At 73.5% G+C, this 52880-nt stretch carries 61 protein-coding genes, 2 pseudogenes and 2 riboswitches (1 of these 65 running past the window's edge); of the genes and pseudogenes, 38 read left to right on the forward strand and 25 right to left on the reverse strand.

The genetic code is table 11. The features are described 5' to 3' along the window. The 3 genes and pseudogenes from AW273_RS38035 to ligA all read left to right on the forward strand — a co-directional run. Positions 1 to 616 (forward strand): annotated as a pseudogene (locus AW273_RS38035) (SARP family transcriptional regulator); the annotation flags it as partial. Between the two features lie 36 nt (positions 617 to 652). Continuing rightward, positions 653 to 763: riboswitch (TPP riboswitch) on the forward strand. Beyond that, positions 759 to 1445 carry a thiaminase II gene (gene tenA / locus AW273_RS23015; protein ID WP_062351622.1) on the forward strand — a complete coding sequence of 229 codons (687 nt, stop codon included), beginning with the start codon at positions 759 to 761 and terminating at the stop codon, positions 1443 to 1445. Its footprint overlaps the riboswitch before it by 5 nt. A 61-nt stretch (positions 1446 to 1506) precedes the next feature. Beyond that, positions 1507 to 3612 (forward strand): NAD-dependent DNA ligase LigA, encoded by a 2106-nt coding sequence (gene ligA, locus AW273_RS23020; RefSeq protein WP_157556062.1) that lies wholly within the window; start codon positions 1507 to 1509, stop codon positions 3610 to 3612. 71 nt (positions 3613 to 3683) lie between these two features. Here the strand turns inward: ligA and AW273_RS23025 are convergent, their stop codons facing one another. After that, positions 3684 to 3938: a hypothetical protein gene (locus AW273_RS23025; protein WP_062351623.1), complete on the reverse strand. Its 255-nt coding sequence runs from the start codon at positions 3936 to 3938 to the stop codon at positions 3684 to 3686. Between the two features lie 32 nt (positions 3939 to 3970). Here AW273_RS23025 and AW273_RS23030 point away from each other — a divergent pair, with 32 nt between their 5' ends. The 7 genes from AW273_RS23030 to AW273_RS23060 all read left to right on the forward strand — a co-directional run bounded on the left by AW273_RS23030 (position 3971) and on the right by AW273_RS23060 (position 8902). After that, on the forward strand, positions 3971 to 4705 hold the full coding sequence (locus tag AW273_RS23030; protein WP_157556064.1) for a hypothetical protein: 735 nt from the start codon (positions 3971 to 3973) through the stop codon (positions 4703 to 4705). Then, positions 4702 to 5184, forward strand: coding sequence for a metallophosphoesterase family protein (locus tag AW273_RS23035; protein ID WP_062351629.1), 483 nt, complete (start codon positions 4702 to 4704; stop codon positions 5182 to 5184). Before AW273_RS23030 ends, AW273_RS23035 begins: the two co-directional genes overlap by 4 nt. 27 nt (positions 5185 to 5211) lie before the next feature. Beyond that, entirely contained in the window at positions 5212 to 5877 is a 666-nt protein-coding gene (lexA, locus tag AW273_RS23040; protein WP_198168307.1) for a transcriptional repressor LexA, read from the forward strand. A gap of 94 nt (positions 5878 to 5971) precedes the next feature. Continuing rightward, positions 5972 to 6397 carry a VOC family protein gene (locus AW273_RS23045; protein WP_198168316.1) on the forward strand — a complete coding sequence of 142 codons (426 nt, stop codon included), beginning with the start codon at positions 5972 to 5974 and terminating at the stop codon, positions 6395 to 6397. A 17-nt stretch (positions 6398 to 6414) separates the two neighbouring features. Then, the gene (locus AW273_RS23050; RefSeq protein ID WP_062351634.1) at positions 6415 to 6822 is read left to right on the forward strand and encodes a YciI family protein; all 408 of its coding nucleotides are present in this window, start codon (positions 6415 to 6417) and stop codon (positions 6820 to 6822) included. Positions 6823 to 6832: 10 nt separating this feature from the next. Continuing rightward, the gene (locus AW273_RS23055) at positions 6833 to 7978 is read left to right on the forward strand and encodes an RNA polymerase sigma factor (RefSeq protein WP_062351637.1); all 1146 of its coding nucleotides are present in this window, start codon (positions 6833 to 6835) and stop codon (positions 7976 to 7978) included. Between the two features lie 78 nt (positions 7979 to 8056). After that, positions 8057 to 8902 (forward strand): fumarylacetoacetate hydrolase family protein, encoded by an 846-nt coding sequence (locus AW273_RS23060; protein ID WP_062351640.1) that lies wholly within the window; start codon positions 8057 to 8059, stop codon positions 8900 to 8902. 211 nt (positions 8903 to 9113) lie between these two features. On the opposite strand, the gene AW273_RS23065 is transcribed toward AW273_RS23060, so the two are convergent. Beyond that, positions 9114 to 9422 (reverse strand): MiAMP1 family antimicrobial peptide, encoded by a 309-nt coding sequence (locus tag AW273_RS23065; protein WP_062351643.1) that lies wholly within the window; start codon positions 9420 to 9422, stop codon positions 9114 to 9116. Positions 9423 to 9660: 238 nt separating this feature from the next. Between AW273_RS23065 and AW273_RS23070 the strand changes: the two genes are divergently transcribed. The 5 genes from AW273_RS23070 (at position 9661) to AW273_RS23090 (ending at position 15873) form a co-directional block, all read left to right on the forward strand. Further along, positions 9661 to 11013: a serine hydrolase domain-containing protein gene (locus AW273_RS23070; RefSeq protein ID WP_062351646.1), complete on the forward strand. Its 1353-nt coding sequence runs from the start codon at positions 9661 to 9663 to the stop codon at positions 11011 to 11013. A gap of 88 nt (positions 11014 to 11101) precedes the next feature. Then, positions 11102 to 12463 carry a serine hydrolase domain-containing protein gene (locus tag AW273_RS23075; protein ID WP_062351649.1) on the forward strand — a complete coding sequence of 454 codons (1362 nt, stop codon included), beginning with the start codon at positions 11102 to 11104 and terminating at the stop codon, positions 12461 to 12463. Positions 12464 to 12465: 2 nt separating this feature from the next. Beyond that, complete coding sequence (locus AW273_RS23080; protein WP_062351652.1) at positions 12466 to 13239, forward strand: hypothetical protein; 774 nt, start codon at positions 12466 to 12468, stop codon at positions 13237 to 13239. Continuing rightward, positions 13236 to 14360: an o-succinylbenzoate synthase gene (gene menC, locus AW273_RS23085; RefSeq protein WP_062351655.1), complete on the forward strand. Its 1125-nt coding sequence runs from the start codon at positions 13236 to 13238 to the stop codon at positions 14358 to 14360. Before AW273_RS23080 ends, menC begins: the two co-directional genes overlap by 4 nt. Positions 14361 to 14382: 22 nt before the next feature. Beyond that, complete coding sequence (locus tag AW273_RS23090; RefSeq protein WP_062351658.1) at positions 14383 to 15873, forward strand: PucR family transcriptional regulator; 1491 nt, start codon at positions 14383 to 14385, stop codon at positions 15871 to 15873. A gap of 6 nt (positions 15874 to 15879) precedes the next feature. Here the strand turns inward: AW273_RS23090 and AW273_RS23095 are convergent, their stop codons facing one another. Then, on the reverse strand, positions 15880 to 16449 hold the full coding sequence (locus tag AW273_RS23095) for a hypothetical protein (RefSeq protein WP_062351661.1): 570 nt from the start codon (positions 16447 to 16449) through the stop codon (positions 15880 to 15882). Between the two features lie 204 nt (positions 16450 to 16653). Here AW273_RS23095 and AW273_RS37390 point away from each other — a divergent pair, with 204 nt between their 5' ends. Continuing rightward, on the forward strand, positions 16654 to 16806 hold the full coding sequence (locus tag AW273_RS37390; RefSeq protein ID WP_157556066.1) for a hypothetical protein: 153 nt from the start codon (positions 16654 to 16656) through the stop codon (positions 16804 to 16806). Here AW273_RS37390 and AW273_RS23100 read toward each other — a convergent pair. Next, entirely contained in the window at positions 16787 to 17986 is a 1200-nt protein-coding gene (locus tag AW273_RS23100) for a glycosyltransferase (RefSeq protein ID WP_062351664.1), read from the reverse strand. The two genes, AW273_RS37390 and AW273_RS23100, sit on opposite strands and share 20 nt — an antisense overlap. Positions 17987 to 18064: 78 nt before the next feature. On the opposite strand from AW273_RS23100, the gene AW273_RS23105 reads away from it, so the two are divergent. From AW273_RS23105 to AW273_RS23120, 4 genes are read left to right on the forward strand one after another with little or no spacing between them, the layout of a single operon-like run. Continuing rightward, on the forward strand, positions 18065 to 18670 hold the full coding sequence (locus tag AW273_RS23105) for a TetR/AcrR family transcriptional regulator (protein WP_062351667.1): 606 nt from the start codon (positions 18065 to 18067) through the stop codon (positions 18668 to 18670). A 2-nt stretch (positions 18671 to 18672) separates the two neighbouring features. After that, entirely contained in the window at positions 18673 to 19617 is a 945-nt protein-coding gene (locus tag AW273_RS23110) for an epimerase (protein WP_062351670.1), read from the forward strand. A 53-nt stretch (positions 19618 to 19670) separates the two neighbouring features. Beyond that, positions 19671 to 21239 carry an FAD-dependent oxidoreductase gene (locus AW273_RS23115; RefSeq protein WP_062351673.1) on the forward strand — a complete coding sequence of 523 codons (1569 nt, stop codon included), beginning with the start codon at positions 19671 to 19673 and terminating at the stop codon, positions 21237 to 21239. Then, positions 21236 to 22408 (forward strand): cytochrome P450, encoded by a 1173-nt coding sequence (locus AW273_RS23120; protein ID WP_062351676.1) that lies wholly within the window; start codon positions 21236 to 21238, stop codon positions 22406 to 22408. The genes AW273_RS23115 and AW273_RS23120 overlap by 4 nt, the downstream gene beginning before the upstream one ends. 3 nt (positions 22409 to 22411) lie before the next feature. On the opposite strand, the gene AW273_RS37395 is transcribed toward AW273_RS23120, so the two are convergent. Both AW273_RS37395 and AW273_RS23125 read right to left on the reverse strand, forming a co-directional pair. After that, positions 22412 to 22561 carry a hypothetical protein gene (locus tag AW273_RS37395; protein ID WP_157556068.1) on the reverse strand — a complete coding sequence of 50 codons (150 nt, stop codon included), beginning with the start codon at positions 22559 to 22561 and terminating at the stop codon, positions 22412 to 22414. A 54-nt stretch (positions 22562 to 22615) separates the two neighbouring features. Next, complete coding sequence (locus tag AW273_RS23125; RefSeq protein WP_062351679.1) at positions 22616 to 23740, reverse strand: CobW family GTP-binding protein; 1125 nt, start codon at positions 23738 to 23740, stop codon at positions 22616 to 22618. A gap of 77 nt (positions 23741 to 23817) precedes the next feature. Between AW273_RS23125 and rpmG the strand changes: the two genes are divergently transcribed. Genes rpmG through rpmF form a run of 4 tightly spaced genes read left to right on the forward strand, consistent with a single transcriptional unit; the run spans position 23818 to position 24684 of the window. Further along, positions 23818 to 23982, forward strand: a complete 165-nt coding sequence (rpmG, locus tag AW273_RS23130) for a 50S ribosomal protein L33 (RefSeq protein WP_062351682.1) — start codon at positions 23818 to 23820, stop codon at positions 23980 to 23982. Further along, positions 23979 to 24215, forward strand: a complete 237-nt coding sequence (gene rpmB, locus AW273_RS23135) for a 50S ribosomal protein L28 (protein ID WP_062351685.1) — start codon at positions 23979 to 23981, stop codon at positions 24213 to 24215. The genes rpmG and rpmB overlap by 4 nt, the downstream gene beginning before the upstream one ends. Continuing rightward, positions 24215 to 24514, forward strand: coding sequence for a 30S ribosomal protein S14 (rpsN, locus tag AW273_RS23140; protein WP_062351688.1), 300 nt, complete (start codon positions 24215 to 24217; stop codon positions 24512 to 24514). Before rpmB ends, rpsN begins: the two co-directional genes overlap by 1 nt. Positions 24515 to 24516: 2 nt before the next feature. After that, positions 24517 to 24684: a 50S ribosomal protein L32 gene (rpmF, locus tag AW273_RS23145; RefSeq protein ID WP_062351691.1), complete on the forward strand. Its 168-nt coding sequence runs from the start codon at positions 24517 to 24519 to the stop codon at positions 24682 to 24684. On the opposite strand, the gene AW273_RS23150 is transcribed toward rpmF, so the two are convergent. Next, positions 24668 to 25495, reverse strand: a complete 828-nt coding sequence (locus AW273_RS23150) for an NAD(P)H-binding protein (RefSeq protein WP_062351694.1) — start codon at positions 25493 to 25495, stop codon at positions 24668 to 24670. The genes rpmF and AW273_RS23150 overlap by 17 nt on opposite strands. A 55-nt stretch (positions 25496 to 25550) precedes the next feature. Between AW273_RS23150 and AW273_RS23155 the strand changes: the two genes are divergently transcribed. Then, the gene (locus AW273_RS23155) at positions 25551 to 26072 is read left to right on the forward strand and encodes a TetR/AcrR family transcriptional regulator (RefSeq protein ID WP_062351697.1); all 522 of its coding nucleotides are present in this window, start codon (positions 25551 to 25553) and stop codon (positions 26070 to 26072) included. On the opposite strand, the gene AW273_RS23160 is transcribed toward AW273_RS23155, so the two are convergent. After that, positions 26032 to 26403 carry a winged helix-turn-helix transcriptional regulator gene (locus AW273_RS23160; protein WP_062351700.1) on the reverse strand — a complete coding sequence of 124 codons (372 nt, stop codon included), beginning with the start codon at positions 26401 to 26403 and terminating at the stop codon, positions 26032 to 26034. The two genes, AW273_RS23155 and AW273_RS23160, sit on opposite strands and share 41 nt — an antisense overlap. Positions 26404 to 26452: 49 nt before the next feature. On the opposite strand from AW273_RS23160, the gene AW273_RS23165 reads away from it, so the two are divergent. Beyond that, positions 26453 to 27130 carry an alpha/beta fold hydrolase gene (locus AW273_RS23165; protein WP_062351703.1) on the forward strand — a complete coding sequence of 226 codons (678 nt, stop codon included), beginning with the start codon at positions 26453 to 26455 and terminating at the stop codon, positions 27128 to 27130. Here the strand turns inward: AW273_RS23165 and AW273_RS23170 are convergent. Continuing rightward, the gene (locus AW273_RS23170) at positions 27127 to 27726 is read right to left on the reverse strand and encodes a TetR/AcrR family transcriptional regulator (protein WP_062351706.1); all 600 of its coding nucleotides are present in this window, start codon (positions 27724 to 27726) and stop codon (positions 27127 to 27129) included. The genes AW273_RS23165 and AW273_RS23170 overlap by 4 nt on opposite strands. 69 nt (positions 27727 to 27795) lie before the next feature. Between AW273_RS23170 and AW273_RS23175 the strand changes: the two genes are divergently transcribed. The 6 genes from AW273_RS23175 to AW273_RS23200 all read left to right on the forward strand — a co-directional run bounded on the left by AW273_RS23175 (position 27796) and on the right by AW273_RS23200 (position 32443). Further along, positions 27796 to 28503 carry an SDR family NAD(P)-dependent oxidoreductase gene (locus tag AW273_RS23175; protein WP_062351709.1) on the forward strand — a complete coding sequence of 236 codons (708 nt, stop codon included), beginning with the start codon at positions 27796 to 27798 and terminating at the stop codon, positions 28501 to 28503. Then, positions 28500 to 28862, forward strand: a complete 363-nt coding sequence (locus AW273_RS23180) for an SgcJ/EcaC family oxidoreductase (protein ID WP_062351712.1) — start codon at positions 28500 to 28502, stop codon at positions 28860 to 28862. The genes AW273_RS23175 and AW273_RS23180 overlap by 4 nt, the downstream gene beginning before the upstream one ends. A gap of 35 nt (positions 28863 to 28897) precedes the next feature. After that, positions 28898 to 29575, forward strand: a complete 678-nt coding sequence (locus AW273_RS23185; RefSeq protein WP_062351715.1) for a hypothetical protein — start codon at positions 28898 to 28900, stop codon at positions 29573 to 29575. Positions 29576 to 29584: 9 nt separating this feature from the next. Then, a complete protein-coding gene (locus AW273_RS23190; RefSeq protein WP_062351717.1) occupies positions 29585 to 30811 on the forward strand; it encodes a hypothetical protein in 1227 nt (408 codons plus the stop codon). Beyond that, positions 30808 to 31176, forward strand: coding sequence for a hypothetical protein (locus tag AW273_RS23195; RefSeq protein WP_062351720.1), 369 nt, complete (start codon positions 30808 to 30810; stop codon positions 31174 to 31176). The genes AW273_RS23190 and AW273_RS23195 overlap by 4 nt, the downstream gene beginning before the upstream one ends. Positions 31177 to 31378: 202 nt before the next feature. Beyond that, a complete protein-coding gene (locus AW273_RS23200; protein ID WP_062351723.1) occupies positions 31379 to 32443 on the forward strand; it encodes a cellulose binding domain-containing protein in 1065 nt (354 codons plus the stop codon). A gap of 128 nt (positions 32444 to 32571) precedes the next feature. Here AW273_RS23200 and AW273_RS39380 read toward each other — a convergent pair. From AW273_RS39380 to AW273_RS23215, 3 genes and pseudogenes are all read right to left on the reverse strand, one after another. Beyond that, positions 32572 to 32817, reverse strand: a pseudogene (locus tag AW273_RS39380) (hypothetical protein); the annotation flags it as partial. Between the two features lie 48 nt (positions 32818 to 32865). Then, positions 32866 to 34107 (reverse strand): MFS transporter, encoded by a 1242-nt coding sequence (locus tag AW273_RS23210; RefSeq protein WP_062351729.1) that lies wholly within the window; start codon positions 34105 to 34107, stop codon positions 32866 to 32868. A 53-nt stretch (positions 34108 to 34160) separates the two neighbouring features. Then, the gene (locus tag AW273_RS23215) at positions 34161 to 35129 is read right to left on the reverse strand and encodes a helix-turn-helix transcriptional regulator (protein WP_062351733.1); all 969 of its coding nucleotides are present in this window, start codon (positions 35127 to 35129) and stop codon (positions 34161 to 34163) included. Between the two features lie 105 nt (positions 35130 to 35234). Here AW273_RS23215 and AW273_RS23220 point away from each other — a divergent pair, with 105 nt between their 5' ends. After that, on the forward strand, positions 35235 to 35630 hold the full coding sequence (locus AW273_RS23220; protein ID WP_062352111.1) for a RidA family protein: 396 nt from the start codon (positions 35235 to 35237) through the stop codon (positions 35628 to 35630). Positions 35631 to 35667: 37 nt separating this feature from the next. After that, positions 35668 to 35735: riboswitch (guanidine-III (ykkC-III) riboswitch) on the forward strand. 13 nt (positions 35736 to 35748) lie between these two features. Beyond that, entirely contained in the window at positions 35749 to 36072 is a 324-nt protein-coding gene (locus tag AW273_RS23225) for a DMT family transporter (RefSeq protein ID WP_062351736.1), read from the forward strand. A 62-nt stretch (positions 36073 to 36134) separates the two neighbouring features. Here the strand turns inward: AW273_RS23225 and AW273_RS23230 are convergent, their stop codons facing one another. Then, positions 36135 to 37214, reverse strand: a complete 1080-nt coding sequence (locus AW273_RS23230; RefSeq protein WP_157556072.1) for a hypothetical protein — start codon at positions 37212 to 37214, stop codon at positions 36135 to 36137. Between the two features lie 107 nt (positions 37215 to 37321). Then, the gene (locus AW273_RS23235) at positions 37322 to 38164 is read right to left on the reverse strand and encodes a helix-turn-helix transcriptional regulator (protein ID WP_062351749.1); all 843 of its coding nucleotides are present in this window, start codon (positions 38162 to 38164) and stop codon (positions 37322 to 37324) included. A gap of 154 nt (positions 38165 to 38318) precedes the next feature. Here AW273_RS23235 and AW273_RS23240 point away from each other — a divergent pair, with 154 nt between their 5' ends. Next, a complete protein-coding gene (locus AW273_RS23240; RefSeq protein ID WP_062351750.1) occupies positions 38319 to 39281 on the forward strand; it encodes an SDR family oxidoreductase in 963 nt (320 codons plus the stop codon). Positions 39282 to 39288: 7 nt separating this feature from the next. Here AW273_RS23240 and AW273_RS23245 read toward each other — a convergent pair whose 3' ends face one another. The 3 genes from AW273_RS23245 to AW273_RS23255 all read right to left on the reverse strand — a co-directional run bounded on the left by AW273_RS23245 (position 39289) and on the right by AW273_RS23255 (position 42200). Beyond that, a complete protein-coding gene (locus AW273_RS23245; RefSeq protein WP_062351752.1) occupies positions 39289 to 40317 on the reverse strand; it encodes an NAD(P)H-dependent flavin oxidoreductase in 1029 nt (342 codons plus the stop codon). Positions 40318 to 40509: 192 nt separating this feature from the next. Further along, complete coding sequence (locus AW273_RS23250) at positions 40510 to 41157, reverse strand: response regulator (RefSeq protein WP_062351754.1); 648 nt, start codon at positions 41155 to 41157, stop codon at positions 40510 to 40512. Beyond that, complete coding sequence (locus AW273_RS23255) at positions 41154 to 42200, reverse strand: sensor histidine kinase (RefSeq protein WP_062351757.1); 1047 nt, start codon at positions 42198 to 42200, stop codon at positions 41154 to 41156. Before AW273_RS23255 ends, AW273_RS23250 begins: the two co-directional genes overlap by 4 nt. Positions 42201 to 42301: 101 nt before the next feature. Between AW273_RS23255 and AW273_RS23260 the strand changes: the two genes are divergently transcribed. Together AW273_RS23260 and AW273_RS23265 are read left to right on the forward strand one after the other, a co-directional pair. Beyond that, entirely contained in the window at positions 42302 to 43153 is an 852-nt protein-coding gene (locus tag AW273_RS23260) for an alpha/beta hydrolase (protein WP_062351760.1), read from the forward strand. Further along, positions 43146 to 44147: an acyltransferase family protein gene (locus AW273_RS23265; protein ID WP_062351774.1), complete on the forward strand. Its 1002-nt coding sequence runs from the start codon at positions 43146 to 43148 to the stop codon at positions 44145 to 44147. Before AW273_RS23260 ends, AW273_RS23265 begins: the two co-directional genes overlap by 8 nt. Here AW273_RS23265 and AW273_RS23270 read toward each other — a convergent pair. Genes AW273_RS23270 through AW273_RS23300 form a run of 7 tightly spaced genes read right to left on the reverse strand, consistent with a single transcriptional unit; the run spans position 44128 to position 51059 of the window. Then, positions 44128 to 45123: a carbohydrate kinase family protein gene (locus AW273_RS23270; RefSeq protein WP_062351777.1), complete on the reverse strand. Its 996-nt coding sequence runs from the start codon at positions 45121 to 45123 to the stop codon at positions 44128 to 44130. The two genes, AW273_RS23265 and AW273_RS23270, sit on opposite strands and share 20 nt — an antisense overlap. A gap of 14 nt (positions 45124 to 45137) precedes the next feature. Next, the gene (gene purU, locus AW273_RS23275) at positions 45138 to 46028 is read right to left on the reverse strand and encodes a formyltetrahydrofolate deformylase (RefSeq protein WP_062351780.1); all 891 of its coding nucleotides are present in this window, start codon (positions 46026 to 46028) and stop codon (positions 45138 to 45140) included. Then, the gene (metK, locus tag AW273_RS23280; protein WP_062351783.1) at positions 46028 to 47254 is read right to left on the reverse strand and encodes a methionine adenosyltransferase; all 1227 of its coding nucleotides are present in this window, start codon (positions 47252 to 47254) and stop codon (positions 46028 to 46030) included. Before metK ends, purU begins: the two co-directional genes overlap by 1 nt. Further along, positions 47251 to 48276: a uroporphyrinogen decarboxylase/cobalamine-independent methonine synthase family protein gene (locus AW273_RS23285; protein WP_062351791.1), complete on the reverse strand. Its 1026-nt coding sequence runs from the start codon at positions 48274 to 48276 to the stop codon at positions 47251 to 47253. Before AW273_RS23285 ends, metK begins: the two co-directional genes overlap by 4 nt. A gap of 2 nt (positions 48277 to 48278) precedes the next feature. Beyond that, positions 48279 to 49667, reverse strand: coding sequence for a hypothetical protein (locus tag AW273_RS23290; RefSeq protein ID WP_157556073.1), 1389 nt, complete (start codon positions 49665 to 49667; stop codon positions 48279 to 48281). Next, on the reverse strand, positions 49651 to 50580 hold the full coding sequence (locus tag AW273_RS23295) for a methylenetetrahydrofolate reductase (protein ID WP_062351797.1): 930 nt from the start codon (positions 50578 to 50580) through the stop codon (positions 49651 to 49653). Before AW273_RS23295 ends, AW273_RS23290 begins: the two co-directional genes overlap by 17 nt. Then, complete coding sequence (locus tag AW273_RS23300) at positions 50580 to 51059, reverse strand: methylenetetrahydrofolate reductase C-terminal domain-containing protein (protein ID WP_157556075.1); 480 nt, start codon at positions 51057 to 51059, stop codon at positions 50580 to 50582. Before AW273_RS23300 ends, AW273_RS23295 begins: the two co-directional genes overlap by 1 nt. Before the next feature lie 120 nt (positions 51060 to 51179). Here AW273_RS23300 and AW273_RS23305 point away from each other — a divergent pair, with 120 nt between their 5' ends. After that, entirely contained in the window at positions 51180 to 52040 is an 861-nt protein-coding gene (locus AW273_RS23305; protein ID WP_062351800.1) for a VOC family protein, read from the forward strand. Here AW273_RS23305 and AW273_RS23310 read toward each other — a convergent pair. Next, positions 52037 to 52880, reverse strand: partial view of a PucR family transcriptional regulator gene (locus AW273_RS23310; RefSeq protein ID WP_062351803.1) — the 3' portion only. 443 nt of this gene lie beyond the right edge of the window; only the last 844 of its 1287 coding nucleotides appear in the window; the start codon falls outside the window, past its right edge; the stop codon is at positions 52037 to 52039. The two genes, AW273_RS23305 and AW273_RS23310, sit on opposite strands and share 4 nt — an antisense overlap.

The following is a 52880-nucleotide window of genomic DNA, read 5'->3' on the forward strand; positions in this document are numbered from 1 at the left end:
GATCGTGGCGGTGTCGGTCCGTCACGGTCTGGCGAGTTACGAGATCCTCGGCCGGCTGATCGGCCTGCAGTCGGCGTGCGCGGTGGGCGACTTCGGCGGGGCCGACGGGCAGGCGGCGCGTCTCGACGTGCTGGCGGCGCGGCATGATCGTCCGCTGACGTCGGTGTTCACGGCGTGGTATCGGGCGTTGCGGGTGGCCGAGGATCCGGGGGTGGCGTTCGCCGTCAAGGAGGCGGCCTATCGGGAGGCGGCGGGGCTGCTGGCGGGGGCGGGGATGCCGGGGTTGAGCGAGGGGTTGCCGGCGTTGGCGTCGTTGTGCCTGCGGGTGCGGCACGGGCGTGCGCCGGAGCCGGTCGATCCGGGGGTGTACGGCCCGTTCGAGCCGTGGGCGGGTGCTTTTCTGCGGGCGGACGCCGATCTGGGCGCGGTGCCCGATCCGCCGGGTGACCTGCTGGCCGAGGCGTTGTGGGTGCTGCTGGCGCGGGCCGCCCGTGCGCGGGGTGACGGCGTGGTGTTCGGGCGGGCGCGGGAGGCGTTGCGGCCGGCGGCGGGGGAGCTGGCGGGGGCGGCGAGTGGTCTGGTGAGCCTGGGGTGGGTGAGGGACGTCATCGGGTGACCCTCTTTGCGGGGGGCGGCGGGTCGGTTAGGTTGATCACGACATCGCGGGAGCCCGGCGTACCGGGCTGAGAGTGCGGCTGGGCGGCCGCAGACCGCTTGAACCTGACCGGGTCATGCCGGCGTAGGGAGAAGGTCTCGTCATGACGTGTCAGCCGACGTCCGTCACCACGTTCAGCGACGGGTTGTGGCACGCCGCCGCGCCCACTTACGGGGCGATTCTCCGTCATCCGTTCATCACCGGGCTCGTCGACGGGACGCTGCCCCGGGAGGCGTTCCGGCATTTCGTCGTCCAGGACTCCCACTATCTGCGTGACTACGCCCGCGCGCTGGCGGTGTGCGCGGCCAGGGCTCCCGACGAGGAGGCCACCCGGGCGTTCGCCGGTGACGCGGTGGGGGCGATCGCGGCCGAGCGGGAGATGCACGCCGCGTTCATGGCCGACCTGGGCGGGTCGGCCGAGGAGGCGGCGGCGCAGCCGGTGGGGCCGACGACGCGGGCGTACACGAGTTATGTGCTGGCGACGGTGTACGGCGGTTCGTTCCTCGACGGGCTGGCGGCGGTGCTGCCCTGTTACTGGATCTACGCGCGGGTGGGGGCCGATCTGCTGGCGCGGTCGTCGCCTGATCCGCTGTACCGGCGGTGGATCGCGGCGTACGGGGACGAGGGGTTCCAGGAGACGGTGCGCCGGGTGGTGGCGCTGGCCGACCGGGTGGGCGCGGCGGCGACCGAGGCGCAGCGGGCGCGGGCGGCGGAGCACTTCCTGGCGACGGCCCGTTATGAGTGGATGTTCTGGGACGCGGCCTGGCGGCGGGAGTCCTGGCCCGTGTGACGCCGGCGGCCTGCCGTTCGGCGTTCGGGGATTGTCGGTGGGGTTGGCCATGATGAGGGGCATGAGTGAGACACCTCCCCTGACGTCGATCGCCGATGAGACCGCCTACGCCGAGGCCGTGCAGCTGGCCGTCGACGCGTCGGCCGCCTATTACGGCGACGGCACCTCCACGCTTGACGACGACGCCTACGACCGGCTGGTGCGCGGGATCGAGGCCTATGAGGCCGGCCATCCCGACCAGGTGCTGCCGTCGTCGCCGACGGGGAAGGTGGCGGGCGGCGCGGTGGTGGGCGACGTGCCCCACACGGTGCCGATGCTCAGTCTTGACAACGTCTTCGGCCCCGACCAGCTCGCCGCGTGGGCGGCGTCGCTGGAGCGGCGGCTCGACCACCCGGTCACGGCCTGGAGCGTGGAGGCCAAGCTCGACGGTCTGGCGGTCTCGGCCCGCTACCGGCGGGGCCGGCTGGTGCAGCTCGTCACGCGGGGTGACGGCCAGGCGGGGGAGGACGTCTCCCATTCCATCGGCACGATCGTGGGGTTGCCCGAGCGGCTGGCCGAGCCGGTGACGGTGGAGCTGCGGGGCGAGGTGATGATGACCACGGCGCAGTTCGCCGACGCGTGCGCCAAGCGGCAGGCCCACGACGGCACCACCTTCGCCAATCCGCGCAGCGCGGCGGCGGGCACGTTGCGGACCAGGGACCGTCCCTATGTGTGCGAGCTGACGTTCTTCGGTTACGGCGCCCTGCCGCTGCCGCCGGGTGACGACTCGCCGCTGGCCGGGCGGCTGCGGGAGCTGCCGCACAGCCAGATCATGGAGTGGGTGGCCGGTCAGGGCGTGCAGACGACGGCGGTGACGCCGGTCGCCGGGGTGCTCGTGGCCGACCTGGAGGCGGTGCGGGCGCGGGTGGAGGAGATCGCCGCGGCCCGCGCCGGGCTCGACTTCGGCATCGACGGCATCGTGATCAAGTGTGACCTGGCCGCCGACCAGGCGGCGGCGGGGTTCAGCTCGCGCGCCCCCCGCTGGGCGGTGGCCTACAAGCTGCCCGCCACCGAGAAGATCACCAAGCTGCTGGCGGTGGAGTGGAACACCGGCCGCACCGGCATCATCGCCCCGCGCGCCGTGCTGGAGCCGGTCGAGCTCGACGGGTCGGTCGTCACCTACGCCACCCTCCACAACGCCGCCGACATCGCCCGGCGCGGCCTGATGCTCGGCGACTCGGTCACCGTCTACAAGGCCGGCGACGTGATCCCGCGGGTGGAGGCCCCGGTCGTCCACCTGCGCACCGGCGACGAGAGGCCCATCGACATCCCTCGGGTGTGCCCGTCGTGCGGCGACGCCATCGACGCCACACAGGAACGCTGGCGGTGTGTGCGCGGGCGCGCCTGCCGGGCCATCGCCTCGATCGAATACGCGGTCGGCCGCGACCAGCTCGACATCGAGGGCCTGGCCGTCAACCGCATCCAGCAGATGCTCGACGCCGGTCTCATCGCCGACTTCGCCGACCTGTTCTATCTCACCCGCGACCAGTTGCTCGCCCTCGACCGGATGGGCGAGACCAGCACCGACAACCTGCTGGCCGCCCTCGAACGCGCCAAGGCGCAGCCGCTCAGCCGGGTGTTCTGCGCGCTGGGGGTGCGCGGCACCGGCCGCAGCATGTCCCGTCGCATCGCCGCCCACTTCGGCACGATGGACGCCATCCGCGCCGCCGACGCCGCCGCGATCCAGCAGGTCGAGGGCATCGGCCCGGAGAAGGCCCCCGTCGTGGTCGCCGAACTGGTCGAACTCGACGCCCTGATCGACAAGCTGATCAAGGCGGGCGTGAACATGACCCAGCCCGGCGTCGTCCGTCCCCCGGCCGACGAAGCGGCCGACGAAGCGGCCGGGGAGGCGGGCGGGGAGGCGGGCGAGCCGCTCGGCCTCCCGCTGGCGGGCATGTCGGTGGTGGTGACCGGAACGATGACCGGCCCCCTGGCGGCGCTGTCGCGCAACGAGGTGAACGAGCTGGTGGAGCGGGCGGGCGGCAAGGCGTCGTCGGGCGTGTCGGCCAAGACGTCGCTGGTGGTCGCGGGCGACAAGGCCGGCTCCAAGCGGACCAAGGCCGAGAGCCTGGGCGTGCGCGTCGCGACGCCGGAGGAGTTCGCGGGCCTGGTGGCCGCGTTCCTGTGACCGGCGAGGGGCGACGGCTCCGAGCCGGGCCGCGGCGTGACGGGTCGCCGTCGGGGCGGTGAGCCGAGCCGCTATTTGCCGGTGTGGTCGATGACGTTCCCGTTGGAGCAGTTGTTCAGGTGGTCGCCCACCCAGTTCCCCAGGACCGGGACCACCGCCACCTCCTGCAGGCAGACGGCGGCGGCCGTGAAGTTCCAGTTGTTCGCCGCGTTCACCCCCGGCCCGAAGTCCGAGCCGGGGTCGTCGGCATGGACGGGCCCCGCGACCCCCGCCGCGACCCCCACCGCGGCCAGCGCCAGCACGGCCGTCGCGAACGTCTTCCTCATCGGACCACTCCCCCATCGGTCGACTACAGAGCGTGACCATCGTACGGTGGGACACTGGACTGGTGAGCTACTGGCGTTCTCTGTACGAGTCGATCCGCTCGCCGGACGTCCTGTGGCCGTGGTTCGCCGAGCACCCCGACCTGGTGGCCGAGGTCCGGGAGCTGGGCCGGCCCGGGAGCCACCGGATCGCGCCGGGACACGACCTCCTTGAGCGGCTCTATGCCCTGGGCCGCGTCCTCGACCTGCTCATCGCCGACCACCCCCGCGCCTATCCGGCGTTCTGCGCCGCCCTGGGCGCGCACCGCGTCGACCGGACGGACTTCCACCCGTTCTTCCACGAGGTGGCGGAGGTCCGGCAGGCGGCCGACCCCGGTGAGCCGCCGTCGGTCGTCGGGGAGCGCTGGCCCGGCTTCATGGTCGGGACGCTGCTGCTGGCCCGTGCCGGCGTGGTCGTCACCGCGGGGGAGCGGCACCTGGTCGCCGGGGTCGCCGACCGGTCGGCCATCTACTGGACCCACCACCGCCGCCACCGGCCCGCTCGCGACCTCTCCCACGGCTGGGGCCACAACTCGCAGTGGCGGACCGACGCGCGCCGCGACTACCTGGCCGGCGGCCGGTTCCACTACAACGTCGACGGCACCGAACGACCGGCCGACCGGGCGGAGGCCGACCTGGTCCGTCACCGGTGCGGCACCGTGACCGATCCGGGTGGTGACCTGTTCCCCTACGACCTGCGCCACGTCGAACCCGCCATGCTGGAGACATGAAGATCGTCGTACTGTCCGACACGCACGCGCCGCGTTTCTGGAAGGCGTGCCCGCCGCGGGTGGCCGAGCATCTGCGCGGCGCCGACGTGATCCTGCACGCCGGTGACGTGTGCGTCGGCCGGGTCCTGGACGAACTGGCCGCCTACGCGCCCGTCCACGCCGTCAAGGGCAACAACGACGGTCCCGACGTGCACGCGCCCGAGACGCTGGAGCTGACGCTCGGCGGCCTGCGCGTGGCGATGATCCACGACAGCGGGCCGGCCAAGGGGCGGCCGGCCCGGATGCGGGCCCGGTTCCCCGACGCCGATCTGGTCGTGTACGGCCACTCCCACGTCCCCCTGGACGAGAGCTACGGCGGCCTCCGCGTCTTCAACCCCGGCTCGCCCACCGACAGGCGCCGCCAGCCCCACGGCACCCTCGGCCTGCTGCGCGTGGAGCACGGAACGCTGGTGGAGGCGGCGATCGTGCCCGTGACCTGACCCGCGCCGGGCCGCCCGCCACCTACGATGTCGCAGGTGACCGCCTACGACGACGACCTCTTCGAGCACCTCGACACCTCCGCCCTGCCGCCGCGCGGGCAGCGGATCCTGGCCGTGATCCACGACTGGGTGGTCCGGCACGGATATCCGCCGAGCACCCGGGAGATCGGCGACGCGGTCGGCCTGCGTTCGGCGTCCGCGGTGTCGCGGCACCTGCGGATCCTGGAGGATCAGGGGTTCCTGCGCCGGGGCACGGCGATGAGCCGGCCGATCGACGTGCGGGCGTTCCTGCGCGGTCCGGCGGCGCGACCGGCCGCCGACCTGGTCAGCGTGCCCGTCGTGGGCGACATCGCCGCGGGCGTGCCGATCCCGGCCGAGCAGCACGTCGACGACGCGCTGACCCTGCCGCGCGACCTCACGGGACGGGGCACCGTCTTCGGGCTGCGGGTGCGGGGCGACTCGATGGTCGACGCGGCCATCTGCGACGGCGACATCGTCGTGGTGCGGCAGCAGCCCGAGGCCCACTCGGGGCAGATCGTGGCCGCGATGATCGACGGCGAGGCGACCGTCAAGGTGTTCCGGCGGCGCGGCGGGCACGTCGTGCTCGAACCCCGCAACCCCGCCTACGCCGACATCGACGGCGACGACGCGGTGGTGCTGGGCATCGTCGTGTCGGTGCTGCGGAGCGTCTGAGCGGAAAATTCCGCGCCCGGATGTCGAGAACGCGGCGGCGGCTCCGTCCCCGGTTCACCGACGAAGAAGGAGAACCACCGTGACGATCAAACGCATGGACAACGTCGCCATCGTGGTCGAGGACCTCGAGGCCGCCATCGCGTTCTTCGTGGAACTCGGCATGGACGTGGAGGGGCGGGCGTCCATCGAAGGCGACTTCGCCGACCGGACCGTCGGGCTCCACGGCGTCCGCAGCGACATCGCGATGATGCGGACCCCGGACGGCCACGGCCGGCTGGAGCTCACCAAATACCACGCCCCCGCGGCGGTCGGCCCCGACCCGGGCGCCGTGCCGCCCAACACGCGGGGCTGGCACCGGGTGATGTTCGCGGTCGAGGACATCGACGACGTCGTGGCCCGCCTGCGCGGGCACGGCGCCGAGCTGGTCGGCGACCTGGTCCGCTACGAGGACACCTACCGGCTCTGCTACCTCCGGGGCCCCGAGGGGATCGTCGTCGCCCTGGCCGAGCAGCTCGGCTGACCCGGAGAAGAGGGAAGATGGCCAAGTATCTGCTGCTCAAGCACTACCGGGGCGCGCCCGCGCCGGTCAACGACGTGCCGATGGACCGGTGGACGCCCGAGGAGGTCGCCGCCCACGTCCAGTACATGGTCGACTTCGCCGCCCGGCTGGAGGGCTCCGGCGAGTTCGTCGACAGCCAGGGCCTGTCGCCGGAGGGGGCGTTCGTCCGCTACGGCGGCGAGGGGCGGCCGCCGGTCGTCGACGGACCGTTCGCCGAGACCAAAGACCTGATCGCCGGCTGGATGGTGATCGACGTCGAGTCCCGCGAACGCGCCTACGAACTGGCCGCCGAGTTGTCCGCCGCCCCCGGCGCGGGCGGGCGGCCGATCCACGAGTGGCTGGAGGTGCGCCCGTTCCTGGCCGTCCATTCGACGGTGTTCGATTGACGGTGTTCGATTGAACGAGGCACTGCTGCGGGAGCTGGTCCCGGCGGTGATCGGGGTGCTGGTCCGCCGCGGGGCCGGCTTCGCGGCGGCCGAGGACGCCGTCCAGGACGCCCTGGTCGAGGCCGTGCGCGCGGACTGGGCGGAGCCGCCGCGCGACCTCAAGGGATGGCTGATCACCGTGGCCTGGCGCAAGTTCCTCGACGCCGCCCGCGCGGAGACCTCCCGGCGCGACCGCGAGCTCCGCGCCGAGGGCGAACCCGCGCCCGGCCCGGCCGAGTCGTCCGACGACACGCTGCGCCTGTACTTCCTGTGCGCGCACCCCTCGCTGACCCCGGCGTCGGCCGTCGCGCTGACGCTGCGCGCGGTCGGCGGCCTGACCACCCGGCAGATCGCGCGGGCCTACCTGGTGCCCGAGCCGACCATGGCGCAGCGGATCAGCAGGGCCAAGCGCGCCGTGGCCGGGGTGCGGTTCACCCGGCCCGGTGACGTCGCCACGGTGCTGCGCGTGCTCTACCTGGTGTTCAACGAGGGCTACTCCGGCGACGTCGACCTCGCCGCCGAGGCGATCCGGCTCACCCGCCGGCTCGCCGCCATGACGCGGCACGAGGAGGTCGCCGGGCTGCTGGCGCTCATGCTGCTGCACCACGCCCGGCGTCCGGCCCGCACCACCCCCGACGGCAGGCTGGTGCCGCTGGCCGAGCAGGACCGCGGCCGGTGGGACACCCGCCTGATCGCCGAGGGCGTCGACGTGCTCCAGGCCGCCCTGGCGCGCGACCGGCTCGGCGAGTTCCAGGCCCAGGCGGCCATCGCCGCCCTCCACGCCGACGCCCCGACGGCCGCGGAGACCGACTGGGTGCAGATCGTCGAGTGGTACGACGAACTGGTGCGCCTCACCGGCAACCCGGTGGCCCGCCTCAACCGCGCCGTCGCGGTCGGCGAGGCTGAGGGCGCGCGGGCCGGCCTGGCCGCCCTGGCCGAGCTCGACCCCGGCCTGCCCCGCCACACCGCCGCCGCGGCCTACCTGCACGAGCGCGCCGGCGACCCCGCGACGGCGGCCCGCCTGTACGCCGAAGCCGCCCGCACGGCCCTCAGCCTCCCCGAACGCGACCACCTCACCCGCCAGGCCGCCCGCCTCAACGCCCGCCCGCGCGAATGATCAAGGAGTCCGCCGGCGTGGGTAGGGTGGGTCCGGTCCGAGGACGATTCGTGAGGAACTGCACCGAGGAACCGCACCATGGAACTCTTCCGCCACGGCCCCGCCGGGTCCGAGCGCCCCGCCGTCCGCGACGAGGACCGCACCTATGACCTGACGCCGCTCACCGCCGACATCGACGGCGCCTTCCTGGCCGACGACGGCGTCGAACGAGCCGCCGCCGCCCTGGCCGCCGGAGACGTGCCCGAGATCGACACGACCGGCCGGCGCGTCGGCTCGCCCGTCGCCCGCCCGCCGGCCGTGGTGTGCATCGGGATGAACTACGCCGCGCACGCGGCCGAGTCGGGCGCCGCCCCGCCGCCCTACCCGATCGTGTTCCTCAAGCACCCGGGCTGCGTGGTCGGGCCCGACGACGACGTGATACTGCCACCCGGCTCGGCCAAGACCGACTGGGAGGTCGAGCTGGCCGTCGTCATGAAGGGCACCCCGCGCTACCTCGACGACCCGTCGCAGGCCCTCGACTACGTCGCCGGATACGCCCTGTCGAACGACCTGTCGGAGCGCGCCTTCCAGTTGGAGGAGTCGGGCGGGCAGTGGTCGAAGGGCAAGTGCGCCGAGACCTTCAACCCGCTCGGGCCGGTGCTGCGGCCCGCCGCCGAGATCGACCCGACGGCGCTGCGGTTGCGGTCGTGGGTCAACGGCGAGGTCCGGCAGGACTCCAGCACGGCCGACATGGTGTTCTCGGTCGCGGAGATCATCCACCACCTGAGCCACTACATGCTGCTGATGCCGGGCGACGTGATCAGCACCGGCACCCCCGAGGGCGTGGCGCTGTCGGGCCGCTTCCCCTACCTGAAGGTCGGCGACGTCGTCACGATGGAGATCGACGGCCTCGGCCGCCAGGAGCAGGTGATCGTCGCCTACTGAGGCGCTCGGGGCGGCCCGTCCAAGTGAGGCCGGGACGTGCCGCGGTCGCCGGCCGACGGCCCGGGCGGCGCCGGACCGGCCGAGCGGCCTCGGCGTGGCGACGGCGCGGACCGGGACCCGGCCCGCGCGACCGGGTTCAGGCCGTGGTCGCCGCCGGGGACGGGCCCGGCCCCGCCGGACCGCCCCTGAGGGCGGCCCGGCAGGCGGTCGGTCAGCAGACGATGAAGATGCTCTTCCATCCGACCGGCGTGATCTGCTCGGCGTTGCGGTTGCTGTCGAGGGTGAAGTGGGCCGTGCCCTCGGCGTTGGGCTGGTTGTACATCCGGCCGCTCTGGCCGGTGCCGTACCACTTGTAGGAGCCGCCGAAGGGGATGTTGTTGGTGCCGCACGCGCTGAGGGCCACGCTCCGGCCCGAGAAGCCGGGGCCCTCGTAGGCCACGTACACCGAGGCGTGGGCCATGCCGGCGGTGCCGGCGACGACGGCGGCGGCGAGCGCGGAGGTGAGGATGATCCTCTTCACTGTTGTCCTTCCGTGGAGTTGTATTCCGCGGCCATCGTGGAACGTTCCGCGGCCATGATCGGGTGCGCCGCGCGCGCGGTGACCACATGAAGATCGTCATTTTGGACGAGGATCAGCGGGCGGCCCCGCCGCCGCCCAGGTCTGGACATAACCGGCTTGTCCGATCGCACGAACCCGGCCGGTTCGGGTTGGCCGATCGGCTGAGTACGGCGGCCGGCCGGCGATCTAGCCTCGGCACATGACGACCCCGGAACGCTGGCTTGAGGAGCATCTCGCCCCGATCCTGGCCGCACGCGGAGTGCCGGGCGCCTCGGTCGCCGTGCTGGCCGAGGGCCGGGTGGTCACCGCCGCCGCCGGGGTGCTCAGCACCGCCACCGGCGTCGAGGCGACCCCCGACGCGGTCTTCCAGATCGGGTCGATCACCAAGTTGTGGACGAGCGCGCTGGTGCTCCAGCTCGTCGACGACGGCCTGGTCGGCCTGGACGCCCCGGTGCGCGCCTACCTGCCGGAGTTCGAGGCGGGCGACCCGGCGATCACCGTCCGCCAGCTCCTCTGCCACGTCGCCGGGTTCGAGGGCGACATCTTCACCGACACCGGCCGGGGCGAGGACGCCGTCGAGCGCTACGTCGCCTCGATCCGGGACATCCCGCAGCTCTTCGCGCCCGGCGAGGTGTTCTCCTACAACAACGCCGGCTTCGTCGTCCTCGGCCGCCTGGTCGAGGTCATGCGCGGCGAGCCGTTCGACCGGGTGCTGGTCGACCGGCTCGCCGCGCCCCTCGGGCTCACCCACGTCTCGCCCAGCCCCTACGAGGCGATCCTGCACCGGGCCGCCGTCGGGCACCTGCCCGGCGAGGGCGGCGGCCCGGTGCCCACGCCGACGTGGGCGCTGGCCCGCTCGAACGCGCCCGCCGGGTCGATGCTGGCGATGACCGCGCGCGACCTGGCCCGCTTCGCCGCCATGCACCTGGCCGGCGGCGCCGGCCTGCTCAGGCCCGGCACGGTGGCGGCCATGTGGCGGCCGCAGGTGAGGCTGCCCCGGCTCGGCACCATGGCCGGCGCGTGGGGGCTGGGCTGGGAACTGGAGGAGTACGACGGGCGGGCCGTGGTCGGCCACGACGGCGGCACCATCGGCCAGGCCGCCTTCCTGCGGATCGTGCCCGACCGGGGCGTCGCCGTCTCGCTGCTGACCAACGGCGGCGACGTCCTGGGCGCCTACGCCGACATCGTCGGGCACCTGCTGGAGGACCTGGCCGGCGTCACGCTGCCGCCCCGGCCGACGCCGCCCGCCGAGCCGGAGCCGATCGACCCGGCGCCCTACCTGGGCCGGTACGCCGACACGATCTACGACATCACCGTCAGCCAGGACGCCGACGGCACGATCTGGCTCGACCGGGTCCCCAAAGGCGTCATCGCGGAGATCGGCGAGAAGCCGCTGCGGACCCGGCTGGTGCACCTCGAAGGCGACTCGCTGATCGCGCTGGAGCCGATCCACGGCGTCCATCCCGTCTTCGCCTTCGTCGGACGCGACGAATCGGGGCTCGCGAAGCACATCCACTACGGCCGTGCGGTCTCGAGAAAGGGAACGCCATGACGTCGTCCGTCTCGCACGACCTGACGGCCCCACGGCGCGGCTCCACCCGCCACCTCCTCGCCTCCGCCCACCCCCTGAAGGAGCACATGTGAACCAGGCCCACTGGCAGCACCGCCTCGACGAACTCGCCGCCGAGCACGGGGTGCCCGGCGCGCAACTGGGCATCCTGTGCGGCGACGACCTGCTGACCCTCGCCACCGGCGTGCTGCACGCCGGGACCGGCCAGCCCGCCGCCACCGACTCCGTCTGGCAGATCGGCTCGATCTCCAAGGTGTGGACGGCCACCGTCATCATGCGACTGATCGACGAGGGCCGGTTCACCCTGGAGACCCCGGTCGCCGAGGTGCTGCCGGAGTTCCGGCTGCGCGACCCCGAGACCACCGCCGCCGTCACCGTCTGGCACCTGCTCACCCACACCAGCGGCATCGACGGCGACCTGTTCACCGACACCGGCCGGGGCGACGACGCCCTGGAGAAGTACGTCGCCCTGCTGGCCGACTCGCCGAGGAACCACCCGATCGGCGCGACCTGGTCGTACTGCAACGCGGGCTACTCGGTGCCCGGCCGGATCATCGAGGTCGCCACCGGCCAGACCTGGGACCAGGCGATCAGGGAGAAGCTCTTCACGCCGCTCGGCCTGACCCACACCACGACCCTGCCCGAGGAGGCGATGGTCTTCGGCCACGCGATGGGCCACGTCAAGGGCGGCGACGAACCCGTGGCCGCGCCCGTGTGGGGGCTGCCGCGCGCGGTCGGCCCGGCCGGGCTCATCACCGCGACCGCCGCCGACGTGCTCGCCTTCGCCCGCATGCACCTGCGCGGCGGGGTCGCCGCCGATGGCACCCGGGTGCTCTCGCGGGAGAGCGCGGCGGCGATGTCGGCGTACCAGACCGACTGCCCCGAGAAGCGGCTGCTCGGCGACTCGTGGGGCCTCGGCTGGTTCCGCTGCGACTGGCACGGCCACCGCGCCTACGGCCACGACGGCAACACCATCGGCCAGGCGGCGTTCCTGCGCGTGCTGCCCGAGGCCGGGGTCGCGGTCGTGCTGCTCACCAACGGCGGCCACACCCACGACCTGTACGCCGACCTCTACGACGAGATCTTCGCCGAGCTCGCCGGCGTCCGGCTGCCCGAGCCGTTCCAGCCCCCGGCCGAACCGGCCGCCGCCGACCTCACCCCCTACGCCGGCACCTACGAGCGCGAGTCGGTGCGCATGGAGGTGTTCGACGACGACGGCAAGCCGACCCTGCGCACCACCGCCACGGGCCCGCTCGCCGGGCTGGAGGACGACCCCGTGCAGACGTACGAGATGACCCCGGTCGAGCCCGGCCTGTACGCCGTCCGCCCCGAAGGCATGGAGACGTGGATGCCGGTGACCTTCTACTCCCTGCCCGCCGGCGAGGAGTACGTCCACTACGGCGCCCGCGCGACCCCGAAGAAGCTCGGCTGACCGTGCTCCGCGAACACCTCGGGGCGGCCCGGGACGCGACCGACCGGGCCCGCGCGGCCGGCGTGGAGATCCGGGAACTCCACGACCTGCCCGCGACCCACGCCATGATCGACCTGCTCGTGAAGATCTGGGGCCGCCCGCTGATCACCGTGGAGTTCCTCCGCGCCCTGACCCGCGCGGGCAACTACGCCGCCGGCGCCTACGACGGAGACCGCCTCGTCGGCGTCTGCATCGGCTTTCACGAGGAACCGGCGGCCCGCACCCTGCACAGCCACGTCGCCGGGGTCGTGCCGGGACTGGCCGGCCGCGGCGTCGGCGCCGCGCTCAAGCTCCACCAGCGGGCCTGGGCCCTCGCCCGCGGCATCCCGACCATCGAGTGGACCTTCGACCCGCTGGTCAGCCGCAACGCCTACTTCAACATCGTCAAACTGGGGGCGCTCCCGGTGGAGTACCTCCCGAACTTCTACGGCGCCATGCACGACGCGATCAACGGTGCCGACGACACCGACCGCCTGCTGATGCGCTGGAGCCTGCTGTCCCCGAGGGTCGTCGCGGCCTGCGCGGGCGCGCCGTTCGACCGCCCGGCGGGCGGCCCGTCGAGCCGCCGCGTCGCCACCCCCGGCGACATCGAGGCGCTGCGCGCCGCCGACCCGGCCGCCGCCGTAGCGTGGCGGCGGCGGCTCCGCGACGAACTGGCGCCGCTGATGACCTCCGGAGGCCGCGTCGTCGACTTCGACCGCGACCTCGGCTACCTCGTCGACCTGGAGACCCCATGAAGCTGCGCGGAATCGAACTGCGCCGTGTCTCGATGCCGCTCGTGGCACCGTTCCGGACCTCGTTCGGCACCCAGACCGAACGCGACATCCTGCTGCTGAAGGCGGTCACCGACGACGCCGAGGGCTGGGGCGAGTGCGTCGCGCTGAGCGACCCGCTGTACTCGGCCGAGTACGTCGAGTCCCAGCAGGACGTGCTGCGCCGCTTCCTGCTGCCGAGGCTGGCCTCGCCGGAGGGGACGGCCGCGCTCGGGCGGTCGGGCGCGGCGGCCGTCGCGGGGCTGCTGCACCCGTACAAGGGACACCGCATGGCCAAGGCCGCCGTGGAGATGGCGATCCTGGACGCCGAACTGCGCGCCCTCGGCCGCTCCTTCGGCCGCGAACTCGGCGCCGTCGCCGACCGTGTGCCCAGCGGCGTCTCGGTCGGCATCCACGACTCGATCCCGGCGCTGCTGTCGGCCGTCGAGGGCTACCTGGACGAGGGGTACGCCCGCGTCAAACTGAAGATCGAGCCGGGCTGGGACGTGGAGCCGGTGGCCGCCGTCCGCGAGCGGTTCGGCGGCGACGTGCTCCTCCAGGTCGACGCCAACACCGCCTACACCCTCCGCGACGCCCGCCACCTGGCCAGGCTCGACGCGTTCGACCTGCTGCTGATCGAACAGCCGCTGGAGGAGGAGGACGTCCTGGGCCACGCCGCGCTGGCGCGGCGGCTCGCCACGCCGATCTGCCTCGACGAGTCGGTCGTGTCGGCGCAGACCGCCGCCGCGGCGATCACGCTCGGCGCGTGCCAGATCATCAACATCAAACCCGGCCGGGTCGGCGGATACCTGGAGGCCAGGAGGATCCACGACCTGGCCGCCGCCCACGGGGTCGCGGTCTGGTGCGGCGGCATGGTGGAGACGGGTCTCGGCCGCGCCGCCAACATCGCCCTGGCCGCGCTGCCCGGCTTCACCCTGCCCGGCGACGTCTCGGCCTCCGGCCGCTTCTACCGGACCGACATCACCGAGCCGATCGTCCTGGACGACGGCCACGTCACGGTCCCCACCGGCCCCGGCCTCGGCGTCGCCCCCATCCCCGGCCTGCTGGAGCAGGTGACGACGTCGGTGGAGTGGATCGCGTTCTGAGGCGCGCGCCTATACTCCGGGCGTGAGTCAGCGACCGCGAGCGAGCCTCGGCCGCGTCCTCGACGACCTGGGCTCCACCCTCCTGGAGCTCGTCGCGGGCGACGTCGACCACCCGGAGGGCATCAGCGCCCTGGTCATCTTCGACCCGCTCGACGAACCCGTGCTCGACCCCCGATCGCTGGTGCTGGGCGTCGGCGTCGACCCCGCCGCCGGCGCGCTGCCCGCGCTGCTGCGCTCCCTCGGCGGCCACGACACGGTGGCCCTGGTGGTCAGGGCCCCGGTCGCGCTCACCCCGGAGGTGCGGGCCGCCGTCCACGACAGCGGCGTCGCCCTCATCGGCCTGCGCCGGGGCGCCACGTGGGCGCAGCTCACCGCCCTCATCCGCGCCATGCTCGCCGAGGGCGACATCGGCGTCACCGGCCACGAATCCCTCGGCGGCCTCCCGTCGGGCGACCTGTTCGCCGTCGCCAACGCCGTGGCCGCGCTCCTGGACGCCCCCATCACCATCGAAGACCGCAGCTCCCGCGTGCTCGCCTTCTCCGGCCGTCAGGACGAGGCCGACCCCTCCCGCGTGGAGACCGTCATCGGCCGCCAGGTCCCCGAACGCTACGCCAACCGCCTGACCGAACTGGGCGTCTTCCGCGACCTCTACCGCTACCAGGCCCCCGTCGTCGTCAAACCCCAGGACCTCGGCTACGACGAGACCACCGTGCAGCGCGTCGCCATCGCCGTCCGCGCCGGCGCCGACGTCCAGCGCAGACTCCGCACCGACCTCATCGGCACCGTCCTGGAAGGCGGCGCCGGAGCCCGCGACGCCCTCGGCCGCCTCGGCCTGTCGGGCCGCCGCCTCGTCATCGTGAGCGCCGGCCTGCTGCCCGGCCACCCCCACACCGACCTCGAACGCCTCGCCGACGCCCTGTCGGTGCACCTGTCGGCCACGGTCCCGTCGTCGGCCGTGGCCGCCGTCGGCGGCACCGTCTACGGCCTGCTCCCGGTGGTCGTGACGACCGGCAGCCCCGAACAGCGGGCCGCCCGGCTGGCCGCCGACTTCGTCGACCGGGTCGACGGCAACCTGCACGCCGTCGTCGCGGTCGCCCCGGCGGGCTCCGACATCAGCGGCATCGTCCACGGGAAGGCCCAGGCCGACCGCGTGCTGCGGGTGATGCGCGAAGGCCACACGGGCCTGCGCGTGGCCCGGCTCGACGACGTCCAGACCCTCGCCCTGGTCCTCGAACTGCGCGACCTGGCCGCCGCCCGCGACGAACGCCCGGGGGGCGCGATCGCCCGGCTGATGGACTACGACGAACGCAACAACGCGGGCCTGGTCGAGACGCTGGAGGCGTGGCTGGACGCGCTCGGCGACGTGGGCAAGGCGGCCGGCGCGCTGTTCATCCACCCCAACACGCTGCGCTACCGGCTGAAGCGCGTCACCGAGGTCGGCGAGATCGACCTGACCGACCCGGAACAGCGGTTCGCCGCGATGCTCCAGCTCCGCATCCTGGCCCCTCGCTGAGCCCGGTCAGGGACCGCTCACCGCGCCGAGCACCGCCCTGACCGCGTCGAGCCCCCGGTCGAGCCGTCCGCGGTCCACGCCCTCTTCGTACTCGGCCGGCCACCACCAGGAGATCTCCGCGAGGAACGGCCCGCGACGGGCGACGACGTACACCTGCGCGATCGGATCGCCGTTGTCGGAACTGGTCGGCACGACGTCCGTGTGCGCCATCGCCTGCCAGCCCCGGAGTGAGAAGGACCTGAAACAGGGCCGGATCTCGTCGGACAGCCTCCTCGCCTCAGCCGGGCCGGTGAGCCAGATCCGGACGGCGAGGGGATCGGGGCTCTCGGCCAGCCGGAGCAGGGTCGTGTGGCCGGGCTGGCGCACCCGCACGTCGTCCGCCGCCTCGCACATCGGTCCCAGGGCTGCGTCGAGCGGGCGTGCGACGCCGTCGGCCGAGCGTGCCGCGTCCAGCCGTTCGGCGACCTCCGCTACGGAGGTCGCCGGGATCTCGGAGGCGAGAAGGGGGGCCGCCGACGACGTCCACTGGCAGTTCGCCGCGAGCAGCAGGACCGCCAGTGACGGGATCCGCTTCACGATCCGACTATGGCATTCCCGACACGGGCCCGTCAGCGATGCCGCGTACGCAGCGGCGGTTGGTGCAGCGTGACCGGCCGACCTCGATCTCGGCGCGGGAGTGCGCGCCGGAGTCCTTCACGCGGTGTGCCGGGCACCCTTCGGTCGGGCCGCGCAACTCCTCCATCTCCAGTTCGAAGGTGCGACGGCCGCCGGTCAGGATTCGTGAGCATCCCGTGCCGGCCGGTGTGGCTCGTGTTCGTCAACGACGGCCACTCCACCGCCGACGTCGCGGAATGGACCCGCGCGGGTGGTCCGGGGCCGGTGCCGCTGCCGCCGATCCTCGAACTGCACCGCTTCAGCGGGCCGTGCCGCTGACGCGGTCCACGGCCGCCACGACCGGCGCCGCGCCGTCCTCGCCCGCCACCCCGGCCGCGAGTGACTGGGCGCGGCGCCGGTAGACCGGGTCGCTGACCACGGTGGTGAGCGCGGCGGCCAGGCGCGCGGAGGTCAGGCGGCGGAACGGGAGCGCGGCCGGGGCCACGCCGAGCGCCGTCAGACGGGAGGCCCAGAACGGCTGGTCGTGCTTGACCGGCATGGCCACCGCGGGGACGCCCGTCCGCAGCCCGATCCCGGTGGTGCCGGCGCCGCAGTGGTGGGCGACGGCGGCCATGTGTGGGAACAGCCAGTCGTGCGGCACGTCGCCGACCGCCAGCACGTCGTCGGAGAGTCGCCCGTGCACGCCCGTCTGCAGCACGCCGCGCAGCCCGGCCGCTCGCAGCGCGCCGACGGCCAGTTCCGTGTACCGCTCCGCCCGGGTGCCGGCCAGGCTGCCGAAGCCGACGAACACCGGCTTCGGGCCCGACGCCAGGAAGTCGCGCAACCGCGGATCGGGCCGCCACCCCGGCGGCCGGAACGGCCACCAGTACCCCGTGACCTCCAGTCCCGTCCGCCAGTCGGCCGGGCGCGGCACCGCGAGCGGGCTGAACCCGTGGAAGACCGGCCACCGCGTGGTCTCCCGGCGCAGGTAGAGGGCGCGCGGGGTCATCGGGGGCAGCCCCAGGCGGGCCCGGATCCTCGTGCCCAACCCGGCGACCAGCGGCCCGGCGGCCGGCACCTCGAACGCGAGCCGGGCCGCCCTGCGGTTCCCCCACCGCCCGAGCGAGCGCTGCGACACGCTCATGACGGGCGGGAAGTCTCCCGTGGGGTCGATCGGCTGCAGGTACACCCCCATGCTCGGCACGCCCATGGCCTCGGCGACGTGACACGCCGGCGTGCCCGCGACGCCGGTCAGGAGGAGGTCGGCCTTGTGTCCGGCGAGCCCGGCCAGGCCCTCGACGAGCTGGTCGCCGTAGTGCCTGAAGGCGCTGATGGAGAGCAGGGAGAGCGGGTCTCCCGGAACCGGCAGGTAGTCCAGGTTCGCGCCGGTCACCAGGTGCCGGTACGGCTCGTGCGCGGCGATGGCCACCTCGTGCCCGGCCTCGCGTAACCGCGCCCCGAGCCCGGTGTACGGCGCCACGTCCCCGCGCGTGCCGACGCCGACGATCAGAATTCGCATGCGACCCTCCTCTTTTGTCATACAGTCGCATGACAAAACAGTTTTTACCATGCACTCGCATGAGAAAAATGGCGGGCAATGCCGAAGATCGTCGACCACGACGCCCGGCGGCGGCACATCGCCGACGCCGTGCACCGCATCGTCCACGACAAGGGGATGGAGAGCGTCAGCCTGAGAGAGGTCGCCGCCGAGGCCGACATGTCGATGGGGGCGGTGCAGTACTACGTCACCACGAAGGAGCAGATGCTGCTGCTCGCGCTGGAGCGCATCGGCATGTGGATCGGGGAGCGCATCGCGGCCGTGGCCGCCCACCAGCCGACGCCGCTCGACGTGCTCCGGACGACCGTGCTGGAGCTGCTGCCCCTCGACGAGGAGCGCCGCTACCTCAACCGCGTCGGGCTGGCCTTCCAGGCGAGCTCGGTGGTGAACGAGAACCAGGCCGCCGCGATGCGGTCGGGATACGCGCACCTGCTGGCCTTTCTCGCCGAGCAGATCAGGGCCGCCCAGGCCGCCGGTCAGCTCGCCGCCGGCCTGGACGCGGGCAAGGAGGCGAGCATCCTGTACGCCTTCGCCCAGGGCGTCGTGAACGCCGCCCTCGTCGGCCACTACACGCCGCAGGAGGTCACCGCGCTGCTCGACGAGCACCTGGGACGCATGTCCCCGGGCCCGCTTCCTATGATTTGAACATGTTCAAAATCGTGATGCCCGGCGGAACCGGTCAGGTCGGCACGATCCTGCGGCGCGCCTTACGCGCGGCGGGGCATGACGTCGTCGTCCTCACCAGGCGGCCGTCGCGTGATGGCGAGGTCGGCTGGGACGGCCAGACGCCGGGCCCGTGGACGAAGGAGATCGACGGCAGCGACGTCGTCGTCAACCTGGCCGGGCGCAGCGTCGACTGCCGCTACACCCCGGCCAACCTGCGGGCGATGATGGACTCCCGCGTGAACTCCACCCGGGTGGTCGGCGCGGCCATCGCGGCCGCCGCCCGGCCTCCCCGGGTCTGGCTGCAGATGAGCACCGCCACCCTCTACGCCCACCGCCTCGACGCCCCCAACGACGAGGCGACCGGCGTGATCGGCGGCGGGGAGCCCGGCGTGCCCGGCTACTGGGGGTACAGCGTCGAGATCGCCAAGGCGTGGGAAGCGGCGCAGGAGCGGGCCGGGACGCCCGGCACGCGCAAGGTCGCCCTGCGGTCGGCCATGGTGATGAGTCCCGATCGCGGCGGCGTCTTCGACGTCCTGTCGCGGCTGACGCGGTTGGGTCTCGGCGGGCCGGTGGGCGGCGGCGCGCAGTACGTCTCGTGGATCCACGACCGTGACTTCGTCCGGGCCGTGGAGTTCCTCGTCGAGCGCGACGACCTCGCGGGCCCGGTCAACCTGGCCGCCCCCGGCCCGCTGCCGCAGCGCGCGTTCATGCGCGTCCTGCGGGGAGCCTGGGGCGTGCCGGTCGGGCTGCCCGCCACCCGGTGGATGGCCGAGGCCGGCGCGTTCGTGTTGCGTACCGACACCGAACTGCTGTTGAAGAGCCGCCGGGTGGTGCCCGGGCGGCTGCTCGGCGCGGGGTTCACGTTCGAGTGTCCCGACTGGGCGGGGGCGGCCGGGGATCTCGTGCGGCGTCGGCGGCTTACCTAAAGATCGCCACCTTCTGAACATTCCGGGCGGCGGAGCCGGGCACGGCTGACTGCGTGAGAGTGGTCGTCGATCTGACCCGGTGCCAGGGCTACGGCCAGTGTGTCTTCCTCGCGCCCGAGGTGTTCGGCATGGGCGAGGAGGTGCTCCGATACGACCTCGACCCGCCCGACGACCAGCGCGACCACATCCTCCGGGCGGCGGCCGCCTGTCCCGTCCAGGCCATCCACCTCGACTGGACGGCCATGCGCGCCATGCCCGCGTCGAGGCCGTGCGGGATCCGGTTCGAGGGCCGGATCGTCATCGTCGGCGGCTCGCTCGCCGGGGCGCGGGCGGCCGAGGCGCTGCGGCGCGACGGCTTCACCGGGCCGCTGACCGTCATCGGCGAGGAGGAGGGCGAGCCCTACGACCGGCCGCCCCTGTCGAAGCAGGTGCTCACCGGGCACGTCGCGTCCGAGCACACCAAGTTCCCGAAGGTCCGCCGGGTGGAGGCCGAGTGGCTGACCGGCACCCCGGCCACCGGGCTCGACGTGGCCGCGAAGAAGGTGCTCCTGGCCGACGGCCGGGAGATCCCGTTCGACCGGGTGCTGCTGGCCACCGGCACCCGCGCCCGCCCCTGGCCCGTCGAGGCCGAGGCCGCGCTGACGGGCGTGCACACCCTGCGCTCGGCGCGGGACGCGGCCGGCTTGCGGGCGGCGCTGGCGGCGGGGCCGGAGCGGGTGCTGATCCTGGGCGCCGGGTTCACCGGCAGCGAGATCGCCTCGGTCTGCCGGGAACTCGGCCTGCCGGTGACCGTCGTCGAACGCGGGTCCGCGCCACTGGTGGCCGCGCTGGGCGGCGTGATCGGCGACGTCGCGGCCGAACTGCAGCGCGAGCACGGCGTCGACCTGCGCTGCGACACCACCGTCACCTCGCTGGAGGGCGACGCCGACGGCCGGTTCCGCCGGGCGCGCCTGTCCGACGGCACCACGGTCGAGGCCGACGTCGCCGTGGTCGCGCTCGGCTCGATCCGCAACGTCGAATGGCTGCGCGGCTCCGGGCTCGCCGCCGGGGTGTGGGGCGTCACCTGCGACGCGGGCTGCCGTGCCGTCGACCTCAACGGGCTGGTTCTGGACGACGTCTTCGTGGCCGGTGACATCGCGCGGTTCCCGCACCCGCTCTACCAGTACCAGTTCATGACGCTGGAGCACTGGGGGAACGCCGTCGCGCAGGCCGAGATCGCCGCCCACAACATGATCAGCGACCAGGCCCACCGCTGGCCGCACCTGGCGGTGCCGGTGTTCTGGTCGAGCCAGTTCGGGGTCAACATCAAGTCGGTCGGCGTGCCGACGTTCGCCGACCAGATCGTCGTCACGCAGGGCTCGACGGCCGACCGCCGGTTCGTCGCCGCCTACGGCTACCAGGGGCGGATGACCGCGGCCGTCACCTTCGACCAGGGCATGTGGCTGGAGTTCTACCAGCGCCGGATCGAGCAGGCCGCACCCCTCCCGCAGGGCGGCGCGCGGCCCGCCCGGGTGCCCGAACGGTTGTCGGCCTCCGCCGAGGCGACCGTGGTGGTGACCGGCCACGACCCGGCGGAACGGCGGGTCTCGCTGCTGCACACACCGGGGGGTGTCACGTCGTGACCTGCCCGTTCCAGCGTGTCCTGGCCCCGTCGGGACGCCCCGACCCCTATCCGCTGTACGCCGAACTGCGCGCCACCCCGGTGGCCCGGCAGGACGACGGCACCTACGTGGTCAGCACCTACCAGGAGATCGTCTCCCTGCTGCACGACCCGCGGGTCAGCTCCCGCCGCCGCGACCTCGACCGCACCCCGGCCTTCATCGGCCTCGACCCGCCCGAGCACGACCGGCTGCGCCGCCTGGCCATGCGCCACTTCGGCCCGCCCGCCTCGCCCGGCCGGATCGACGCAATGCGTCCCGACATGCTGGCCGTCACGACGGAACTGATCGACGCCCTCGCCGGGAAACGCCGCGCCGACCTGGTCGAGGAGGTCGCCTACCCGCTGCCCGTCGCGATGATCTGCCGCCTGCTCGGCGTGCCCCCCGAGGACGAGGGGCGGTTCCACGCCTGGGCCGATGAGCTGATCGAGACGCTCGCGCCGGGCGAGGAGCACCGCGCCGAGCGCGAGCGGGCCCGCCGGGAGGTGACCGGCAGGTTCGACCGCTACCTCGGCGACCTGGTCGACGCCCGCCGCCGCGAACCCCGCGACGACATGTTGTCGGGGATGATCGCCGACGGCGAGATGACCCGGGAGGAGATCGTCCGGACCGGCGTGCTGCTGCTGATCGCCGGGCACGAGACCACGATCAACCTGATCGCCAACGGCATGCTCACCTTCCTCCGGAACCCCGACGTCCTGGCCCGCGTCCAGGCGGACCCCGGCCTGATCGTCCCGGCGGTGGAGGAACTCCTGCGGTTCGAGCCGCCGGTGCAGCTCATCTCCTCGCGGGTGGCGCTGGAGGACCTCACCGTGGGCGGGGTGACCATCCCGGCCGGGTCGCCGATCACGCTGGTCCTGGCGGCGGGCAGCCGCGACCCCGCCCACGTGCCCGACCCCGACCGGTTCTCCCTCGACCGCCCGCACAACGAGCACCTGGGGTTCGGCGGCGGCGTCCACTACTGCTTCGGGGCGCCGCTGGCCCGGCTGGAGGCGCAGATCGTGCTGACCGAACTGGTCCGCCGCCTGCGCCACCCGAGGCTGGTGGACGACCCGCCGCCCTACCGCCCGAGCCCGGTCCTGCGCGGCCCGCGCCACCTCGTCGTCGACTACGACGACGTGACGGGAGGCTGAGGGTCAGGCGGTGAGGGCGCGTAGCCGGCGTACGAGGGCGGCTGCAGCGTGGCCGACGCCACCGTCGCCGACGGGGATGTTGTCCGCCTGGGCGGGCGGCGCGCCGGCCGGCAGTAGCGCCGCCGGCGGCACCAGGGCGCTCCATGAGCGCATGTCTCGTCCTTCCTGATCGGGTCGACGATCATCTTGGGAAGGCGGAGCATTTCTCTAATTCGGCAGGAGCGGCGCGAACGGGTCGTCGTACCGCGCCCAGGCCGACGAGCCCGCCACCGTCTCCTCCGGCGTGAGCAGGCACGCGTCGAGCAGGGCGTGGATCCGGTCGCGCTCCAGGTCGGGGCCGACGAAGACGAGGTGCTGGACGCGGTCGCCGAGGGGGTCGGTCCAGTCGAGGGCGGCGGCCGCGCGGCGGGCGGGGGAGACCAGGTCCCAGGCGGCCTCGGGCAGTGCCGCCAGCCACGGTCCGGCGTCCTCGACGGCCATGCCGCCCGCCACGGCGTCCCAGCCGAGCAGGCGGTCGGGCCGGGTGGCCAGCCAGAACCGGCCGCGCGAGCGCACCGACTCGGTGACCAGGCCGTCGAGGGCCGTGAACAGGCGGCCGGGGTGCAGCGGGCGCAGGCGGTGCCAGACGACGGTGGTGACCTCGCCGTCCCGCGCGTCGCAGGGGAGCACGGCGGTGGCCGGGTCGACGCGTTCGGCCAGCGTCGGGACGTGCAGCGCCGGGCCGGTCACCTCGGGCAGTTCGGCGGCGAACACGGGGGTGGCGGGCGCGAGGTGGGCCAGCAGGGCGCGCGAGAGGTCGTGGTCCTCCTCGTCGCCGCCGTACAGGACTAGAGCGGTGGCGTACTCCGCCTGCCGGGCCAGCACCTCGGCCAGGTGGCGCCGGTCGCCGGCCGTGCCGTGGGGGGTCTGCGACAACCGCTCGCCCCGGGCGATGTCGACCGGCAGACGCGCGGCGTGCAGCGCGGTCGCCACGCAGGTCAGGCGCAGCACCTCGGCCGCCTCCTCGGTGTCGAGCGCCTCGGCGACCGCGCGCGGTTCGACCGCGTCCCACAGGTCCACGATCAGCGGCGACGCGCTTGACGCCCGCCGGATCAGCTCGGGCAGCAGGTCCTCCCTGACCGTGCAGGTCACGCATCCGTGCGCCAGCCGCACCTCGGCCCGCTCCAGCACGCCGGAGGCGTCGCGGACAGTGCGGTCGACCCGGCCGGAGGCGACCTCGCGCAGGTCGTGGTGGACGGCCACCGCGCCGGGGTGGGCGGCCAGCAGACGGTGGACGACGGCGGTGCGGGCGCGGCGGTGCAGGCCGGCGACCAGGACGACGGGGGTGGTCATGGCGGACCTCTCGGGTAGCGAATGAAAACAATTATCATTATCATCACATGGACGCGCCTCAAGGAAGGACCCCGGCTATGGCCAGGAACGAACCGCGCCCGGTGATCAGACTCCGCTCCACGGCGGGCACCGGCTACACCTACGTGACCCGCAAGAACCGCCGCAACGACCCCGACCGGCTCACCCTCGGCAAGTACGACCCGATCGTGCGCCGGCACGTCGAGTTCCGGGAGGAACGATGAGCGCCCACTGCCAGCTCACCGGCGTGAAGCCGGTCTTCGGCAACACGGTCTCCCACTCCCACCGGCGCACCCGCCGCCGCTGGGATCCCAACATCCAGAGCCGCCGCTACTGGCTCCCCACCGAGAACCGGTACGTCCGGCTCACGCTCAGCACCCGCGCGATCAAGACCGTGGACAAGATCGGCATCGAGGCGGTCGTGGCCCGCGTCCGCACCAGAGGAGAGAGGATCTGATGGCCAAGAAGAGCAAGATCGCGGCCAACGACCGGCGCGGAGCCGTCGTCGCCCGCTACGCCGCCCGCCGCGCCGAGCTCAAGGAGCTCATGCGTGTGGGCACGCCGGGGGAGAAGGCGGCCGCCGCCCGTGAACTGGCCCGCCAGCCCCGTGACGCGAGCGCCACCCGCGTGCGCAACCGCGACTCCGTCGACGGCCGCCCGCGCGGCCACCTGACCAGGTTCGGCCTGTCCCGGATCCGGTTCCGCGAGATGGCCCACCGGGGCGAGCTCCCGGGCGTCACGAAGGCGAGCTGGTGACGATGGCCGTCCCGAAACGGAAGACCAGCCGTAGCAACACCCGCCACCGCCGCGCCCAGTGGAAGGCGGCCGCCCCCGGCCTGGTCCCGATCGTGGTCGACGGCGAACGCCTCCTGGTGCCCCGCCGACTGGTGGTCGGCTACCGGCGCGGCCTCATCGCCGTGCGGTAGGCGACTCCGTCTGGCCGAGGAACTCCCGCAGCGAGCGCGGCGCGCGGCCCACGACGTCGGCGACGGTCGTCGTCGTGCTCGCCCAGCGGCCGTCGCCGATCTGGGCCATCAACCGGGCCAGGTCACGGGCCGCCGGGGCGGGCAGGCCGCGCTTCTCGAAGTGCGCCGCGCCCTCCTCGACCGGCAGGTCCACGTAACGCACCGGCCGGCCGAGCGCCCGGGTGAGTTCGGCGGCGATCTCATCGTGGGTCGGCGCGGCCGGGCCGGTGAGCTCGTAGGTCGCGTCGTCGCCGACGGGACGGGTCAGCAGCGCGGCCGCGACCGCCGCGATGTCGCGCGCGTCGATGTAGCCGACCGGGCCCCGGCCGTACGAGCCGAAGATGCGCCCCTCCTCGTCGACGTCGCCCGCCAGGTTCTGCATGAAGCCGACCGGCGCCAGGATCGACCACGGCACGCCCGACGCCCTGAGGTGGTCGTCCACCTGCCCGTGCAGGCCGGACGCGAGCAGCCCGGCCGGCGTCGCGCCGCGCACCGACACCGTGACCACCTGCGCCGCGCCCCGGGCCGCCGCGTGGTCGATCACCGCCCGGTGCGCGGCCACGAAGCCGGGCCAGATCGAGCTGTTGAGGAAGAGCCGGTCACCGGGCTCGATCGGGACGCTCTCCGGTTGTTCCAGGTCGCCGACCACGTACGCGCAGCCCAGGTCCGCGCCCTGGTCCGGCCGCCGCACCACCGCCAGCGCCGCGCCGCCGAGCTCCCGGATCAGCGCCCGCCCGATGGTGCCCGTCGCGCCCGTCACCACGATCGCCATGACGCCTCCTCTATAGTAAGCGGAAGCCAATCGTCCGCTTAAGGGAGGATCTCACATGCGCGCCGACGCCCGCCGCAATCGGGACAAGATCCTTGAGGCGGCCCGCGACGCGGTCGCCGAACGCGGCACCGACGCGCCGATGGAGCTGATCGCCCGCCGGGCCGGTGTCGGGATCGGCACGCTCTACCGCCGTTTCCCCGACCGGAGCGTGCTCCTCGCGGCGCTGGCGGAGCAGTACGTGCACGAGCTCATGGACGCCCTCGACGAGGCCGCGTCGGCCGGGCCCGACGCGTGGGCGGCCGTGCGCGCCTTCGTCGTCCACGCCGTCGACGAGAGCCGGGGCGCCGTCGCGGCCGCGCTGGCCGGAACCTCCGCGCCGGAGGCGAGGCGGGCGCTGGTGGCACGGCTCGACGTGCTGGTCGGTCAGGCGCAGGCCGACGGCGCGATGCGGCCCGACGCCGGCACCGGCGACATCATGGACGTGCTCAACGTCTTCGCCTGCAACCCGGGCGTCATCCCGGAGCGTTTCCTGCCGCTCATGCTCGACGGTCTGGGCCGGCGTTCTCCTGGAAGGTGACGATCGCGTCGCCGTACGCCCTCGCCCAGTCGGTCAGCACGGCGATCGGCTCGACGAGGGTCAGCCCCAGGTCGGTCAGGGCGTACTCGACGCGCGGGGGAGCCTCGGCGTAGGCGCGGCGTTCGACCAGGCCGTAGCCCTGGAGACGGCGCAGCGTCTGGGTGAGCACCTTGCGCGAGATGCCGCCCACGAGGTCGACGAGCTCGCCGTGCCGGCACGGTCCCCGGCTGAGCGCGAACAGCACGACGACCGCCCATTTGCTGGTGATGATCTCGATGGCCAGCCGGGCGGGGCAGTCGGCGAGAAAGACGCTGCCCGCGGAATCACGCACGCCCCGAAGGGTACCAATCGGTACCTGACGGCTCATTAGCGTCCTTTCCGTGAAGACCTTCCTGCTCGTCCACGGCGCCTGGCACGACGGCCGCGTCTGGGACCGCGTCGCCCCCCTGCTGACCGAAGCCGGGCACCGGGTGCTCGCCCCCTCCCTGACCGGCCACGGAGACAAGGCGCACCTGCTCGGCCCCGGCGTGGGCCTCGACACCCACATCGGCGACGTCCTGGCCGTCCTCACCGGAGAGGACCTCACCGACGTGATCCTGGTCGGGCACAGCTACGCCGGGATGATCGTCTCCGCCGTGGCCGGCCGCGTTCCGGACCGGATCTCCGGGCTCGTGTACGTCGACGCGATGGTCCCCGCCGACGGCGAGAGCGTGCTCGACGTCATGCCCTTCACCCGGCGGTTGATCGACGCCGCCGACGGCTGGCGCATCCCGCCCATGGACGGCGATTTCGGGGTGACCGACCCGGCCGACCTCGAATGGCTGCGCCCGATGCTCTCGGACGAGTCGGTCCGCTGCTTCCAGCAGCCCGTCCGGTTCGACGAAGCGGCCCTGGCCGCCATCCCGCAGGCCCACGTCCACTGCGTCGGGGACGTCCCCGGAGGTGCCGCCCGCCGCCCGGTCCCGCCCGGCTCGCAGGTCTGGGAGCTGAGAAGCGGCCACGACTGCATGGTCACCGCGCCGGGGGAGCTCGCCGAGTTGCTCCTGAAGGCCTTCTAGGCCTCGGCGACCTGGAGGAGGCGCAGGCTGTTGGCCCAGAGCTGGTCGAGCTGACCGGGGTCGTTGAAGAGCTTGGCGAACAGGACCGTGCCCTCGATCTGGGCCACGATCGACTTCGCCGCCCCCGGCGCGTCGACCGCCGTCAGCTCGCCGACGGCCTGGGCCTTCTCGATCGCCCGGCGGATCAGCTCGACCTGCTCGTCGAAGATCGTCCGCAGCTTCTCGCGCATCGGGTCGTCACCTGTGCTCAGCTCCAGGCTGAGGTTGCCGAACAGGCAGCCGGAGACCACGCCGGCGTCGTTCAGCGACGCGGTCTGCACCTGCACCGTGAACGCGAACAGGTCTTTGAGCCGGTGGACGAGCGGGCCGTCGCCGTCGAGGATGTGCTGCCAGCGACCGCGTTGCGAGTTCCACTGCAGGTCGATGATCTCCAGGGCGAGCGCCTGCTTCGACTCGAAGAAGTGGTAGAAGCTGCCCTTCGGCGTGCCCGCCTGCGTACAGATCTCCGCGACGCCGATGGAGCCGTAGGAGCGGCGGGAGAACAGATCGGTGGCGGCGGCGAGGATCCGCTGCCGAGCGTCTGACGTTCGACCCATCTTGCAATTATACGACCGGTCGGCTAAAACGGAAATGTCAGTAGTAGACCGACCGTCTAGGAGCATGTCATGTCGGATCAGCGCGTCGCCGTCATCACCGGCGCATCTCAGGGCATCGGGGAGGCCCTGGTGGCCGCGTACCGCGAGATCGGCTACGCGGTGGTGGCCACCTCCCGTTCCATCCAGGCCGTTGACGACCCCGACGTGGTCGCCGTGCCCGGCGACATCGCCGAGCCGGCCACCGCCGAGACGGTCGTGAAGACGGCCCTCCACCGCTTCGGCCGGGTCGACACCCTGATCAACAACGCGGGCGTGTTCGTGGCCAAGCCGTTCACCGACTACACCCACGAGGACTACAAGAAGGTCATCGACATCAACGTCGGCGGCTTCTTCTACCTGACCCAGCAGGTCATCGACCCGATGCTGCGCCAGGGCGGCGGCCACATCGTCAGCATCACCACCACGCTCGTCGAGCGGGCCGACTCCGCCGTGCCCTCGGTGCTGGCCTCGCTGAGCAAGGGCGGCGTCGCGGCGGCCACCAAGTCGCTGGCCATCGAGTACGCCGAGCGCGGCATCCGGGTCAACGCCGTCTCGCCGGGCCTGATCGACACGCCGCTGCACGGCGGCGGCGACGCCGAACAACTCGCCCGGCTCCACCCGATGAAGAAGATCGGGCACGTCCGCGACGTCATTCACGGCGTGCTCTACCTGGAGCGGGCCCCGCTCGTCACCGGGGAGTTCCTGCACGTCGACGGCGGCCAGAGCGCGGGCCGATGAGCGAGCACGTCTTCGCCGGGGTCCTGGCCGCCTGGAAGCACGGCATCGACGTCCACGACCCCGCCGAGATCGGCGCGGTGTTCGCCGAGGACACGCTGTTCCAGGGCGCCCACCCCGAACCCACACGCGGCCGGGCCTCGGTCGTCGAGTACTACGACGGCCAGCCCGCGGGCCTCCGGGTCGACTACCAGATCATCGATGCCCGCCGGTCGTCGGACGACGTGATCGCGGGCTACGCCGCCGCCGACTTCACCTACGCGGGCGGCGAGGTCGTCCGCCGTCACGTGACGATGGTCCTCGAACGCAGGGGCGACAGGTGGCTCGTCGGCCACTACCACGTGTCCCTCAAGCCGACGTGACATCACCGTCACCGGAGCCTGTCACGATCCAGGACATGAAGGTCATCTTCCGGCGAACGGCGGCCGGGGCGGCAGCCGGAGTGCTCGCTTACGGCCTGGTCGTGCTGGCGATCGTGCTGACCATGCGATCCGGGCTCGTGAACCTGTACGGGCTGTTCATGATGGCCTACGCCGCGCTGCCCGCGGGAGGGCTGCTGGCCTGGCCCGTCCTCTGGGCGCTCCGGGTGCGGCCCGCCTGGCCCGTGGCCGGGCTGGGGCTTCTCCTCACCATGTCGGCGGCCTATCTGCTCACCAGTTTCGTCGAACCGGACCCGTACCTGCTGATCCCGGTCATCGTGGGCGTCTACGCCGTGGTGGCGCTGGTCACCACTCCGGGCCTGACCGAGCGGCTGGCGTGGTGGCGAACGGGCGCCGCCGTGGCGCGGGTGCCGTTGCTCGCCCCCGACCTGACCGGCTACCGGATAGAGGTGGTGGACGCCTCCCCGGGCTTCCTGCACTACCGGCTGGTCCCGGCCGCCGGCCCGGCGGTCGGGGTGACGATCTGGCCTCCGGGGTTCGGTGGCCTGGAGGGCCGGGTCGTCGAGCGCCGCGACGCGACGGTGGCGATCACCGCCGGTCCGGACGTCCCGCGGGAGCTGGTGGAGGTGATCGCCTGGACCCTCGCTCCCCGGCCCGGTCTCTTCCAGGGCGTTTCTGTCGGGGAGGGCCGATAGGGTCCCGGCGTGAACGCGTGGGAGCAGGTCCGGAAGTACGTCGAGGCCGGTGACGACGCCGGGCTGGCCGCCCACCTCGGCTCGCTCGGCGACGCCGGTCGCAGGGCCGTCGCCGGGGAGTTGCCCCGTCACCTGTCCGGCCGGTCGCGCGCCGAGGTCGCCGACCAGGCGTCCGGGCTCCGGGTCGCGGGGGCGGCCTGCTTCTCCGGCGCGGCGCAGGTCGCCGCATGGCTGAACCGCCGCGACCTCCGGCTCCCGCGGCGGCCGAGGGCCGACGCCGCCCGCGTCGCCGAGGTGCTCCGGCGCAGAGACGACAGGTGGCGGCGTGACCTGGCCCACCGGCTCGTCACCGGCCTGCGGCCGGGCGAGCGCAGGGGATGGCAGAACGTCGACGGGCAGCCCGGCTACGACCTGGCCGCGCGGCTCGCGATCGAGACGGGCATCGAGGTGCCCGAGAACGACGCCTTCGTCGTGGGCTGGTTGTGGGACGTGTGCCACCGGTTCTGGCAGGGCGGGCGGCTCGGCCTGCTCCGAGACGACCCGTTCCTCGACGTCCTCACGCCCCGGGTGTTCGCCGCCGAGGGCGCCGCCGCGCCGCTGATCCACGACTGGAAGTGGAACAGCGCCTACAACAAGCACACCGTCATCAGCGCGCTGGCCGATCTCGCGGCCGAGGGGCGGCTCGACCGGCGGGCGCTCCTCGACGGGTGCGTGACGCGGTTCCTGACCCACGGCCACGACCGCGACATCGAACCGTTCACCGTCCTGTGGGAGCGGCTGCGCCCCGAGCCCGCCGAGCTCCCCGTGGTCGACCTGGTCAGGGTGCTGCCGGTGGCCGCGCCGCCGCTCGCGCGGCTGGCCGCCGGCGAGCTGGGCCGGGTCCCGCTCGACGTCGATCTGTTCGGCGAGGCGGTGGGTGCGCTGGCGTTCCGGCCGGAGAGGAGACACGTCACGACCGCGCTCCAGCGGATCGCCCTCGCGCGGCCCGAGGAGGCCGACGGCGCGCTCGCGGCGCTGGCGCTCGTCTTCGGTCAGCAGACCCCCTCGCTCCGCGACCGGGCCGTGCGTCTCGCGCTCAAGCTGGCTCCGCACGCGTCCCCGGAGACGTCCGGCGTGGTCCGCGCCGCCGCCGCGGGGCTGCCGGCGGAACTCCGCGACCAGATCGCCGGGGCGTTCGGCGCGGTCGAGGCGGAGCCCCCGGAGGTGCTGACGCCCGGCGAGCCGTCGAGGCGATGAAGATCCTGGCCGTACGCGGTGAGCTCGCCGCCGCCGATTTCGGCTGGGCACTCGGCGAGTCGGTCAGGTCGGGCGCCGTGCCGCCGAACCGGGCGACGCCCGCCTTCGAGGAGCTCGCGTTGTCGGGAGCCCACCGGGAGACGTGGGGGATCCTGGCCGAGGCGCTGCCCCTGCCGCTGCGCCGCCCCGGCGGGCGTGCTCCCCACGGGCTGGCCGGCCTGCTCGACGTGGCGGTCACGGCGGCCGTGCTCTCCGGGGCCCGGGGCGAGGTGCCGGGGCTGGCCGAGGCGGCGGCCCGCAAGACGACCAGCCGGGTGAGTGATATGGCCCGCCTTCTTCTTGACACGATCGGCGCGCCGGAATAGAAAATTCCATGCTTTATGAGCGGGGGCCGTCCGCTCGAATGCGATAACGGCCGCGTCAAAAGGCGACGCCTCGATTCTCCGGCTCATCCGGGCAATTCCGTACGGCCATTTCCGGCTGAGAGTTTCACGGGCGACCTGCGCTTCCTCCGCTCGCGGGGGAGGTTCGCTGGCCTGTCACACGGGAGAAGCGGAGCATCCGGGCATGAAGCTGCGCATCGCCCTGATCGCCGGAGCCCTGCTCGCGATCGTCACCCCGCTCCCGGCCCTCGCGGCCGATACGACCCCGCCGTCCCGTCCCGGCGGCCTCATGTCCTGCCCGCCGCCGAGCTCGCAGAGCGGCATGGTCGGCATCTGCTGGACGCCGTCGACCGACGACAGCGGCTCGGTGGCCGGCTACGACGTGTACATGCTCACCTCGACGGGGTTCGTGAAGACCTCGTCGCCCACGAGCAGCCCCACCATCGTCGGCGGCCTGGTGCGCGGACGCGCCTACACCTTCTACCTCGTCGCCCGTGACCTGTCGGGCAACGTGAGCCTGCCCTCGTCGTTCATCACGCTCACGGGCACCACCGGCATGCAACTGCCCTCGCCGTCGCCCGAGCCCGGCGACACCCAGCCGCCGAGTCAGCCGCAGAACGTGCGGGACGGCTGCCTGTTCGACTTCCCCGGCACCGCGTTCTGCTGGGACGCCTCCACCGACGACGTGGGCGTGACCGGCTACGACGTCTACCGCCAGACGGTCGGCGGCTGGATCAAGGTCGGGAGCACCGGCACGCAGTATCGCATGTTCAGCGAGGGCGGCCTGGTCACCGGCCAGTACTACACCTATTCCGTGGTCGCCAGGGACGCCGCCGGCAACGTCAGCCCGCCGTCGAGCCCCACCCAGATCCTGGCCCGGCAGGGCCTCCCGGTGCCCCCCAGCCCGAGCCCGAGCCCGACGGCCGGCGCGTGCGAGGTCGGATACGACAGCGCGGCGTGGACGACCGGCATGAGCGTGTGGATGACGCTGAAGAACACGGGCACGACCGCCGTCAACACCTGGAGCCTGGAGTTCGACTTCCCCGACGCCGGTCAGCGGGTGACCTCGGGACACAACGCGACGTGGTCGCAGTCGGGGCGGCACGTGACCGCGCGCAACGTCGTCTGGAACGCCCAGATCGCGCCGGGCGCGACGCTCAACCTCGGCTTCAACGGCGCCCACTCGGGCCTGAACCCGGAGCCGACGGCCTTCACGCTCAACGGCCTGACCTGCACGGTCAAGGCCTGACCGGCCGGGTGCCGGGGTCCGTCGCCACGCACGGACGCCGGCACCCCCGAGCTCACGGGGGTGTGCCGCTGACGGAGCCGCCGGATCACCACGATCAGGTCGGCGAGCGCGACCACCGCCAGGACGGCCATGACGACGCCCAGGAACGCGAGGCCGATCAGGAAGGCCACCACCGCCAGGGCACCGCAGACGACCATGCCGAAGATCGCCAGCACCACCCGGAGGCCGAGGGGGCTCTCCGGGCGCTCCGACGTCGGCGAGAAGGTCTCCCAGAACCTGTCGCCCAGCCTCTTCGCACGTTTCCCGTCGATCGGCCTCTCCCTCCGGTGGCCCCTCCTGTCCACGCTAACGAGGCGCGCCGGGCCTGTCGCCATGGCCGGGTAACGCCCGGTCCCCACCTGCGCAAATGCGAGCGGTCGTGGTCATCGAGGCGAAGGTGCGTCGTCGTGGGCGATGTGCATGAGCTGCCGCCACAGGACGACCAGGAACATCGCCGAACCGGCGAACGCGAACCAGAACGGGGCCGCGACCCCGAAGCGGGTGGCCAGGACGCCGCCGATCAGTGAGCCGACCACGAGGCCGCCGTACACGCAGACGGTGTTGACGCTGCCCACGCGGCCCTGCAGTCCGGCCGGGACGGCCCGCTGGCGGACGGTGAGCGAGGTGGTGCCCCAGATGAACGCGTGCGCGCCGAAGACCAGGAAGACGGCCCCCGCGACCCAGGGGGAGTGGGTGAGGGCCAGGCCCAGGTGGGTGAGCGTCTCGATGACGAGCCCGATCCGCATCAGGGCGCCGAGGCTGACCCTGCGGGTGATCGCCCCGTAGAGGGCGGTGCCGATGAGGCCGCCGACGCCGCCGATGGTGGTCATCAGGCCGAATCCCAGGGCGCCGAGGCCGAGCTGCTCCCGGGTGTAGAGGACCAGCACCGACCAGGCCGCGCCGAACGTGAAGTTGAAGATCAGGATCGTGAGGACCAGCGTGCGGACGGCCGGGTGGCGGAAGGTCCAGCCGAAACCCTCGACCAGCTCGCGCACGGCGTTGGGCCGGCCGCCGGCGACCGGCCGGGGGTGCGGTGGCAGGGTGACCCGCGAGACCAGCACGATCGCCGCCGCCACCAGGAGCAACTGGCCGGCGAACGGCCAGGCCAGGCCGACGCCGAACAACGCCGCGCCGACCGGCGGCCCGGCGAGCTGGTTGAGCGTGATGAAGCCGGTGCCCAGGCGGGCGTTGGCGACGACCAGGTCGTCGCGGTCGACCATCATCGGCGTCAGCGTGGCGGTCGCGTTGTCGGCGAAGACCTCGGCGACCGCGCGCAGGGCGAGCAGCACCAGCGCCGCCCCGACCGTCACCAGGCCGGTCGCCATCAGCACGACGAGCAGGATCAGCACCAGGGCCCGCGCCGCGTTCGCGGCCAGCACGATCCGGCGCCGGTCGTGCCGGTCGGACAACACGCCCGCGTACAGGCCGAACAGCAGCGGCGGCGCCCAGCTCACCAGCGCCGACAACGAGATCATCAGCGGGTCGCTCGTCAGCGACGCGACCAGCAGCGGGCCCGCCGCGGCGGCGATCCCGTCACCCAGGTTCGACAACCAGCTCGACGCCAGCAACCACCGGAAACCCCGTCCGAGGCGCGCGGGGAGAACCCGCTCCACAACCGTGACCACGGGCGCAAGACCATACGTTCCGGATAAGCCCGAGGGCAACGCGTTTTCCGGTCTCACCCTCCGTAGCGGGCGGCGAGCGCGGCGGCGCGGTCGCGCAGGGCGGCGCGCAACCACGGCGGCGTGAGTGCCTCCGCGCCCGCGCCCAGCCGCCACAGCGCCCACACGGCGTGCCGGGAGTCCTGGAAGGTGACCTCCAGCCGCAACCGGCCGTCCGGTTCGGTCTCCTCGGTGAGCACGGCCAGCGCGGTGCCCGCCAGTTCCTCGCGCCGCGCCGCGTCGAGCAGGACCAGCACGGCGACCTGGTCGCCGCCCGCCCGGAACCGGGTGCCGCGCTCCTGCCAGGCCCGGCCGAGGTCGACCCGCGCGGGCCGGTCCGCCGGTTCGGCGAGCTCCTCGACGGCCGCGATCCGCGACAGCCGGTAGGTGCGGTCGGCACCCGACCGCGTGGCCAGCAGATATCCCCGGTCGCGCACGGTCACCAGGCCGATCGGGTCGACCGTGCGCCACTCCGGCTCCCGGTCGGCGGCGGCGTAGTGGATGCGCAGCCTGCGCCCGGTGAGGACCGCGCGCAGCACCCCGGCCACGACGGCGTCGGGCGCCTCCTCGCGGACCAGCCGCCGCGACAGCAGGTCGGTCTCCGGGTCGACGAGCAGCCGTTCGGCCGCCCCGGCGGCGGTGTCGCGATAACCGTCGGGCAGCGCGTCGACCACCTTGAGCATCGCCGACGCGAGCGCCGAACCGAGCCCGAAGGCGTGCGCGCCGCGCCGCGACCCCGCGACCAGCAGGGCGAGGGCCTCGTCGGGGGTCAGCCCGGTGAGCTCGGTGCGGAACCCGGGCAGCAGTACGAAACCGCCGTGCCGGCCGCGTTCGGCGTAGACCGGCACCCCCGCCGCCGACAGCGCCTCGATGTCGCGCAGGACGGTCCGGGTCGACACCTCCAGCTCGCGGGCCAGCGCCGGCGCGGACATCCGGCCGTGCCGCCGGAGCAGCAGCACCAGGGAGACCAGCCGGTCGGCACGCATACGGAAACCCTAGAAGGAATACACGACAGAGGATGTCGTGATTCACCGGAAGGCTCCTGCCGGTACGACGAACGCAGACGAAACGAACGGAGCTTTCTCGTGGCGATGCAGCGGACGGCCGTCAACCCGGTGACGTGGTCGGCGGACCTGGGCTTCAACCAGGGCGAACTCGTCTCCGGGGAGACCCGGACCCTCTACGTCTCGGGCCAGACCGCGATGAACGCCGACGGCGGGCCGGAGCACCAGAACGACATGGCGGCACAGGTGGCGCTGAGCCTCGACAACCTGGAGGCGGTGCTCGCGGCGGCGGGCATGTCGCTGGAGAACCTGGTGCGGCTCAACGTGTACACGACCGACGTCGACCTGCTATTCCGGCACTACGGCGTGCTGGCGTCGCGGCTGGGCGCGGCCGGGGTGGCGCCGGCCACGACGATGCTGGGGGTGACCCGGCTGGCGGTCCCGGGGCTGATGGTCGAGCTGGAGGCGACCGCCGTGTCGTGAACCATGGAATCATCCGTAAAACACGTCCGTTGACCGTAATGCGACCCGATGACGGGATTCGCCCGGACGAGACGCGCCGTACCCGGACTGCCAAGACGACGCTCCGGAAGGAGCCGTCATGGCCTGGGTCCTCCTCATCGCCGCCGGTCTGTTCGAGGTCGCGATGGCCTACTCCCTCAAGCTGAGCGACGGGTTCTCCGTCCCCCTTCCCACGGTCGCCTTCGCCGGGTTCGCCGTCCTGAGCTTCGGCCTGCTGGCCGCCGCGCTCAAGAGCCTCGACGTCGGCACCGCCTACGCCGTCTGGACCGGCATCGGCGCCGTGGGCACGGCCACCCTCGGCATGGTCGTGCTGGGCGACGGCGTGAGCCTCCTGAAGATCGCCTCGATCGTCCTCATCCTCGCGGGAGTGGCCGGCCTCAACCTGGCGGGCGCCGCCCACTGAGGGCGGCCGGACGCGGGGGCTGGGCGACGCGGGGGCGGGGTGACGCCCCGCCCCCGCCGCTTTCACTGGGTCGAGGTGTACGACACGAACGACGCGCGGTCGACGCGCGTCACCCCGGTCCAGCACTGCACGTTCCGCACTGTGGCGACCGCGCCCGTGGTGTTCCACAACGTCTGCAGGTTGCAGTGGTCAGGGTTGTTCCCGAACGCCGTCACCTGCACGTGGTCCATCGGGAAACCGACCCGGGGGAAGGTGACCATGCGCAGGCCCACACCGGCCGAGCGCACGGTGTTGATCCCGCTCTGCGAGTTGTAGTTGAGCCCGGGAGGCGTGGGCGAGTAGGGCCCGGGGTTGGCCGGCGTGTGGTCGAAGGTGTACGCGAACGCCTTCGGCGGCACATAACGCCCGTTGATGTTGCGCTCCCGCTGGTAGGTCAGGCTCCAGCCGGAGTTCATCGGGGTGTTCACCGCGTTGAAGCACCGCACTTCGATCTGCTGGACGGCCACCCCGGGGGCCCAGTTGACGACCTTGCACCTGGCCTGGGTCAGGTCGTTCTGCGCCGTCACCTGGATGTTCCCGGCCGCGGCCGAGAAGCCGAGGCCGTTCATGTCGACCTTGTACCAGCCCACGCCCAGCACGTTGACGATGTTGGCGCCGCCCGCGGAGTTGAAGGAGGCGACGGTCCCGCCGTTGTAGTGCACGTAACCGAAGGCCTGCCCGGCGGGCCCGACCATCGGCGGCGTGCTCTCCGACCAGGTGACCGTGAACGGTGTGGAGACCGGCGTGCCGCCGAACTGGTGACATCTGACCACGACGATCTGGTCGGGCCCGACCGGCATCCACTTGGCGACCTGGCAGATGTAGGGCGCGTTGGCCACCGCCGTGGCGTGGGCGACGCCGCCGGGGCCCGCGATCTGCGGGAACCGGACGATCGTCTCGCCGGGCACGCCCGGGGTCACGCTGACGTTGAAGCCGCCCGGCCAGCTTCCAGCCTGGTGGGCAAGGCTGGGGATGCCGGCGGGGACGTCGACGTAGGCGAAGCCCCAGCGGTTCGGGACGGCGGCCTGCGCGGGGGTCACGGCCACCTGCACGAGCCCGAGGCCGATCGCGACCGCCATCAGGATCCTTGATAATCGCGTCACGGGTTTCCTTCCGGTGTGAGAAGTTGTCACGCCGTTCATAAACCGGAAACGTGTTTGTGAGAAGCGGGGGTCCCGAAAAGTGAGACGGCCGTCGGCCGTTTTACTCGTCAGAGTTCGGCGGCCATAACGGAATGGTCTGCCAGGAGCCGGAGTTTCCGGTGGCTTTCGCTTCCCGGGACCGCCGTGTAAACCAGGAGCGAGTGCCCTTGTTCGGGGTCGAGAAGCGCCTGGCAGGCCAGTTCGACGACCCCGACGACGGGGTGCGTGAAACGTTTGACGTCGTTGTATCGGACGCCGATTTCGTGCTCTTTCCAGACGGCCCGGAATTCCTCGCTGCGGTCGAGCAGGAGCCGCTGGAGACGCGCCGCCTTCGAGCCGGGGCCGCGAAGGGTGACCACGCCGCGCAGCCCGGCGGCGAAGACGCGGGAGTGCAGCGCGTGTTCGTCGGGATGGTAGAGCGCGCGGGTCGCCGGATCGGTGAACCAGCGGTATCCGATGCTGCGCGCCGGGCCCGTGTAACGGGTGAGGTCGCCGGTCAGCGCGACGCCCAGAGGGGTCTGCCGCAGCGTCTCGCCGAGTTCGGTGACGATCTCGGCGGGGGTGTCGGCGAGCCGGTCGAAGATGCGCAGCAGCCCGGGGCCGATGTGCTCGCCGGAGGTGCCCCGCACGGGCGGGTTGTGCCCGGCCAGGCGGAGCAGGTGGTCGCGTTCGTCGAGCGACAGCCGCAACCCCTGCGCGATCGAGGCGATCATCTGCTCCGACGGGTGGGGGCCGCGCTCGCGTTCCAGCCTGCTGTAGTAGTCGGCGGAGATGTGGCAGATCGCGGCGACCTCCTCGCGCCGCAGCCCGGCCGTCCGGCGTCGCCGCCCGCGCGGGAGGCCGACGTCCTCCGGCTGGAGCGACTCGCGCCGCAGGCGCAGGAACTCGGCCAGCCCGGTCCGGTCGATCATGCTCGCGTCCTCCCCTCACACCGGCTGTGTCTCGTTCTACCACCGGCTCCGACCACGCGGTCCCGGCCAGCCTGGGATCGGCAGGCCGTGGATGGCGGCGCCGATCGGCGGGAACCTGGGACCGCCCCGACTTCCCGAACCGAGGAGCAGCACCATGGCACGCACGCAGCCGGACATCACGGTCCCCGGCCTCGCCGGGAGACGCGCCGTCGTCACGGGCGCCGCCGCCGGCGTCGGACTCGTCGTGGCGGCCCGCCTGGCCGCCGCCGGGGCCGAGGTCGTCATGCCCGTGCGCGACCGCAGGAAGGGCGAGGCGGCGATCGCGAAGATCAGGGGGCGGCGGCCGGACGCCGTCGTGTCGCTCCGGGACCTCGACCTGTCGTCGCTCGACTCGGTCGCCGCGCTCGGCGCCACGCTGCGCGGCGAGGACCGGCCGATCCACATCCTCGTCAACAACGCGGGGGTGATGACCCCGCCCGAGCGGCGGACCACCGCCGACGGGTTCGAGCTGCAGTTCGGCACCAACCACCTGGGCCACTTCGCCCTCGTGGCCCATCTGCTGCCCCTGCTGAGCGCCGGAAGGGCCCGGGTGACCTCGCAGATCAGCATCGCCGCGAACCAGAACGCCGTCAACTGGGACGACCTCAACTGGGAACGGCGCTACCACGCCCAGCGCGCCTACAGCCAGTCGAAGATCGCGTTCGGCCTGTTCGGGCTCGAACTGGACCGGCGCGGCCGGGCCTGGGGGATCACCAGCAACCTCGCCCACCCGGGCATCGCCCCCACCGGCCTGCTGGCCGCGCGCCCCGAGATGGGACGGGCGAAGGACACCCTCGGCGTGCGCGCCATCCGCGTCCTGTCCCGCTTCGGAATCCTCGCCGGCACGGTCGAGTCGGCGGCCCTGCCCGCCCTGCTCGCCGCCACCTCGCCCGACGCGCGCGGCGCGCGCCTCTACGGCCCGAGCGGCCTGGCGAACCTGTCGGGCCCGCCCGCCGAACAGGCCCTCTACTCCCGGCTCCGCGGCGAGGACGACGCGAACCGCGTCTGGCGGATCTCCGAGGAGCTCACCGGCGTGACGTTCGCGCCTGATCCGTCGAACCGGCGCGACCACCCCTGAGTCGGAGTCACAGACGCCGGGTGAGGCCGGTCAGGATCCTGGCGGCGGGCTCGGCCGCGGCGTTGTGGTAGCCGGTGCCGGCCCACAGGTTGACGCGTTCGGGGTCGCCCGCGGCGACGGCCGCCTTGCGGATCGGGCTGGTCAGGTGGTGGAGGGCCGGATAACCCGCCGGGGCCTGGGCGGAGTGGCGGTCGGTGAACTCGTTGCGCAGGCCCCGCGCCGGTCTGCCGGTGAACGCGCGGGTGACCACCGTGCGGCGGCGGGTGTCGGCGAGCGCGTCGCGGTGCGGGGCCGACGCGCCGCTCTCGTCGGAGCGCAGCAGCACGGTGCCGACGCTCACCGCGTCCGCCCCGGCGGCCAGGGCCGTGCCGACCGCCGTCGGGGTCGCGATGCCGCCCGCCGCGATCAGCGGCAGGTCCACGGCCGCCCCGACCTCGCCGAGCAACCGGGGAAGGGGGATCTCCGGGGGGATCCGGTCGGGGGTGAACGTGCCCGAGTGGCCGCCGGCGGCGCACGCCTGGACCACCAGGAGGTCGACGCCCAGACCGGCGGCGGCCCGCGCCTCCCCGGCCGAGGTGACGGTCTGCACGACGAGGGTGCCGGCGGCCCGCAGCGCCGTGACGACCCGGGCGGCGGGCAGGCCGAAGGTGAAGCTCACCACCGGGACCGGATCGGCCAGCAGCAGGTCGATCTTGTCCGCCCAGTGGTCGTCGTCCTCGATCGGCTCCACGCCGCTCACGTCGACGCCGTACCGGTCGGCGTCGGCGCGCAGCAGGTCGGCGTACTCGCGGTAGCGGCGCCGGTCGACCGGCACCGGGTTGGGGGCGAAGACGTTGACGCCGAAGGGCACGCCCGAGGCGCGGACCTGGCCGATCTGCCCGGCGAGCGCGGCCGGGCTCTGGTAGCCGGCGGCGACGAACCCGAGGCCCCCCGCCTTCGCCGCCGCGACCACCAGCGCCGGCGTGCTGCCCCCGCCGGCCATGGGGGCCGCCAGAACGGGGGAGGTCAACCCCAAGCCGATGAGCGTACTGTGCACGATCGGTCCCTTCGTCGGCGTCAGAGGACGAGGCTCACCCGTTCGACGCCAGGCCGATTTCGTGGCGTCCGGAAATGCCCATTGTCGTGCATCGATGCCTGACGGTCATGGATGTGGAGCTCCGGCGCCTGAGGGCGTTGGCCGGCCGGCTGGTGCGCGGGTTCGTCGAGGCCCCGCTCCAGGCGTGACCGCTCACGGCACCAGGCCCGTCTCATAGGCGATGATGACGAGCTGCACCCGGTCGCGGGCGGCCAGCTTCACCAGCAGGCGCGTCACGTGGGCCTTGACCGTCGCGGCGCTGATGAACAGCTCCGCCGCGATCTCGGCGTTCGACCGGCCGCGCCCGATCAGGGTGAGCACCTCGCGCTCGCGCCCGGTGATCCCGGTCAGCACGCGGGCTTCCGGGCGGGGGCCGGGCCGGGCGGCGAAGGCGGCGATCAACCGGCGGGTCACCCCCGGCGCTATCAGGGCGTCCCCGGCGGCGACCACCCGCACGGCGCTCAGGATGTCGTCGAGCGCCATGTCCTTCACCAGGAAGCCGGCGGCTCCGGCGCGGAGGGCGCCGTAGACGTTCTCGTCGTCGTCGAAGGTCGTCAGCACCACCACCCGCGTGCCCCCGGCCGCCTCGGTGATCCGCCGGGTCGCCTCGATGCCGTCCATGCCGGGCATCCGGATGTCCATCACGACCACGTCGGGGCCGAGCTCCCGGGTGAGGCGGACCGCTTCGGCGCCCGTGCCGGCCTCGCCGGCGACCTCCAGGCCGGGCGCGTCGGCGATCACCATGCGGAGCGCGGTCCGGATCAGCGGCTGGTCGTCGGCCAGCAGCACGCGCACGGTCACCGCGCCTCCAAGGGCAGCCGGGCCGCCACCCGGAACCCGCCCCCGGGCGCGGGACCGGCGGCGAACTCGCCGCCCAGCAGCGCGGCCCGCTCCCGCATGCCGGCCAGCCCGAACCCGGGCGTGACCGCCCCCCGGCCGCCCCGCCCGCCGTCGACGATCTCGACGGCCACCTCGGTTTCGCGGTAGTCGATCGTCACCGCGCACGAGCCGGTCGCGGCGTGCCTGGCCACGTTGGTGACGGCCTCCTGGATGATCCGGTACGCCGCCATGTCGACCTCCGGCGGCAGGTCCCGCCGCCCGCCGAGCTCCCGGATCTCCACGCGCAGCCCCGCCGAGGCGAGCCGCGGCAGGTCGGCCAGCCCGCCCGCGGGGGCCGGGTCGCCGTCGCGCAGCGCGACCAGCATGCGGCGCAGCCCCGTCAGCACCTCGCGCCCGGCCGTCTCGATCTCGCCGAGCGCACGCGCCGCCTCCTCGGGCCGGGTCTCGATCACCCGCCGGGCGGCCCCGGCCTGGAAGGCGATGACGCCGATGGAGTGGGCGACCGTGTCGTGGAGCTCGCGGGAGATGCGCAGGCGCTCGTCGGTGACGGCCTGGGCGGCGGTCCAGCTCAGCCGGGCCGCGCCGTGCTCCCCGGCCTGCCGGGCGGCCCGGCCGAGCAGCCAGGCGATGACGGCGAACAGCACCAGCACGTAGTAGGCGGGCGGCGCGGGCACCAGGCAGAGGATCTCCACGCCCGCCGTCGCGGCCAGGGCGATCGAGGAGACGCGCCGGGAGGTGGTGGCGGCGATCCGGTAGAGGCCGAAGGCGACCACGGCGAGCTGGGTGAACGGCAGGACCCCGATCGAGAGCCACCCGCCGAGGGGGAGAGCGGCCAGCAGGAGGGCGAGCCCGGCCGGCGGCAGCCGATCGAGCAGCGAGCCGCCCGCCACGACCAGGGCGGTCGTGACCGCCATCACGGCCAGGTCGGACGCGGCCGGGGAGCCGCCACGCGACAGGAACATCACCAGCACGCCGACCGCCCACGGCGGGACCGTCCACCTCATGGGCCGATCGTAGGTTCGCCGGCGGGGTACGGGGATCGGACCGTGGTCGTACACCCTCGCTCCGATGCGTCCCTCCGGCGGGCTCCGGCATCGTCCCCGGCATGAAGCGTCTGCTGTCGTCCCTCCTGCTCGCCGTGTCGGTGGCCGTGTCGGTGGCCGTGCCGGTCGCCGGCCAGGGCGTCGTCGCCCCGCCGGAGACCCCGGTCGCCTTCGGCCCGGCTCAGTACACCCTGACCAGGGAGGCCATCGGCCGTGCCGCCCGGCTCGCGGCCGAACGGGGTGACACGACGAGGGCCGCGTCGTTGCGCGCGATGGCCGTGCCGTCGCGCACGTTCCTGGCCTTCGACGGCCGCGACGGCGGCACGGCGATCGAGGTCGTCGGTATGCTCCCGGCGCGCACCGTGGCGGTCGTCGTCCCCGGCGCGGGCACCACCCTCGACGCCTACGGGCGGCTCCGCGGCGGCACGATCCGCCTGCGGGCCGCGCTCGGGGCCGGTTCCGCGGTCGTCGCCTGGCTCGGCTACCCGACCCCGCGGCTGGTCAGCCTCGCCGCGGTGACCACGGCCCGGGCCGACGCCGCGGCCCCGCGCCTGCGCGCCTTCGTCCAACGGCTCGCCGCCGTCCTCCCGGGCGCGCGGATCTCCCTGCTCTGCCACTCCTACGGGGCCGTCGTGTGCGCCCGCGCCGCGCCCGGCCTGCCGGTCGGGAACCTGATCCTGTACGGCGCCGCGGGCGTACCGGCCCCCTCGGCCGCCGCCCTGGGCGGCCCGGCGACCGTCTGGGCCGGTCGTGGCCGTGGCGACTGGATCGGCGACGTGCCGGCCGTCTTCGGCCCCGACCCCACGGCCCCGGGCTTCGGGGCGCGGCGGTTCGACGCGGGCGACGCCGGGCACGGCGACTACCTGCTGGGCCGGTCGCTGGCGAGCATCGCCCGGATCGTGGCCCATGCGTGACCGGGGCGTCGACGCCCTGCGCGCGCTCGCCATCGCCGGGGTCGTGTGCGGCCACTGGCTCGTCACCGCGCTCGTCGCCGACAGCGGCACGATCAGGGTGACGAGCCCGCTGAAACACCTGCCCGAGCTCGCGCCGGTGTCGTGGCTCCTTCAGACGATGGCGCTGTTCTTCCTGGTCGGCGGCATGGTCGCGGCCCGGAGCACGACCCCGCCGAGGCTGCGCCTGATCCGGTTGCTGCGCCCGCTGCCCGCGCTCGCCGGGGTGTGGGCCGTGGTGGTGGTCGTGCTGCTGGCGTGCGGCGCCGACCCCGCGACGGTGGCGGCGCTGGCGAAGCTGGTGTGGGCGCCGCTCTGGTTCCTGCCCGTGTACGGGGCGCTCATGGCCGCGGCCCCGCTGGTCGCCCGGCTGCACCCCGGCTGGCCGGTGGCCGTGGTCGCGGCCGTCGACGTGGCCCGGTTCGGCTTCGGCGCCCCCGGCTGGGTCGGCTGGATCAACGTGGGGGCGGCCTGGCTGGTGCCCTTCTGCGTCGGGTTGTCGTGGCGGCGGTTCGACGGGCGGCCCCTGCTGGTGGGCGGGGCCGCCGCGACCGCCGTGCTGATCACGGTCGGCGGCTACCCGGCGGCCATGGTCGGCGTGCCCGGGGCGGCGTTGTCGAACCAGTCGCCCCCGACGCTGGCGGCGGTGACGTTCGGGCTCGCCCAGGCGGGCGCGGCCCTGCTGCTGCTCGAACCGCTCCGCCGGCTGATGCGCCGCCCGGCCCTGTGGGGCGCGGTGGCGGCGGTGAACGTGTCGGCGATGACCGTCTACGTGTGGCACCAGACGGCGCTCATCGTGGTGACCGCGCTCGCGCTGCCCGCCGGGCCGCTGGCCGGGCTGCACACCGTGCCGGGGCATCTCGGCTGGGTGGCGGCCCGGCTGGCCTGGTTGCCGGTGTTCGCGCTGGCCCTGACCGTGGCGGCCCGATCGGCGGCTCTCATCCGGGCGTGGGGTTGACCCCGCGCAGCAGCGGGCCGATCGCCGCCGCCGCGTCGGGGCCGTAGGCCTCGGCCAGGCGTTCGGTCCCTTGCGCCGCGTCGAGCGTCCACTCCTGGCTGCCGACGCTCTCCAGCACGGCGGTCGCGACGAGCGACGCCAGCCGGGCGGCGTGGTCGAGCGGCAGGCCGCCGTCGAGGCCCGCGAGGAAGCCGGCCCGGAAGGCGTCGCCCACCCCGGTCGGGTCGCGCGCCTCCCGCGCCGGGACCGCCTCGATCTCGAAGCGGGTGCCGTCGCCGGTCACGATCCGGGCGCCCTTGCCGCCGAGGGTGGTGACGCGCAGGCCCACCCGCCGCATGACCTGCGCCTCGGTCCACTCGGTGCGGCGCAGCAGCAGGTCCCACTCGTACTCGTTGGTGAACAGGTAGGCCGCGCCGTCCACCAAAGTGCGGCACTCGTCCCTGGTCAGGCGGGGGAGCTGCTGGGACGGGTCGGCGGCCACCGGCACGCCCAGCCGGTGGGCCTGCCCGGTGTGGGCCAGCATCGCCTCGGGCGCGCCCGCGCCGACCAGCACCAGGCCGACCCCGCGGGCGGCCACGATCGGGGCCAGGTCGACCTCGCCGGAACGGCTCATCGCGCCCGGGTAGAACGAGGCGATCTGGCACTGGTCGTCGTCGGTCACGCAACTGAAGCGCGGGGTGTGCGCCCCGGTGACGGTGAGCACGCCCGAGCAGTCGACGCCGTGCCGTTCCAGCCAGGAGCGGTAGTCGGCGAAGTCCGCGCCGACCGCGCCCACCAGGACCGGGCTCCGGCCCAGCACGCCCAGCGAGAAGGCGATGTTGGCGGCGACGCCGCCGCGCCGGATCTCCAGGTCGTCCACGAGGAAGCTCAGCGAGAGGCGGTCGAGCCGGTCGGCGATGAGGTGGTCGGCGAAGCGGCCGGGAAAGTGGCTGAGGTGGTCGGTGGCGATCGAGCCGCTGACCGCGACGGGGGCCATGATGGGATCTCCTGTCAGAAGACGACGGTCGTGCGGCCGTCGACGAACACCCGGTCGGCGCAGTGCCAGTCGACCGCGCGGGCCAGCACGGCCCGCTCGACGTCGGCGCCGCGCCGGGCCAGGTCGGCCGAGCTGAGGCGGTGGGAGACCCGCACCACGTCCTGCTCGATGATGGGGCCCTCGTCGAGGTCCTCGGTGGCGTAGTGGGCGGTCGCGCCGACCAGCTTCACGCCGCGCTGCTTGGCCCGTTCGTACGGCCCCGCCCCCGCGAACGCCGGCAGGAACGAGTGATGGATGTTGATCACCGGCACGCCCGCGCGCCGGAGGAAGTCCCCCGACAGGATCTGCATGTACCGGGCCAGCACCACCAGTTCGGCCCGGCCCGCGATGGCCGCGAGCTGGGCCCGCTCCGCCTCCGCCCTGGTCTCCCTCGTCACCGGGATGTGCACATAGGGCACCCCGAACCCGGCGACGTCGTGTTCCAGGTCGGGATGGTTGGAGACGACCGTGACCACCTCGATGGGCAGTTCGCCCCGGCGCGCCCGCCACAGCAGGTCGAGCAGGCAGTGGTCGTGCCGGGAGACGAAGATCGCCACCTTCGTCGGCGTCCCGGAGGGCCGGAGCCGGAACTCCGCGCCCAGCGGCCCCGCCACCTCGGCGGCGAACCGCCGCTCCAGCGGGTGCAGCCCCTCCCGCGCGTGCTCCAGGTGGAACTCGACCCGCAGCATGAACCGCTCACCGGTCGAGAACTGGTCCGACTGCAGGATGTCGGCCCCGTTGCGGTGCAGGAACGTGGTGATCAGGGCGACGATGCCGGGCCCGTCGGGGCACGCCACGACCAGGCGGCCGACGTCGTGCGCCACGGCGGCCCGCGCGGGCGGGGTGCTCAGTCCGGTGGCCGCCATCAGACGCCCGACGGCATGGCGTCGGCGGTGAGCCCGGCGGCCACCCGCAGCGCGTCGGCCCGGTCGGTCCGCTCCCACGGCAGGTCGACGTCGGTGCGCCCGAAGTGGCCGTAGGCGGAGGTCGGCCGGTAGATGGGCCGGTGCAGGTCGAGGTGGTGGCGGAAGGCGGCCGGGCGCAGGTCGAAGCACTCCTCGACCAGCCGGTCGATCAGCGCCGGGTCGACCCGCTCGGTGCCGAAGGTCTCCACCAGCAGCGAGACCGGCCTGGCCACCCCGATCGCGTACGCGACCTGGACCTCCGCGCGCCGGGCGAGTCCGGCCGCCACGACGTTCTTGGCGACGTGCCGGGCGGCGTAGGCGGCCGAGCGGTCCACCTTCGAGGGGTCCTTGCCGGAGAACGCGCCGCCGCCGTGCCGGGCGACGCCGCCGTAGGTGTCGATGATGATCTTGCGGCCGGTCAGGCCCGCGTCGCCCACCGGGCCGCCGACGACGAACCGGCCGGTCGGGTTGACCAGCAGGGTGCGGTGGAGCTCCGCGGGGTCGGACAGCTCCTCGGGCAGCACCGGCGCCACCACGTGGCGCCACAGGTCCTCGCGGATGCGGTCGGCGGTGGCCTCCTCGGCGTGCTGGGTGGAGACCAGCACCCGGTCGACCGCCACCGGCACGCCGTCGCGGTAGCGGATCGTCACCTGGGTCTTGCCGTCGGGCCGCAGGTAGCCGAGCAGGCCGGTTCTGCGGACCTCGGCGAGGCGGCGGGCCAGCCGGTGGGCCAGCGTGATCGGGGCCGGCATGAGCTCGGGGGTCTCGTCGCAGGCGTAGCCGAACATCATCCCCTGGTCGCCCGCGCCGACCCGGTCGAAGTCGTCCTCCGCGCGGCCCTCCCGGTGCTCGGCGGCCACGTCGACGCCCCGGGCGATGTCGGGCGACTGCTTGTCGAGGGCCACCAGCACCGCGCAGTGCGCGCCGTCGAAGCCGTACGCGCCGTCGTCGTAGCCGATCTCCGTGACGGTGTCGCGGACGATCCTCGGGTAGTCGAGCGGCTCGGGGGTGGTGATCTCCCCGGCCAGCACGACCATGCCGGTGGTGATCAGCGTCTCGCAGGCCACCCGGGACATCGGGTCGGCCGCGAGCGCGGCGTCGAGGACGGCGTCGGAGATCGCGTCGGCGATCTTGTCGGGGTGCCCCTCGGTCACCGATTCCGAGGTGAACAGGACGTCCTTGCTCATGCGGTCGCTCCTTGAGAGATGAGTTCGTCCCGGACCAGCCGGGCCCCCTCGACCATCGCGGCGAGCTTGGCGCGGGCCACCGCGCCGGTGACGCCGCGCAGGCCGCAGTCGGGGTTGACGAAGAGACGGTCGGCGGGCAGGTGGCGCAGCGCCCGCCGGATGCGGCTGGCCACGAGGGCGGGGGACTCGACCTCCCAGGTCTTCACGTCCACCACGCCCAGCCCGAGGTCGCCGGGCCAGCCGAACTTCTCGATGATGGCCAGGTCGTCGTCGCCCTTGCGGGCGAACTCCAGCACGAGCTGGCCGACCCCGGCCCGCAGGACCTCGGGGAACAGGAAGTCGTAGTGGCCCTCCCACGACGGGCGGGCGTAGCGGTTGCCGTAGCAGACGTGCAGCGCCCACGTGGCCGCCACGCCCTCGGTCACCACGTTGACCGCGTCGACGGCCAGGCCGGCGTGGCGGGGGTGCCCGGCCAGGAACGGCTCGTCGATCTGCAGCAGCGTGGCCCCGGCCGCCGCCAGCGCCCGCGCCTCGGCGTTCAGCACGGCGGCCATCGCCATCACCAGGTCGCGCCGGTCGTGCCCGCCCAGGTCGCGGACCCGGCAGGCCAGCGAGAACGGGCCGGTGAAGGAGAACTTGACCGGCGCGGCCGTGTGGGCGGCGGTGAAGGCGTAGTCGGCGGCCAGGCCCAGCGGCGAGGGCCCCTCGGGGACGGGCAGGGAGGCGACGCGGGCCTCGTGGTAATCGAAGTAGAAGTCCTTGACGGGGTCGGGGATCTCGATGCCCGGCATGCGGGCCAGGGTGTAGTCGACGTCGTTGTCGCGGCGCAGTTCGCCGTCCGAGACGATGTCGATCCCGGCGAGCTCCTGGTCGCGCAGCGCGGCCTTGATCGCCATGTCGTGCACGTCCTGGAGCTGGCCGTCGCTCATCCGGCCCCGGCAGTGGTCGGTCTTGAGCCGCTCCATCCACTCGGGCACGGGGTAGGAGCCGACGACGGTCGTGGGCAGCGGGGGAAGGCTCATGGTCAGTCCCTCGCCTGGGCGGTCATCGTGACGACGTTGTTCCGGAACGGCTCGTAGTGCACGTCGAAGCCGCGACGGCGGCCGATGTGGGCCAGCAGGGGGCCGTTGACCCAGTTGACGACCGAGCCGTCGTACTTGCCGGGGCCGCGGAACATGGTGCGGTAGCCGTCGACGTCGGTGACGAACAGGTCGTGGCAGACCAGCCGGCCGTGCGGGTGGAGCAGGTGCAGGCTGTCGGTGAAACTGGCCACCGCGCCGTTGCTGACGTGCATGCGCACGTCCCGGCCCGACTCCAGCAGCGGGCGCAGCGCCTCCCCGTTGAACCTCGGGGTCACCTGGTAGGCGTCGAGCCCGGCCAGCGGGACGTACCGCTCCTCCAGGCGCACCGCCGACCAGGCCCGCCGCCAGAACGCCACCGCCGCGTCGAGGTCGGGGAAGCGGCCGGGGTCGGCCTCGGCCAGCAGGCGCGGGCCGAGTTTGAGCAGGCGGCGCACCGGGGCCGGGTCCTCCCCGGCCGGCAGGTAGGCCCGTGTCTCCACCAGGTAGGTGCGGTCGCTGAGCTGGGCGACCTCGTCGGTCGGGAGGTTGTCGTACATGTTGGAGACGTAGACGAGGAAGACCTTGTACTTGAGGAAGCCCAGCGAGGTCAGCGGCCGGGTGGCGTCGAGGGCGACCGCGCTGACCCGGCCCGCGTGCTCGGCCACCGCCTGCCCGGCCAGATCGAGCACGTGCCGCGAGTAGTCGCACATGAGGTAGTGCAGCCGCCGGTAGTAGTCGCCGCCGCAGGCGCGGTCGGCGCGGCGGAACTCGTCGAGGAAGACCTTGGCCTGGTTGCCGTTGCCGACGCCCAGCTCCACCACCACCAGCTCGTCGGGCAGCGCGCCCGCGCGGGCCAGGTCGTCCCACGCGCCGAACAGGTCGAGGATCAGGTCGCGGGCGGCGTCGCGGTCGCGGGCGTCGCTCTCGCCGCCGGGCAGCGCCTGCTCGTAGCCGCGCCCGGTCGACTTCTCCCACGCCTCCAGGGCGTTCCAGTAGAGGGCGTTGAAGTCCCACACGCAGCTCCGCGAGCCGGGACCCCAGTCCTCCAGGTAGGCGCGGCCCGCCGTGCCGTCGCGCAGCACCGCCTCGGCCCGTTCGCCCAGCGGCACGTCCCCGGCCCGCCGCACGTCGACCGCCAGCTCCAGCCCCTCCCGGCCGGGCGGCAGGATCGGCCGGGCGTCCACGGGCTCGCGGAAGTTCTCCCGGTACTGCACCCAGTCGCAGACCACCCGCACCCGCGCCAGGTCCCACGGCGAGCGCACCAGCGCGCCCACCACCGGCCCGACGGAGGCGGTCAGGTCGACCGGGGCGGCGGCCCGCAACCGGGCGTGCGGCCTAAAGTCGATCAACATCGGGATCGCCCTTCCTGATCTCGGCCCGGCGCAGCAGGTCGGGCACCTCGTCCTCGTGGCCGAACACCATGAGGTGCGCCCCCCTCACGCCGGGCGTCGCGGCCAGCTCGCGCAGCGTCTCCTCGCAGATGGCCAGGCCCTCCTCCTCGACGCGGCGTTCCGGCACCCCGCGCAGCCGCCGCGCCACCTCGTCGGGCACGTGCACGCCGGGCACCCCCGTGCTCAGGAACGCCAGCATGCGCAGCGACCGGATCGGCCCCACCCCGGCGAGCACCGCGCACCGTTCGGTCACGCCCTCGTCGCGGAGCATCGCGGTCCAGCGGGCGAAGGCGGGCAGGTCGAAGACGTACTGGGTCTGCGCGAACTCCGCGCCCGCCGCGGCCTTCTTCGCCAGCCGCCGCGCCCGCGCGGCCGTCGGCGGGGCGAAGGGGTTCTCCACCGTCCCGATCAGCCACGACGGCCGGCGGCCGAGCGGCCTGCCGGACAGCAGCACGCCCTCGTCCCGCATCCGGCGCGCCGTCCAGACGAGCTGCACGCCGTCGAGGTCGAAGACCGGTTTCGCCTCCGGGTGGTCGCCGAGCGAGGGGTGGTCGCCGGTCAGCAGCAGCACGTTCGGGACCCCGAGCGCGGCGGCCCCGATCAGGTCCGACTGGAGCGCGATGCGGTTGCGGTCGCGGCAGGTGAGCTGCATGACGGGCTCCACGCCCGCCGCGCGCAGCAGCACGCTCGCGGCCAGGCTCGACATGCGCGCGTTCGCGCCCTGGTTGTCGGTGACGTTGGCGGCGTCCACCCAGCCGCGCAGCGCCTTCGCCCGGCGGGTGATCGCGTCGGGGTCGGCGTCGCGGGGCGGCCCCACCTCGGCGGTCACCACGAACCGCCCGCCGTCGGCGAGCGCGGCGCGCAGCCCGCTCATCAGCCGTCGCCCAGGGCCGTCGTCAGGCCCTCGTCGCGGCCCTGCCAGTAGTTCAGCCAGGAGCTGCGGCTCCACTCGCGGTTGTCCGCCGGACGCTGGAGCAGGTCGAGGTCGCCGCCTCGGCCGGCCGAACCGGCCCGTTCGGCGGCCGTCACCCAGACGCAGCGCAGCGAGCGGTCGACCTCGCAGGAGCCGTCGGCCGACACACCGCCGCACGGCCCGTTGCGCAGTTGCTTGGGGCAGGTCATCGGGCACGCGTAGCCGGTCACGGGCAGCGCGCACTGGCCGCACATGCGGCAGCCGAACAGCCGTTCCTTCACGGCCCGCTCGCCGGAGGTGAACCAGCGCGCCAGCCGGGGCCGGCCCTCCACGAAGGCGGCCAGCCGCCGGTAGAAGGGGTTGGGGGCCAGGCCGGCGTGCAGCGTGTACGCGAGCCGGGCCGAGATCCTCGGCCGGAAGGGCCTGGGCTCGTTGACCATCAATAGCTCCTCAGGTCGCCGTTCCCCACACGGTCGCAAAACGGGCACACGCCGGTCTTCGGGCGCGGTCGCAGGATTCCGGCCAGCGAGTTTGTGCCGCACGACAGTTAGGGTGGCGGCGTGCGCACTCTGGGATACGTCGGGGCGCAGTCGCCCAACGCCGCCGACTGGCTGGACGTCGGGCCGCGGATCTTCGGGTTCGAGGCGTACGAGACGGCCGGCACGGTCCGGGTGCGCTGGTGCGACCGCTCCCACCGGCTGGCGATCCACCCCGGCGGCCCCGACCGGCTGCTCTACCTGGGCTGGGACCTCGGCGACGACGCCTCACTGGCCGAGGCGGTGGCGCGGGTCGAGAGCGCCGGGTTCACCGTCGAACGGGGCGCCGCCGCGCTGGCGGCCGAGCGGTCGGTCCGGGAACTCGTCCACTTCGACGACACCTTCGGGCTGCGGCACGAACTGTTCGTCGGCCAGGAGGGGCGGCCCCAGCCCTACCGGGGGTCGCGGGCGGTGACCGGCGACCTCGGGCTCGGGTTCGTCGCCCTGCGGGTGCCCGACCTGCAGCGCGGGCTCGACTTCTACCGCGACGTCATGGGCATGCGGGTGTCCGACGCGATCAACCTCGGGCCGCGCCACGGTGAGATGTGGTTCCTGCGCTGCAACCGGCGGCACCACAGCGTGGCCCTGCTGGAGGGCGGGGAGACGCTCCGGCTCGAACACCTCATGATCGAGACCGCGCTGATCGAGGAGGTCGAGAACGCCTGGGACCTGGCCGAACGCGAGATGGAGGCGTTCGTCAGCCCCGGCCGCCGCCTGTCGGACAACATGTTCCTGTTCCGGGTGGCCACCTCGACCGGGTTCGACGTCTGCTACGGCTGGGGCGCGACCCCGGTCGACGACGCGTGGATCCCGCGCTACCTCGACTCCTCCCGCACGGGCGGGCTCGTCTACTCGGCGGCGGCCGTGGTGACCGCGCGTCCCTAGCCCGGGATCTCCCCGAGGGTCTCCAGGATCTCCAGGGCGACCTGGGCGGCCAGCCGGTCGCGGTAGTTCTCCAGGTCCAGGCCGGTGATCTCCTCCACCCGCTTGATGCGGTAGGTGATGGTGTTGGGGTGGACGTGCAGCAGCTCGGCCGCCCGGCGCAGGCTGTTGTTCTCCTGGAAGTAGCACCTCAGCGTGCCGACGTACTTGGAGTGGCGTTCGCGCTCGTGGCGCAGCAGCGGGCCGAGGATGTCGGTGGCGAACTCGCGCAGCGCCTCCGGGTCGGGCACCTGGAGCAGCAGGCGGCTGATGCCGAGCGAGTCGAAGGCCACCACCGCGCCGCGCCGGCCGAGCCGCCGGATCGCCTCGTTGGTGCGGCGGGCCTCCTCGTACGAGCGCGCGATGTGGCCGGGCTCGCGGAACCGGCCGCCGATGCCGACCGACACCGCGACGTCGGGGAACAGCGCGCCCAGCCGCTGCACGCAGACCGCGCCGACCTGCTCGGCCGGTTCCCGCATCACCACGACGACCTCGCCCGGCCGCACGACCGTGATGGCGTCGGGGGCCTGCGCGGTGAACAGGCGCGCGGTGGCCGCGCAGGCGTGCTCGGCCAGCAGCCGGGCCCGTTCCGACCCGCCGGGCGGCGGCTCGACCAGCACCGACAGGACCCGGTGCTCGCGGTCGTCGTCGAAGCCCAGGTGGTGGGCCCAGCGCACGACCTCCTCGTTGTCGCGGGCCGAGCCCGACAGCAGGCCCTCCATCAGGTCGTCGCGCACCTGGCTGCCCGCCGTGGAGATGACGCGGTCGCGGGCCAGCACCACGCCGGAGATCGTGGCCGCGTGT

Origin of the sequence: Herbidospora yilanensis, assembly GCF_001570565.1 — a bacterium.
In the GTDB taxonomy this organism is placed as follows: Bacteria; Actinomycetota; Actinomycetes; order Streptosporangiales; family Streptosporangiaceae; genus Herbidospora; species Herbidospora yilanensis.

What these genes read in the sequence shown, in the direction of transcription:
- tenA (WP_062351622.1), top strand. Translation starts at nt 759, where the DNA reads ATGACGTGTCAGCCGACGTCCGTCACCACGTTCAGCGACGGGTTGTGG.
- ligA (WP_157556062.1), top strand. Translation starts at nt 1,507, where the DNA reads ATGAGTGAGACACCTCCCCTGACGTCGATCGCCGATGAGACCGCCTAC.
- AW273_RS23025 (WP_062351623.1), bottom strand. Translation starts at nt 3,938, where the DNA reads ATGAGGAAGACGTTCGCGACGGCCGTGCTGGCGCTGGCCGCGGTGGGG.
- AW273_RS23035 (WP_062351629.1), top strand. Translation starts at nt 4,702, where the DNA reads ATGAAGATCGTCGTACTGTCCGACACGCACGCGCCGCGTTTCTGGAAG.
- lexA (WP_198168307.1), top strand. Translation starts at nt 5,212, where the DNA reads ATGTCGCAGGTGACCGCCTACGACGACGACCTCTTCGAGCACCTCGAC.
- AW273_RS23045 (WP_198168316.1), top strand. Translation starts at nt 5,972, where the DNA reads ATGGACAACGTCGCCATCGTGGTCGAGGACCTCGAGGCCGCCATCGCG.
- AW273_RS23050 (WP_062351634.1), top strand. Translation starts at nt 6,415, where the DNA reads ATGGCCAAGTATCTGCTGCTCAAGCACTACCGGGGCGCGCCCGCGCCG.
- AW273_RS23060 (WP_062351640.1), top strand. Translation starts at nt 8,057, where the DNA reads ATGGAACTCTTCCGCCACGGCCCCGCCGGGTCCGAGCGCCCCGCCGTC.
- AW273_RS23070 (WP_062351646.1), top strand. Translation starts at nt 9,661, where the DNA reads ATGACGACCCCGGAACGCTGGCTTGAGGAGCATCTCGCCCCGATCCTG.
- menC (WP_062351655.1), top strand. Translation starts at nt 13,236, where the DNA reads ATGAAGCTGCGCGGAATCGAACTGCGCCGTGTCTCGATGCCGCTCGTG.
- AW273_RS23100 (WP_062351664.1), bottom strand. Translation starts at nt 17,986, where the DNA reads ATGCGAATTCTGATCGTCGGCGTCGGCACGCGCGGGGACGTGGCGCCG.
- AW273_RS23105 (WP_062351667.1), top strand. Translation starts at nt 18,065, where the DNA reads ATGCCGAAGATCGTCGACCACGACGCCCGGCGGCGGCACATCGCCGAC.
- AW273_RS23110 (WP_062351670.1), top strand. Translation starts at nt 18,673, where the DNA reads ATGTTCAAAATCGTGATGCCCGGCGGAACCGGTCAGGTCGGCACGATC.
- AW273_RS37395 (WP_157556068.1), bottom strand. Translation starts at nt 22,561, where the DNA reads ATGCGCTCATGGAGCGCCCTGGTGCCGCCGGCGGCGCTACTGCCGGCC.
- AW273_RS23125 (WP_062351679.1), bottom strand. Translation starts at nt 23,740, where the DNA reads ATGACCACCCCCGTCGTCCTGGTCGCCGGCCTGCACCGCCGCGCCCGC.
- rpmG (WP_062351682.1), top strand. Translation starts at nt 23,818, where the DNA reads ATGGCCAGGAACGAACCGCGCCCGGTGATCAGACTCCGCTCCACGGCG.
- rpmB (WP_062351685.1), top strand. Translation starts at nt 23,979, where the DNA reads ATGAGCGCCCACTGCCAGCTCACCGGCGTGAAGCCGGTCTTCGGCAAC.
- rpsN (WP_062351688.1), top strand. Translation starts at nt 24,215, where the DNA reads ATGGCCAAGAAGAGCAAGATCGCGGCCAACGACCGGCGCGGAGCCGTC.
- rpmF (WP_062351691.1), top strand. Translation starts at nt 24,517, where the DNA reads ATGGCCGTCCCGAAACGGAAGACCAGCCGTAGCAACACCCGCCACCGC.
- AW273_RS23150 (WP_062351694.1), bottom strand. Translation starts at nt 25,495, where the DNA reads ATGGCGATCGTGGTGACGGGCGCGACGGGCACCATCGGGCGGGCGCTG.
- AW273_RS23155 (WP_062351697.1), top strand. Translation starts at nt 25,551, where the DNA reads ATGCGCGCCGACGCCCGCCGCAATCGGGACAAGATCCTTGAGGCGGCC.
- AW273_RS23170 (WP_062351706.1), bottom strand. Translation starts at nt 27,726, where the DNA reads ATGGGTCGAACGTCAGACGCTCGGCAGCGGATCCTCGCCGCCGCCACC.
- AW273_RS23175 (WP_062351709.1), top strand. Translation starts at nt 27,796, where the DNA reads ATGTCGGATCAGCGCGTCGCCGTCATCACCGGCGCATCTCAGGGCATC.
- AW273_RS23180 (WP_062351712.1), top strand. Translation starts at nt 28,500, where the DNA reads ATGAGCGAGCACGTCTTCGCCGGGGTCCTGGCCGCCTGGAAGCACGGC.
- AW273_RS23185 (WP_062351715.1), top strand. Translation starts at nt 28,898, where the DNA reads ATGAAGGTCATCTTCCGGCGAACGGCGGCCGGGGCGGCAGCCGGAGTG.
- AW273_RS23195 (WP_062351720.1), top strand. Translation starts at nt 30,808, where the DNA reads ATGAAGATCCTGGCCGTACGCGGTGAGCTCGCCGCCGCCGATTTCGGC.
- AW273_RS23200 (WP_062351723.1), top strand. Translation starts at nt 31,379, where the DNA reads ATGAAGCTGCGCATCGCCCTGATCGCCGGAGCCCTGCTCGCGATCGTC.
- AW273_RS23215 (WP_062351733.1), bottom strand. Translation starts at nt 35,129, where the DNA reads ATGCGTGCCGACCGGCTGGTCTCCCTGGTGCTGCTGCTCCGGCGGCAC.
- AW273_RS23220 (WP_062352111.1), top strand. Translation starts at nt 35,235, where the DNA reads ATGCAGCGGACGGCCGTCAACCCGGTGACGTGGTCGGCGGACCTGGGC.
- AW273_RS23225 (WP_062351736.1), top strand. Translation starts at nt 35,749, where the DNA reads ATGGCCTGGGTCCTCCTCATCGCCGCCGGTCTGTTCGAGGTCGCGATG.
- AW273_RS23235 (WP_062351749.1), bottom strand. Translation starts at nt 38,164, where the DNA reads ATGATCGACCGGACCGGGCTGGCCGAGTTCCTGCGCCTGCGGCGCGAG.
- AW273_RS23240 (WP_062351750.1), top strand. Translation starts at nt 38,319, where the DNA reads ATGGCACGCACGCAGCCGGACATCACGGTCCCCGGCCTCGCCGGGAGA.
- AW273_RS23255 (WP_062351757.1), bottom strand. Translation starts at nt 42,200, where the DNA reads ATGAGGTGGACGGTCCCGCCGTGGGCGGTCGGCGTGCTGGTGATGTTC.
- AW273_RS23260 (WP_062351760.1), top strand. Translation starts at nt 42,302, where the DNA reads ATGAAGCGTCTGCTGTCGTCCCTCCTGCTCGCCGTGTCGGTGGCCGTG.
- AW273_RS23265 (WP_062351774.1), top strand. Translation starts at nt 43,146, where the DNA reads ATGCGTGACCGGGGCGTCGACGCCCTGCGCGCGCTCGCCATCGCCGGG.
- AW273_RS23270 (WP_062351777.1), bottom strand. Translation starts at nt 45,123, where the DNA reads ATGGCCCCCGTCGCGGTCAGCGGCTCGATCGCCACCGACCACCTCAGC.
- purU (WP_062351780.1), bottom strand. Translation starts at nt 46,028, where the DNA reads ATGGCGGCCACCGGACTGAGCACCCCGCCCGCGCGGGCCGCCGTGGCG.
- metK (WP_062351783.1), bottom strand. Translation starts at nt 47,254, where the DNA reads ATGAGCAAGGACGTCCTGTTCACCTCGGAATCGGTGACCGAGGGGCAC.
- AW273_RS23285 (WP_062351791.1), bottom strand. Translation starts at nt 48,276, where the DNA reads ATGAGCCTTCCCCCGCTGCCCACGACCGTCGTCGGCTCCTACCCCGTG.
- AW273_RS23290 (WP_157556073.1), bottom strand. Translation starts at nt 49,667, where the DNA reads ATGTTGATCGACTTTAGGCCGCACGCCCGGTTGCGGGCCGCCGCCCCG.
- AW273_RS23295 (WP_062351797.1), bottom strand. Translation starts at nt 50,580, where the DNA reads ATGAGCGGGCTGCGCGCCGCGCTCGCCGACGGCGGGCGGTTCGTGGTG.
- AW273_RS23300 (WP_157556075.1), bottom strand. Translation starts at nt 51,059, where the DNA reads ATGGTCAACGAGCCCAGGCCCTTCCGGCCGAGGATCTCGGCCCGGCTC.